This window comes from Kitasatospora sp. NPDC001664 (genome assembly GCF_053596675.1).
The window spans coordinates 112,471-160,980 of record NZ_JBSFGS010000023.1 but is presented as its reverse complement, the minus strand read 5'-3'; the positions used below and the strand labels follow the sequence as shown (position 1 = coordinate 160,980).

Below are 48,510 nucleotides of genomic sequence, written 5' to 3'. Positions count from 1 at the left end.
CCGACCCCCGGCCCTACGTCTGGACCAAACCCGCTGACCAGATCCTCGAATCCCTCGCCGGATACATCCGACGGATCAAGGACTCAGGACACTAGCCGTCCGCACACCGGAGGCCCCGCCGTCACGGCGGGGCCTCCGTGCGTTCACCGGGCGGGTGAGGCGCCGTCAGAAGAGCAGACGGGCCTCGCGGTGGGTGTGGGACTCGATGCCGGAGGCGGCCTTGAGGATGAGCTCGTGGGCCAGGTTGGAGCAGGCGCGGGCCGCGGCCAGCTCCTCTCCGACGGTGGAGTCGGGGGCGTCGTCCGGGTTGCGACGGGCGATGCCGAGGCCGCGGACGCCGGGGGCGCTGAAGCCCTCCAGTGAGGCGGTGCAGGTGGTGCGGTTCTCGTCCTCCTCGAAGACGAGGGCGACGTTCCACTGGTTTCGCATGGTCGATCACCTCATTCCGGGTGGATCGTTCAAGGCCCAGCCTCCGCCTGTGCACGGCCGATTTCAAGGCGGGCGGGAGGCGGGTCGGACCGGATCCGCGACCCGTGCGCCGAAGCCTTGTTACCGCCGGGTCACTTGTCTATCATCGCGACTGTGACAGCCCCACTGTCAAAGACGAGAGGACGGCTGTGGACGGTTCGACCAACCGGGGACCACTCGCCGGGGTGCGGGTGGTGGAGTTGGCCGGCATCGGGCCCGGCCCGTTCGCCGCGATGCTGCTCGCCGACCTCGGGGCGGACGTGGTCCGGGTGGACCGCCCGGGTCCGTCCCCGCTCGGCCCCGCCCCCGAGCACGACCTGACCAACCGGAACAAGCGCTCGGTCCTCGTGGACCTCAAGGCCCCCGAGGGCCCGGGTCAGGTGCTCGACCTGGTCGAGCGCGCCCACCTGCTGATCGAGGGCTACCGCCCGGGCGTCGCCGAGCGCCTCGGTGTCGGCCCGGAGGCCTGCCTGGCCCGCAACCCCGCACTGGTCTACGGCCGGATGACCGGCTGGGGCCAGGGCGGTCCGCTCGCCCAGCGGGCCGGGCACGACCTCGGCTACACCGCCACCGCCGGGGTGCTCGGCCTGGCCGGCCCGGCGGACGGCCCGCCCGCCTGGGCGGCCAACCTGCTCGGCGACTACGCGGGCGGCTCGCTCTACCTGGTGGTCGGCCTGCTGGCCGGCCTGCGGCACGCCGAACTCACCGGCGCCGGCCAGGTGGTGGACGCCGCCATCGTGGACGGCGCCGCACACCTGACCACCATGCTCTGGGGCCTGCTGGGCGCCGGGCTCTGGCAGGACGGACGCGGCGTCAACCTGCTGGACGGCGGCGCCCCGTGCTACGCCACCTACCGCACCTCGGACGGCCGGTACATGGCGGTCGGCGCACTGGAGCCCCAGTTCTGGGCCGAGTTCACCCGGCTGCTGGAGCTCCCCGCCGACGCCCCCGGTCAGTACGACCTGCCGCGCTGGCCCGAGCTGCGGGCGGCCGTCGCGGCCCGGTTCGCCACCCGCACCCAGGCCGAGTGGACCGAGCTCTTCGAGGGCACGGACGCCTGCACCTCCCCGGTGCTGACGCTCGGTCAGTCCGCCGTCCACCCGCACCTGGTGGCCCGGGGCACCTACCTCACCGGGGGCGGCGTCATCCAGCCCGCCCCGGCGCCCCGGTTCTCCGCCACCCCCGGCTCGGTGCACCGACCGCCGGCCCTCCCCGGCGCGCACACCGAGCAGGTGGCGCGCGACTGGGACGTCAAGAGCCTTCACACCCCCTCCAGTTGAGAGCAGGAGCCGTGCAGCGCGAGATCTACACCGAGGAGCACGAGGCGTTCCGCGAGACCGTCCGGGCCTTCCTGGCCAAGGAGGTGCTGCCGCACCACGACCGCTGGGAGAAGGACGGCATCGTCGACCGCTCGGCCTGGCTGGCCGCCGGGCGGCAGGGCCTGCTCGGCCTGGCCGTCGAGGAGGAGTACGGCGGGGGCGGCGAGGGCGACTTCCGCTACCCGGCCGTGCTGGCCGAGGAGTTCGTCCGGGCCGGGGCCAGCGGCCTGGCGATCGGTCTGCACAACGACATCATCGGCCCCTACCTCAGCCAGCTGGCCACCGAGGAGCAGAAGCGCCGCTGGCTGCCCGGCTTCTGCTCCGGCGAGCTGATCACCGCCATCGCGATGACCGAGCCCGGCACCGGCTCCGACCTCCAGGGCATCACCACCCGGGCCGAGGACAAGGGCGACCACTACCTGCTGAACGGCGCCAAGACCTTCATCTCCAACGGCATCCTGGCCGACCTCGTGGTGGTGGTCGCCAAGACCACCGAGGAGGGCGGAGCGCACGGCCTCAGCCTGCTGGTGGTCGAGCGCGGGATGCCCGGCTTCGAGCGCGGCCGCAACCTCGACAAGATCGGCCAGAAGGCCCAGGACACCGCCGAGCTGTTCTTCCAGGACGTCCGCGTCCCCAAGGAGAACCTGCTCGGCGAGGTCGACCAGGGCTTCTACTACCTGATGCGCAACCTCGCCCAGGAACGCCTGGCCATCGCGGTGGCCGCGATCGCCGGGGCCGAGCACCTGGTCGAGCTCACCACCGAGTACGTCAAGCAGCGCACCGCCTTCGGGCGCCCGCTGGCCAAGCTCCAGCACGTCCGCTTCGAGATCGCCGAGCTGGCCACCGAGTGCGCCGTCACCCGGACCTTCGTGGACCGCTGCATCACCGAGCACAACCGCTGGGCGCTCACCCCGGTGGACGCCTCGATGGCCAAGTGGTGGGCCACCGAACTGCAGAAGCGCACCGCCGACCGCTGCCTCCAACTGCACGGCGGGTACGGCTACATGACGGAGTACCCGGTCGCCAAGGCGTTCACCGACGGCCGGATCCAGACCATCTACGGCGGCACGACCGAGATCATGAAAGAGATCATCGGCCGCTCCATCCTCGGCTGAAAGGCACCCACACCGTGACCACCGAAGCGTACGTCTACGAGGCGATCCGCACTCCGCGCGGCCGGGGCAAGGCCAACGGTTCGCTGCACGCCACCAAGCCGATCGACCTGGTGGTCGGCCTGATCCACGAGATCCAGCGCCGCCTGCCCGGCCTGGACCCGGCCGCGATCGACGACATCGTGCTCGGCGTGGTCAGCCCGATCGGCGACCAGGGCTCCGACATCGCCCGGGTGGCCGCCATCGCGGCCGGCCTGCCGGACACCGTGGCCGGCGTGCAGGAGAACCGCTTCTGCGCCTCCGGCCTGGAGGCCGTCAACCAGGCCGCGGCCAAGGTCCGTTCGGGCTGGGAGGACCTCATCCTGGCCGGCGGCGTGGAGTCGATGAGCCGGGTCAAGATGGGCTCCGACGGCGGTGCCTGGTTCGCCGACCCGATGACCGCCTACGAGACCTCCTTCATCCCGCAGGGCATCGGCGCCGACCTGATCGCCACCATCGAGGGCTTCTCCCGCGCCGACGTGGACGCCTTCGCCGCCGAGTCCCAGGCCCGCGCCGCCAAGGCCCAGGCCGACGGCCTGTTCGACCGCTCGGTGGTGCCGGTGCGCGACCGCAACGGCCTGGTCGTGCTGGAGCGCGACGAGTTCATCCGCCCGGGGACGACGGTGGAGACCCTGGCCGGCCTCAAGCCCTCCTTCGCCGCCATCGGCGAGATGGGCGGCTTCGACGCCGTCGCGCTGCAGAAGTACCACTGGGTCGAGGCCATCGACCACGTCCACCACGCGGGCAACTCCTCCGGCATCGTGGACGGCGCGGCGCTGGTCGCGATCGGGTCGCGCGAGGTCGGCGAGCGGTACGGGCTGCGCCCGCGCGGGCGGATCGTCTCCGCCGCCGTCTCCGGCTCCGAGCCCACCATCATGCTCACCGGCCCCGCCCCGGCCACCCGCAAGGCACTGGCGAAGGCCGGACTGACCGCCGCCGACATCGACCTGGTGGAGATCAACGAGGCCTTCGCCGCCGTCGCCCTGCGCTTCGTGCGCGAGCTCGGCTTCCGGCCGGACCAGGTGAACGTCAACGGCGGCTCCATCGCCCTCGGCCACCCGCTGGGCGCCACCGGCGCGATGCTGATCGGCACGGTGCTGGACGAGCTGGAGCGCCGCGAGCAGCGCTACGGCCTGGTGACCCTGTGCGTCGGCGGCGGGATGGGCATCGCCACCGTCATCGAGCGCATCTGACCACCCGACACTTCTGGAGACCTCAGTCATGACTTCCGTCACCCCCATCCGCTGGGAGCAGGACCAGGCCGGTGTGGTCACCCTGGTGCTCGACGACCCGGACCAGTCCGCCAACACCATGAACGCCGCCTTCACCGCCGCGTTCGAGGAGACCGTCCAGCGCCTCAAGGACTTCGACGGCCTCCGTGGTGTCATCATCACCTCGGCCAAGAAGACCTTCTTCGCCGGCGGCGACCTGCGCCTCATCTCCGCGGCCCAACCCGCCGACGCCCAGCGGGTGTTCGACAACTCGATGCGGATCAAGCGCTCGCTGCGCACCCTGGAGACGCTCGGCCGGCCGGTGGTCGCGGCCATCAACGGCGCGGCCCTCGGCGGCGGCCTGGAGCTGGCCCTGGCCTGCCACCACCGGATCGCGCTGGACGCGCCCGGCAGCAAGATCGGCCTGCCCGAGGTGACGCTGGGCCTGCTGCCCGGCGGCGGCGGGGTGGTCCGCACGGTCCGGATGTTCGGCATCACCGACGCGCTGCTGAAGGTGCTGCTGCAGGGCCGCCAGTACCGCCCGGCGCAGGCGCTGGAGATCGGCCTGGTCGACGAACTCGTTTCCGACGCGGACGAGTTGCTCGTCAGGGCGCGCGCCTGGGTGGAGGCCAACGAGACCGCGGTTCAGCCCTGGGACGTCAAGGGCTACAAGATCCCCGGCGGCACCCCCGCCACCCCCGCCTTCGCCGCCAACCTGCCCGCCTTCCCGGCCAACCTGCGCAAGCAGATCAACGGCGCCCCCTACCCGGCCCCGCGCAACGTGCTCGCGGCCGCCGTGGAGAGCGCCCAGGTGGACGTGGACAACGCCTTCGTGATCGAGGCCCGGTACTTCACCGAGCTGGCCTGCGGGCAGACCTCGAAGAACATGATCAAGGCGCTGTTCTTCGACATGCAGGCCGTCAACTCCGGTGCCAGCCGCCCGGCTTCGCCGGCCAAGCGGAAGGCCGAGCGGGTCGCGGTGCTCGGCGCCGGGATGATGGGCGCGGGGATCGCCTACTCCTGCGCCAAGGCCGGCCTCACGGTCTTCCTCAAGGACGTCACGCTGGAGGCCGCCGAGCGCGGGAAGGACTACTCCGCCGGGCTGCTGGAGAAGCAGGTGGCCCGCGGCCGGATGACCGCAGAGGAGCGGGACGCCTTCCTGGACCGGATCACCCCCACCGCCGAGGCGGCCGATCTGGCCGGCTGCGACACCGTGATCGAGGCGGTCTTCGAGAACACCGAGCTCAAGCACAAGGTGTTCCAGGAGGTCCAGGGCGTGGTCGCGCCCGACGCGCTGCTCTGCTCCAACACCTCCACCCTGCCGATCGGCCTGCTGGCGGAGGGCGTGGAGCGCCCGGCCGACTTCATCGGCCTGCACTTCTTCTCGCCGGTCGACAAGATGCCGCTGGTCGAGATCATCCGAGGCCCGCAGACCGGCGACGAGGCACTGGCGGCCGCGTTCGACCTGGTGCAGCAGATCAAGAAGACCCCGATCGTGGTGAACGACTCCCGCGGCTTCTTCACCTCCCGGGTGATCGGACAGTTCATCAGCGAGGGCGTGGCGATGGTCGGCGAGGGCCTGGAGCCCGCCTCCATCGAGCAGGCCGCCGCCCAGGCCGGCTACCCCGCGAAGGTCCTCTCGCTGCTCGACGAGCTGACCCTCACCCTGCCGCGCAAGATCCGCGACGAGGCCCGCCGCGCCGTCGAGGAGGCCGGCGGAGTCTGGCCCGGCCACCCCTCCGACGAGGTCTTCGACCGGATGGTCACCGAGTTCGACCGCCCCGGCCGCAGCGGCGGAGCCGGCTTCTACGAGTACGAGGACGGCAAGCGCACCCGCCTCTGGCCGGGCCTGCGCGAGCACTTCACCCGCCCCGGCGCGGAGATCCCGTTCCGCGACATGCAGGAGCGGATGCTCTTCTCCGAGGCGATCGACTCGGTCCGCTGCCTGGAGGAGGACGTCCTCACCACGGTGCCGGACGCCAACGTCGGCTCCATCCTCGGCATCGGCTTCCCGGCCTGGACGGGCGGCGTGCTCCAGTACATCAACGGCTACGAGGGCGGCGTCGGCGGGTTCGCCGCCCGCGCCCGGGAGTTGGCGGCCGCGTACGGGCCGCGGTTCGAGCCGCCGGCGCTGCTGGACGAGATGGCGGCCGAGGGCCGCACCTTCTGACGCCTCGCCGGGAGTGCCCTCGGGGCCCGGCCGGTGACCACCTCGGTCACCGGCCGGGCCCCGTCAAGGCGACAGCCCCTCGGCCTCGCGCAGGGCGCTGGGGCTGCTGCCGGACCACCTCCTGACCGCGCGGCGCAGGGCGCGGGCGTCGGCGTAGCCGGTGCGGGCGGCGATCGCCTCGGTGCTCAACTCCGTGCCCCGCAGCAGCTCCAGGGCCCGGGTGCGGCGGACGGCCTGCAGCTCCTCCCGCCAGGTGGTGCCGTGCTCGTCCAGGCGGCGCTGGAGGGTGCGCGGGCCGATCGCCAGCCGCTGCGCCACCGCGGTGAGGGTCGGTCCGCCCTCCCGCTCCGCCGCCGCGAGGGCGATCCGGAACAGGTCCAGCCAGCTGTGCAGCGGGACGGCGGTGGCGACGCTCTGCTCCGCGTGCGCCCGCAGGACGGCCGAAAGCCCCGGCTGGGCAAGGGGGTTGGCGGCCCTGATGTCGGCGGCGGCGAAGGTGACGGAGGAGATCGGGGCGTCGAACTCGACCGGCGCCCCGCCGTAGAGCTCGCGCAGCGCGCGGTGCCGCCGGGGAGCACGGGCCGCCAACGCCACCCGGACGGGGACCAGGTCCTGCCGGGTGGCCTCGGAGAGCCGCCGGCGGAACAGCCCCATCGCGAACGAGCGGATCGCGGCGGCGGTCTCGTCGGTCAGGTCCGCCTCGTTGGCGTGGCTGACGACGACCTCCCCGTCCTCCTCGGCGATCCGGACCTCCTCCGTTCCGGCGTCGGCGATGGCGGCCAGGTGCGCGGAGGCGTCCCGCAGGCCGTCGAGCGGGGTGGCCGCGGAGGTCAGCAGGTAGTCCCAGACGCCGAAGGCCCCGAGCGAGGACTGCCGCGTCATCGCCAGGGCCACCTCGGTCCAGTGGACCTGAGTGACCATCAGCTGCCAGATCCGGATGTTGGTGGCGGCCGGCGTCCGGTAGCGGTCGTCGGTGAGGTGCTCAGGCGCCATGCCGAGCAGGCGGCCGTACTGCTCCCGCTCCACGCCCAGCAGTTCGGCGCAGCCGGCGTTCACCCGGGTGAACGCCGAGGGGGTGGTCCCTTCGTGCGGCTGTGACGGCGGCTGTGACGGCATGGGAGCCGAGCATAGCCAGCCGGTGCCTGTCGCACAGGGTCCGGTGCCTGACGCCTTCGGTCCTCGGTTCCACCGCCGCGATCATCTAGCGTCGGGACGGGAGGCCCCCCAGCCGCCCGCCATGAGAGGCCCTCCTCCCGGCCCCGACCCCCACCGGGCCCGGAGGGAGGGCCCTTCTCGTCCTGCCTCGGCTACCCCCGGTCGTGTTCGGCGCGGGCCCGGAGGACCTCGGGCATGTGCTGGTCGGCCCAGGCCTTGAGGGTGTGGAGGACGGGGAGCAGGGTCTCGCCGAGCGGGGTGAGCGCGTAGTCGACCCGGGCCGGGACGGTGGGGGTGACGGCGCGGGTCACCAGGCCGTCGCGTTCGAGGTGGCGGAGGGTCTGGGTGAGCATCTTCTCGCTGATCCCGGCCAGTCGGGCCCGGAGTTCGGAGTAGCGCAGCGGGCCGTCCGCGAGGGCGTTGACGGTCAGGCTGACCCACTTGTCGCCGATCCGCTCCAGCAGGTGGCGGGCCGGGCAGTCGGCCAAGTAGGCGTCGTAGCGGGCCCGTTCGGCGGCGCGGCGCTGGGCGGCGGTCATGGTGGGCACTGGCTCTCCTCCCGGTGCGGTACGCACCTCGGGGTGCGTCCTTACCGGGGGAGCGTAACGGCCCGTAGCGTCGGCGGCAGTTGGCGATCAGTCCGTGGAGGGGAGCAGTGATGCGTGCCGTCGTCGTCCGTACTTTCGGAGGTCCCGAGCAGGTGGGCGTGGAGGAGGTGGAGCCGCCCGAGCCCGGGGCGGGGCAGGTGCGGATCCGGGTGGAGGCCGCCGCCGTGAACCCGGTGGACGCGGTGACCAGGGCCGGAGTCCTGACGGGGGCCGGGCTGGTGGCGGAGCGGGAGGTGACCGGCATCGGCTGGGACGTCGCGGGTGTGGTGGAGCAACTGGGCGAGGGCGTGGCGGGGTTCGGGCTCGGCGACCGGGTGATCGGGTTGCGGGACCGGCTGGACGTCCCGCTCGGCACCCACGCCGATCAGGTGGTGCTGGACGCGACGGCCGTGGCCGCGGCACCGGACGGGGTGCCGGTGGTCGAGGCGGCGGCTCTGCCGCTCAACGGCCTGACGGCCGATCAGGCCCTCGACCTGCTCGGCCTGCCGGCCGGGGCGACGCTGCTGGTCACCGGTGCGGCGGGCGGGGTGGGCGGGCTCGCCGTCCAACTGGCCGCGCTGCGCGGGCTGCGGGTGGTGGCTCAGGGCGCGGAGGCGGACCGGGAGGCGCTGCTCGGGCTGGGCGCGGAGTGGTTCGTGCCCCGGGGCGGTGGCGAACTCGCCGAGCAGGTACGGGCCTTGGTGCCCGGCGGGGTGGACGGGGCGTTGGACGCCGCACTGCTCGGGGTGGAGGCCCTCGGGGCGGTCCGCAACCGGGGTGCCTTCGTCGCCCTCTCGGCCGGCCGCGCCCCGGTCGCCCTGCGCGGCATCAGGGTCGCCCAGGTCTGGGTGGCCGCCGACGGCGAGGCCTTGGCCCGGCTGAGCACCCTGGCCGCCGACGGCCGCCTCGTCCTGCGGGTCGGTGCCGTCCTCCCGCTCGGCGAGGCCGCCCGGGCCCATGAGCTGTTGGCCCGCCCGGGCCGGAGGGGTGCCGTGGTGTTGGTGCGATGACTCCTCGCCGGGCGCGGACGGGGCTCGGGGGAGTCGGCATGCCGTCCGGGCAGCGCTGCAAGCGCATTCGACGTGCCCGTGCGGTCACGTACGCGCGGCTCAGGGCTCGCGGCGGGTGAGCTCCTCGGCCAGGGAGCGCTGGAAGGCCGTCACCAGGGCCTGGACGACCATGGGTTGGATCCGTTCGGTCAGGCCCTTCATCCGCTCCAGGTCCTCCTCGCTGGGCTCGCTCTCCCGGTACGGGCGCCAGACCGTGTCGCGGAACAGGCGGTGCAGGTCGTGCGCGGTGGCCTGGCTGTGCAGGCGGACCACGGCGCGTGCCGCCAGCAGGGTCTCCAGCGGGATGGGGACGTCCAGGACGCGGACGCCGAGCGGGAGCATGCCGGGCTCGATCTTGAAGAGCTCCGGGTCCTCGGTGCGGTGCACCGCGCCCATCGCGGCGAGCCGGTCGACGTCCTCCTCGGAGAGCTCCCGGCCGACCCGGCGTCCCAGCTGCTCCCTGGTCGCCTCCTCGGCCACCTCGGGGGTCCAGGAGGCGACCAGACCGCGGTGGAAGGCCAGGTCCAAGGAGCTGATGTCCTCGGGGAGTTGGGACAGGTAGCGCTCGATCGCGGCCAGTGTCAGGCCCTGCCGCTGGAGCTCCTCGATCAGCTCCAGCCGGCCCAGGTGCTCGGCCCCGTACCACCCGACCCGGCGCGGTCCCAGCTCCGGCGGGGGCAGCAGCCCCTTGGTGCTGTAGAAGCGCAGTGTCCGCACCGTCACCCCGGCCCGCGCCGCCAACTCGTCGACGGTCATCTGCGACGGCGCCGGCGCTGCCATGGTGGGCCTCCTGCTCGGATCGGGACGCGGCACTACCGCTGTGACAGCAGTAGTGTCCCATCCGGGGCGGGCCGGTGCCGAGAAGCGGGGTTCAGCTTTCGGCGTGCGGGGTGATCAGGCCGGTCTCGTAGGCGAGGACGACGGCCTGGACGCGGTCGCGCAGGCCGAGCTTGGTGAGGATGCGGCCGACGTGGGTCTTCACGGTGGTGGGGCTGAGGACCAGGCGGTCGGCGAGCTCGGCGTTGCTGAGGCCGGTGGCGAGCAGGCGCAGGACCTCGAGCTCACGGGGCGTCAGGTCGGCGAGGGCGCGGTGCGGTGGGGGCGGGGGAGAGGGGGAGGAGGGCGGCTCCGGGCGGGCGAAGCGTTCGACCAGGCGGCGGGTGATGGCGGGGGCCAGCAGGGCGTCGCCGGTGCGCACCAGGCGGACGGCGGCGACCAGGTGCTCGGGGGTGACGTCCTTGAGCAGGAAGCCGCTGGCGCCGAGGGTGAGCGCCGCGTAGACGTAGTGGTCGAGGTCGTAGGTGGTGAGGATGAGCACCTTGGGGCCGCCGGCCTGTCCGGCGATCCGGCGGGTGGCCTCGATGCCGTCCATCACGGGCATCCGGACGTCCATCAGGACCACGTCCGGCCGGGTGCGCAGGACGGCCGACACCGCCTCGGCCCCGTTGGCGGCCTCGGCCACCACCTCGATGCCGTCGGCGGCCAGGATCATGCCGAAGCCGGTCCGCACCAGCGCCTGGTCGTCCGCCAGGACGACCCGCAGCGGGGCCGCGCTCATCCGGTCCGCCAGGGCAGCCGCGCGGTGATCCGGTAGCCGCCGGCCAGGGTCGGCCCGGCGGTCAGTTCGCCGCCGCAGACGGCGAGCCGCTCCCGCAGGCCGATCAGACCGCGCCCGCCGCCGGTGCTGACGGGCATGCGGGCCCCGGCGGGGCCGGTGTCGGTGGCCTCGATCGCCAGCCACTCCCCGGAGGTCTCCAGGGTGATCCTGGCCCGGGCCCCCGGGGCGTGCTTCAGGGTGTTGGTCAGGGCCTCCTGCACCACCCGGTACACCGTCAGCTCCACGATCGGCGCCAGCGGTTCGGCGGGCAGCGCCACGCTGGTCTCCACCGGGAGCCCGGCCGCCACCACCCGCTCCACCAGCGCGTCGAGCTGCCCCAGCCCGGGCTGGGGCTCCAGGCCTTCGGCCCGTTCGTGCTCGGGGGCGGCCAACAGGCCCATCACCTGCCGGAGTTCGGCCAGCGCCGCCCGTCCGCCGGACTCCACCGCGAGCAGCGCCTCGCGGGCCTGCTCGGGCGCGGTGCCCAGCACGGTGCGGGCCGCGCCCGCCTGGATCACCATCACGCTGACATTGTGGGTCACCACGTCGTGCAGCTCGGCCGCGATCCGGGCGCGCTCCTCGGCGACCGCCCGCCGGGTCTCCTCCCGCTGGGCCAGCCGCAGCTCCTCCATCCGTTCCCGCCCGGCCGCCAGCCGCCGCTGCCAGAACCGCACCAGGGAGGCCGAGACCCCCGCCGCCAGCAGCACCACCGCCGGGCTCGACCACCCCGGCAGCACCGGTCGCGCGTCCCGCAGCACCACCCCCGCCACCACCGCCCCGGCCAGCAGCGCCGCGACGGCCGGAACCCGGTGGCGGCTGTGCCGGACGGCGCCGTAGGCGGCCAGCACGCAGCAGAGCACGTTGATCCAGGAGGCCCGGTCGCCGAGGGCCAGCAGGGCGGCCAGCACCAGGGCGAAGACCGCCAACGGCCACCGCCGACGGAGCGCCAGCGGCAGCGCGGAGAGCGGCACCAGCAGCCAGAGCGCGGCGGCTGACGGCCCGTCGGGCCCCGCCGTCTCCGGCACGGCGCCCAGCGGGAGGTCCGGCGGGGCCGGGACGGTGAAGACCTGCTGCGGGCCGATCCGGATCGGCCCGTCGCCCGGGTACCGCACCGCGACCACCAGGGCCGTGACGGTCAGCACCACCGCGAGCAGCACGTCGGCCCACCGGGCCAGGCGCGACGGCGGGGCCGGCGGACGGCCTTCCGCCCGCAGCGCCTCCCGCACCTGGTGACGCCATCCGCGTCGTTCCCGCTCCCGCACCGGGTCATTGTGCGGGCCGGGTGGCCCCGGGCGCGTCCACCCTGACGACGACCCCGCCCTCCGCGAGGCGTACGCCGCGGGAAGGACCCGCGGCCGGGATCGTCCGCCGGGAGGGCCGGAGGTCGGCGTGACGGCCGACGCGCCGCCCGCACCCCCGGGCCTAGGTTCACCCCGTTCCCCGAACCGAGACCCCTCACCGGAGGACCACCGTGTCCCATGTGATCGAACTGGCCGGCGTCGTCCGGCGCCACGGCACCACCACCGCGCTCGGCCCGCTCGACCTCACCGTCGCCGAGGGCGAGGCGCTGGCCGTGACCGGGCCCTCCGGCAGCGGCAAGTCCACCCTGCTCAACCTGGTGGCCGGGCTGGACCGCCCGACCGACGGCAGCGTCACCGTCGCCGGGACCAGGCTGGACGGGCTCGGCGAGCACGCCCTGGCCCGCTTCCGCCGGGAACGGATCGGCATGGTCTTCCAGTTCTTCAACCTGCTGGACGACCTCACCGTGGCCGACAACATCCTGCTCCCGGCCCAGCTGCGCGGCGCCGGACGGCGCACCGCCGCCGCCCGTGCCGAGGAGCTGATGGAGCAGCTCGGCATCGCCCGGCACGCCCGGGCCCACCCCGGACAGCTCTCCGGCGGCGAACGCCAACGCGTCGCGGTGGCCCGGGCCTTGGTGAACCGCCCGGCCCTGCTGCTGGCGGACGAGCCGACCGGAGCCCTGGACAGCGCCGCCGGGGAGCAGGTGCGCGAGCTGCTCACCGAGCTGCACCGCGGCGGCCAGACGGTGGTGCTGGTCACCCACGACCTGGAGCTCGCCCGGGCCTGCGCCACCCGCACGGTGGTGCTGATCGACGGTCAACTCGCCCAGGACGGTCAACTCGCGCGGCACTCCCGGACGGAGGCCGGCCGATGAGGATCCGCTTCGCCGGGGCCCTCGGCTCCGTGGTGCGCGCCGGGGTGGCCCGACGGAGGGTGCAGAGCCTGGTGGTGGCGCTGGCCGCGCTGTTCGCGGTCGCCTCCTCCGTGGTGGCCGGGGCGCTGCTGGTCGCCGTCGACGCCCCGTTCGACCGCGCCTTCGCCCGCGGGCACGGGGCCCACCTGACCGTCCAGCTGGACCCGGCCAAGGCGGACCGGGCCCAACTCGAAGCCGCCGCACGGGCCGTGGGCGTCACCGAGACCGCCGGCCCGTACCGGGCGCTGGGCCTCCAGCTGACCGACCCCGAGGGCCGCCGCCTGCCGGCCCTCAGCACCGTGGGCCGCGCGGGCCCCGGCGGCGCCGTCGACAGGCTCGAACTCGGCAGCGGCCGCTGGGCAACCGCGCCCGGAGAACTGGTGCTCTCCCGCGCCTTCGCCGGGCCCGGCTTCCCGCTCGGGACGGTGCTGCGCGCCGCGCAGCTCCCGGGATCTCGGGAGTTCACCGTGGTCGGCCTGGCCACCTCGGCCGGCCGCAGCGCCGACGCCTGGGTGACGCCCGGTCAGCTCGACGCCCTGGCCACTCCGGAGCAGCCCGCCACCACCCAGCTGCTCCACCGGCTCGCCGACCCCGACGGCGCGGCCCGCCTCGACGCGGCCCGGCGGACGTACGCCGGGGCGCTGCCCGCCGGCGCGGTGCTGGGATCCGTCTCCTGGCTGGACACCAAGCGGGCCGCGGACCAGGGCGCCGCGCCCACCGTCCCGTTCCTGCTCACCTTCGGCGCGCTCGGCCTGGCCATGGCGGTGATCACCGTGGCCGGAGCGGTGAGCGGCGCGGTCGGCACCGGGCTGCGCCGGATCGGCATCCTCAAGGCGGTCGGCTTCACCCCCGCCGAGGTGGTCCGCGCCTACCTGGCCCAGGCCCTGGTCCCGGCCGGCGCGGGCGTCCTGCTCGGCGTGCCGCTCGGCAACCTGCTGGCCCTGCCGCTGCTCGCCGACACCGAGGAGGCGTACGGTGCGGTCCCGCTCGGCGTGGCCTGGTGGGTGGACGTGCTCGTCCCGGCCACCGCCCTGGCGGTGGTCGCCCTGGCCGCCCTGCTGCCCGCCCTGCGGGCCGGACGGCTGCGCACCGTCGAGGCCATCGCGGTGGGCCGCACCCCGCGGGGCGGCCGCGGCCGCCGGGCCCACCGGCTGGCCGTCCGGCTCCCGCTGCCCCGGGCCGTGACGTACGGACTGGCGCTGCCCTTCGCCCACCCGGTCCGGGCCCTGGCCATGCTGCTCGCGGTCGCCTTCGGCACCCTGACGGCGGTCTTCGCGGTCGGCCTGACGGGCTCCCTCGGCGCGGTCGGCGCCGCCCAGGACCCGGGCGGCCGGGCCCAGGTGACCGTCTTCACCGGCGGCTCCGGCGGGCCCGGCGTCCCGGCCCCCGGCCAGGCCGAACGGCCCGCCGCCGACCCGGCCCGGCTGCGCGCCGCGATCGAGGCCGAGCCCGGCACCGCGGGGTACTACGGCCGGACCTGGGCCGAGATCAGCGTGCCCGGGGTGTCCGGCGCCTCCCGGGCGGTGCTGTACGAAGGGGACTCCCGGCGCGGCGCGCTGGAGCTGATCGACGGTCACTGGCTGGACGGCCCCGGCCAGGTGGTCGCCCCCAGCGGCTTCCTGGCCCGCACCGGCCACCGGATCGGCGACACCGTCCGGGTGGTCCACCGTGGCACCACCAGGGAGCTGCGGATCGTCGGCGAGGGCTTCGAGACGGCGGACGAGGGCATGCACCTGCACGCCCTGCTGGCCGACTTCCCCGCCGCCGGCCCCGGCTCCTACCTGGTCGCCCTGACCGACGGGACGGACCCGGCCGCGTACGCCGCCCGGCTCGGCGCCGTGGTCGGCCCGCTGGGCGGCGAGGCGGTCGCGACGGCGCCGGACGGGCGGGAGGGGCTGGCCCTGGTGCTGACCGCGATGGCGGCGCTGCTCACCCTGCTGCTGGTCGGGGTGGCCGGGCTCGGGGTGCTCAACTCGGTGCTGCTGGACACCCGGGAGCGGGTCCGCGACCTGGGCATCGCCAAGGCCGTCGGCATGACCCCGCGTCAGACCGTGGCCCTGGTGCTCTCCTCGGTCACCCTGATCGGGCTGCTCGGCACCGCGCTCGGGCTCCCGGCCGGAGTCCTGCTGCACGAGGTGGTCGTCCCCGCCATGGGCCACGCCGCGGGCGTCGACCTCCCGAGGTCCGTGCTGGCCGGCCCGGGCCCGGGGCAGCTCGCCCTGCTGGCCCCGGCCGGGCTGCTGATCGCCCTGCTGGGCGCCCTCCTCCCGGCCACCTGGGCGGCCCGCACCACCACCGCGACGGCCCTGCGGACCGAGTGACCCCGGGCCCGGGCCCGGGGCCGTCCGCCCGCTCCGGTACGCTCGCGCAGCCGTTCGACCGCTGGTGGTGGCGGCGGGACCAGGGGGAGCGAAGCAGTGGACACGCCGTCATGTGACCGGCCGGGCAGCCCGCGTGACGGTGCGGTGGAGGAGCCGAACCCCTACGCCGCGCCGTCCTACCCGCCGCCGCCCGGGCTGCCCGGGCAGTTCGAGCGGCCCCGGCGGCGGTTCGGCCCGGGAGCCTGGGCCGCCCTGGTGGTGGCGGTCGCCCTGGTGGCCGTCACCACGGTGGTGGTGGCGACCAAGGGCTCGGAGGCCGTCCGGGAGGTCGGACAGCGCGTCCGCGACGCCGAGAAGCCGTGGGAGCCCGGGGAGTGCTTCCGGGGCGGGAACGACGAGCTGTCGCGCGCCGAGGAGGTGCCCTGCACCGAGCCGCACCGGATGGAGGTGTTCACCGCCTACGACCTGGCCGACCAGGCGTACCCGGGGAGCGAGGAGCTGCGCACCATGGTCCTGGGGCGGTGCCGGCGCGGCCAGTACGGGTACGTGCTCGACCGCATGGCGATCCCGCGCGGGACCAGGATCGGCGCGCTGATGCCGAGCGAGACCCAGTGGAAGCTCGGCGGACGGGGAATGGTCTGCCACTTCACCCACCCGCAGCCGCGGCGGGGCTCGATCACCAAGGGCACGGCCGGCTACTCGCCCGAGCAGTACGACTACCTGGCGGCCGAGCATCCCGTCGACGAGGCGCTGTCCCAGTGGCCGGAGCAGGATCCGTCCCAAGCCCCGCTCCAGTACCGGGAGTTCGCCGCCGACCTGGCCAAGGCGCTGCGGGTGGAGTCGGGCCTGCTGGACGGCGTCCGCTGGAGCGAGGGGCCGAAGCAGCGGCTGGACGCGCTCAAGGCGGAGCTGGAGGCCCAGGCCCGGCAGGCCGACCTGGTGGCGCGGACGGAATCCGTCCAACTGCTCGCCGAGGTCGACAAGTTGCGCGTCCACGGCCAGGCCGACCTGCGCTTCCGCTCGGCCTTGGACCTGCCGGTCGTCCCGCAGGACGCTCCCGACGAGGCCTGACCGGGCCCTCGCCGCGGCCCGGTCGACCCCGCGGGCCCGATCAGGCGGAGAGCAGCTCCGGGTGGTGGCGCTCCGTCACCTCGGGGTGGGCCCGGGCGTAGCCCTTCAACTCGTTCCGCCCGAACTCGGCGAAGAGCGGGTTGGCCGGGTCGTCGGTGGCGCCCGGGGCGTGGTGCGCGCTCGGGAAGTCGAGCGGCTCGACGTGGGCGTCGAGGCGGGGGTTGTAGAAGAACGGGACGGAGAAGCGCTCGCGGGCCCCGGGCGGGCTGACCACGCGGTGGCGGGTGGCCTTGAGGTAGCCGTCGGTGGCGACTTCGAGGAGCTCGCCGAGGTTCACCACGAAGGCGCCGGGCACCGGCGGGACGGCTAGGAAGGTGTCGTCGGGGAGCAGCACCTCCAGCCCGCCGACGGTGTCCTGGAGGAGCAGGGTGATGAACCCGTAGTCCTTGTGCGCCCCGACGCCCTGGCCCGCCCCGTCGGGAGCGGTGCCGGGGTAGCGGACCAGCTTGAGCCGCAGGTGGGGGTGGCCGGCGAAGGCGTAGTCGTAGAAGTCGGGGCGGGCGCCGATCGAGGCGAGCAGCTCGTGCAGCAGCTTGGCGGCGACCGCGCCCAGGCGGTCGATCCAGTTGAGCGCGGCGGGCCGCAGCGCGGGCAGCGCGGGCGGCCACTGGTTCGGGCCCTCCAGCCACCAGTAGGGCTGGTCCTCGGGGCCGGGCACGTGCGGGGGCAGCTCGGCGCCGATGTCGAGCTGGTCGCGCCAGTCCTGGCTGCCGCCGGTGCGCTCGGTGCCGGTGCGGGTGTAGCCGCGGTAGTGCGGGGAGTTGAGGTTGCTGACGGCCAGTCGGTCCGCCTCGGGCAGGGCGAAGAAGGCGTGCATGGCGTCGGTCAGCTCGGTGGTCTCCTCCGGTGTCACGCCGTGGCCGATGAGCTGGAAGAAGCCGACCTCGGTGGCGGCCGCGCGCAGCGCGTCGTGCAGCAGGGCGCGGTCGTCGGCGGAGCCGTCGGCGAGGGAGAGGTCGATGACCGGGAGACCGGTGAGGTGCGCTGTCATGTGCCGCCGTCCGTGGTGAGTGCCGCTGCTACCGGACCACAGCACCAGATTAGTGCGCGTTTGTTCCGCTCAGGGGGTTGACCTGTCCGGAATGCGGAGGAGACTTGTGGGTACACCCCGGGAACACCGGACGGGTCGCCCCGCCGGCCGAGACGTCGGCCCCCCGCGCGATCAGGTCCAAGCCCCCCGGTCAGGCCCCCGGCAACTCCCTCCGGGCGCGGCTCCGCGAGCGACGGCCACGGATCCGGCAGACGGACGGAAGTACCGGGGACTGCGCTGTCCGGAGCCGTTCCGTCAGGAGTGGGGGAACGGGCACTTCGCGGGGGCGTCGGTCCCGAAGGTGCCCAGCTCGCTCAGCCGGTAGCCGTTCGGGTAGCCCCGCACCTGCCGCCCGTCCCGGGCGAAGTGCGGCGTGCGGCGGGCGGGCAGCAGTTGGACGAAGCGGCCGCGCAGCCGCATCCCGGCGCGGACGGCGGCGCGCAGGGCGGCCGGCGGGGCGGGGTAGCCGAAGGCCTCCCGCAGCGGGTCGTCGAGCAGGCAGAGCGCGGAGAGCCGCATCTGGCCGCCGAGCGGGCGCGGGTACCAGCTCTCGGTGAGGTCCAGGGTGGCGTCCGAGACGGCCCGGCCGCCGGGGTCGAAGGCGAAGTGCGCGCGCTCGTACCCGTCGAGCAGGGTCTCGAACTCCCGGTAGGTCTCCGGGACGTCGCGCAGCCCCATGTGGCGGCCGAGCTCGCGGTAGTAGTTGACCGAGGCGCGCACCTCGTGCGAGGAGAAGCGGCGCCAGCCGTAGTCGTCCATCCAGCGCTTGGGCACCACCACGAAGGTGGCGAGCACGTAGACGAAGTCCTCGTCGGAGATCGCGTAGCGGCGGTGCATCTGGTTCATCCGCCGGATCGCCTCGCGGCCCTGAGGGGAGTCGAAGCCGTGCTCGACCACCGCCTCCAGGATCAGCACGGTGTCGTCGTAGCGCTTCTGCGCCCGCCCGGTGAACTCCCCGGTCTCGGCGAGCAGGCGGCCGATGCTGGGGACCGCGTACGTGCGGTAGAGGGCGAAGCCGAGCGCCTGGTTGGTGTCCCAGGGGAACTCGTACTGGCTCATGATCCGGTAGATCTCGGTGTACTGGGTCTCCGGGTCGAGCCGGCGGATCCGCCGCAGCCACTCGTAGCGGTTCATCGGGGGATCCTTCCGGTGCGGACGGCTGGCTGCCGAGACCCTAGGGCGGCGGCAACCGGCCGGTCAACACCATGATCTGACGCGTGGTCAGCGCGGCTCGCCCGGGTAGGTGCCGAAGGACCAGAGGTTGCCCTCCGGATCGCGGACGGTGAAGTCGCGGGAGCCGTCCTTGCCGTAGTCGACGTCGCGCGGGGCGGTGACCACCTCGGCGCCCGCCCGGACGGCGCGGTCGAAGAGGGCGTCCGGGTCGCCGGTGACCACCACGTAGGCGCCGAAGGAGCCCGGGCGCAGCGGCCACGGGTCGTCCTCGCCGCCCCGGACGGAGCCGAGCATGACGCCGCCGCCGGCCGGCCAGGACAGCTGGGCGTGGTGGACGGTGTCGCCGTCGGCGTAGACGGCGGTCTCCTCGAAGCCGAAGGCCTCCACCAGGAAGCGGATCAGGGCCGGGGCGTCGGCCGCGCGCAGGCTGGGCCAGACCTGGGGCGGGGGCGGTTGGGTCATCGGGCGTCTCCTCCGGTCGGGATACCTGGAGGAGAGCGTAGGGCGGGGTGCCGCGCCGGGGCCGGATGTTCGATTGCCGAGTCCGGCCCCGCGTGACGGTCCGTCAGGAGTGCTTCGGCTCCGTGCCGGGCGCGAAGCTGGCGTAGTACGCGGCGGCCATGTCCTCGTCGCCGTGGCCCTGGGCGGCGGCCCGCTCGAAGCGTTCGGCCGAGGCGGCGGCCACGTCGAGCCGGACGCCGTGCCGGGCGCCGGTCTCGGCGATCAGGCGGGCGTCCTTGGCGGCGGTGGTGACGGCGAAGGAGGCCGGGCTGAGGCCTTCGCCGAGGATCAGGGCGGACTTGGCGTGCAGGTACCCCATGTCCAGCGGGCCGCCGGCGATCAGGTCGAGGAACTGCTGCGGGTCGACGCCGAGGGCGTGCGAGAGGGCCAGGGCCTCGCCGGCCGCGTTGGTGGCGGCCAGGACCCAGCTGTTGGCGACCAGCTTGAGGCGGGTGGCGGCGCCGCTCGCGCCGTCGTCGCCGGTCCGGACGGTGAGGGCGCCGACCGCGTCCCAGACCGGCACCAGCTCGGCCCAGTGCTCGGCGGGCCCGGCGGCCAGCACGGTGAGCTTCCCGGCCTCGGCGGGCGCGCGGGTGCCGAGCACGGGGCAGTCGAAGAACACCAGGCCGTGCGCGGCGGCCAGTTCGGACAGCGCGGTGACGTCCTCCAGGCCGACGGTGGTGGACTGCATCCAGAGCGCCCCGGGGCGCAGGCCGGAGGCGGCCCGGCCCATCGCGTCCAGGACGGCCGCGCCGTCGTGGAGCATGGTCAGCACCACGTCGGCGCCCTCGACGGCCTCGGCCGCCGCGCCGACGATCCGGACCCCGTCGGCGGCCAGCGGTTCGGCCTTGGCGCGGGTGCGGTTCCAGGCGGTGACGGAGTGCCCGGCACGGGCCAGGTTGCGGGCCATCGCCGCCCCCATGATCCCCGTGCCGAGCACACCGATGGCGAGCCGGTCCGACATGACGTTCCCCTCTCGGTCGTGGTTCCCCGTTGGTGAGCATACGACTGACGGCTCGTCATGACCGGGCGGGGGCGGCGGAGGCCTCAGGGGCCGGTGGCGATCTGGCCGAGGTCGGTCCAGCCGCCCTGTCCGGGGCCGCCGGCGTACAGCGCGGCCCGGGTCGCGCCGTCGGTGACCAGGCGGTCGGCATGGGTGTCGCCGTCGAAGTCGGCGAACTCCACCTGCTGCTGAGGGACCGTCACCCCGGTGGCGATCCGGCCGAGGTCGTGCCAGCCGCCGTGGCCGTCGCCGCCTCGGTTGAGGTGGGCGGTGACGGCGCCGTCGTTGGTGAGGGTGAGGTAGTCGGTGCGGCCGTCGCCGTCGAGGTCGGCGAGGCGGACGCGGGTGCGGTCGGTGGTGGTGCCGGTGGCGATCTGGCCGAGGTTCTGCCAGCCGCCGTGGCCGTCGCCGCCTCGGTTGAGGTGGGCGGTGACGGCGCCGTCGTTGGTGAGGGTGAGGTAGTCGGTGCGGCCGTCGCCGTCGAGGTCGGCGAGGCGGACGCGGGTGCGGTCGGTGGTGGTGCCGGTGGCGATCTGGCCGAGGTTCTGCCAGCCGCCGTGGCCGTCGCCGCCTCGGTTGAGGTGGGCGGTGACGGCGCCGTTGTCGGTGAGGGTGAGGTAGTCGGTGCGGCCGTCGCCGTCGAGGTCGGCGAGGCGGACGCGGGTGCGGTCGGTGGTGGTGCCGGTGGCGATCTGGCCGAGGTCGTGCCAGCCGCCGTGGCCGTCGCCGCCCCGGTTGAGGAGTGCCCGGACCGCGCCGCCGTCGGCGATCACCAGGCGGTCGGCCCGGCCGTCGCCGTCGAAGTCGGCCCAGCGGTCCCGGCCCGCGCCGCCCGATTCGGTGCCCGCGCGGTGCGGTGCGGGGCGGACCGCCAGCCCGTCGGCGACCGCTTGGTCGAGCGCCCGGGCGTAGGCCTCGGCGAGCCTGGCGTAGCCGCGGTCGTTCGGGTGCAGGCCGTCGGGCAGTTCGGTGGCGGGGACGAGGGACGGCGGGGTGACGTAGCGGACCTTGGCGCCGCTCCGCTGCCTGGCTGAAATGGCCTCCTGCATGGAGGAGTTGAAGCTCTGTGCGGCGCTCTCGACCCCGTGGGTGGTGGGGATCAGGCCCAGGGCCAGGACGGTGGCGCCCGGCCGGGCGGCGGTGATCCGGTCGATCAGCGCGGAGAGGCGGTCCGGGGCGTGGGCGCGTTCGCCGCGGAGGAGGTCGTTGACGCCGAGGTGCAGCAGCACCACGTCGGGCTGGGCGGCGGCCAGCCAGCCGTCGACCCCCGGGGCGATCTGGTCGATCAGGGAACCGCTGTGCCCCTCGTGGTCCGGGTCGGGCACCGCGCCGTACGCGCCGGAGCCGACGAAGTCGGTGCTGTAGCGCGGCCGTTCGGCCGGTGCCCGGTCGCCCGGTGCCTGACCGCCCGGTGCCCGACCGGACAGCGTCCGGTACAGCGGGAGCCGGTAGCCCGCTCCCGTGGAGCTGCCGTCGCCGGCGGTGATCGAATCGCCCAGCGGCATCACCCGTAGGACCATCGGGGCGGGGGCGAGCCCCCGGGTGGGGGCGGCGTGGACGGGGCGGGCGGTGAGCCAGGCCCCGGCCGTGCAGAGCGCGGTGGTCAGGGTCAGGGTGACGGCGAGGTCGAGGGCGGGGGTGAGCTTCACGGCGGGTCCTTCCGCCGGGCGGTCGGGGGTCGGCCCGGGGAACGGATGATGGCAAGGGCCCGGCGGGTGCGGCGGGGCGGCTCGGGGTGGGGTGCCCGGCCGCCACCCGGTCGGGTGACGGACCGTCAGCCGCCCTCGGCCGTCCGGCCGAGCCCCTGCGGTGGGTCAGACCCGGGCCGGGGCGGGGTCGGGCGCGGCGGCGGCCCGGACGGGGCGGGCGGCCGGAATGGCGGTGGCCACCGCGGCGGCTGCCAGGGCGACACCCGAACCGATCAGCAGGGCGATCCGGAAGCCGTGCTCGGACGGCAGGGCACGGCCGTGGAAGTCGGTGGTCAGCTGGGCCAGCACCACGCCCGTGACGGCGGCGGAGACGGAGCTGCCGATGGAGCGCATCAGGGTGTTGAAGCTGTTCGCCGAGGCGGTCTCCTGGGGCGGGACGGCGCCCATGATGAGCGCGGGCATCGCGCCGTACGCGAGGCCGACGCCGGTGTTGCAGACCAGGGAGGCCAGCAGCAGGCCCCAGGTGGAGCCGAGCAGCAGCTGCGCCGAGCCGTAGCCGAGGGCGATCACCAGGCTGCCGACGGCCAGCGTGACCTTGGGGCCCTTGGCCGCGGAGAGCTTGGCGCCGAGCGGGGCCAGCACCATCATGGCCAGCCCGGCCGGGGCCATCCACAGGCCCATCGCCATCATCGACTGGCCCAGCCCGTAGCCGGTGGCCTCGGGCAGCTGGAGCAGTTGGGGCACCACCAGGGACTGGGCGTACATGGCGAAGCCGACCAGGACGGACGCCGCGTTGGTGATCAGCACCTGGGGGCGGGCGGTCACCCGCAGGTCGACCAGCGGGTCGGCGGTGCGCAGCTCCCAGACGCCCCAGAGCAGCAGCAGGGCGAGCGCGGCGCCGAACAGGCCGAGGGTGGTGGCGCTGCCCCAGCCCCAGTCCGAGCCCTTGGAGACGGCGAGCAGCAGCGAGACCAGGCCGGCGCCGAGGCCGAGCGCGCCGGGGAGGTCGAAGCGTCCGGCGGGGGAGCTGACGGAGCGTCCGGCCGGGACGGTGCGGGCCACCAGCACGGCCACCAGCACGCTGAGTCCGGCGGCCACCCAGAACAGCACCCGCCAGCTGGCGTGCTCGGCGACGGCGGCCGAGAACGGCAGGCCGAGCGCGCCGCCGACGCCCATCGAGGCGCTCATCACGGCGATCGCCGAGCCGAGCCGCTCGGGCGGCAGCAGGTCCCGCAGCAGGCTGATGCCGAGCGGGACGATGCCCATGCCGACGCCCTGGAGGCCGCGCCCGACGATCATCGGGAGCACCGAGGAGGAGAGCGCGCAGACCACCGAACCGGCGATCAGCGGCACGGTGGAGACCAGCAGCATCCGGCGCTTGCCGTACATGTCGCCGAGCCGCCCGGCGACGGGGGTGGCCACGGCGGCCGAGAGCAGGGTGGCGGTGATCACCCAGGAGGCGTTCGAGGCGCTGGTGGAGAGCAGCGCGGGCAGGTCGCCGATCAGCGGGACCACCAGGGTCTGCATGACGGCGGCGACGATGCCGGCGAGGGCGAGCACGCCGGTGACGGCTCGGGGGTGGGTGTTCGCGGGCGGGCTGTCCGGCACGGGGTCTCCTCGGGGCGGTGGCAGGTGCCTGTGCACCGTACATCTGATGTGCATGATGCACAACGCATGTACGGTGCACAGTGCCGTGGTATACCTGCTGGTGGGAGAGGTGCCGCAGGGAAGGAAGCGCGCGATGGAGAGGCCCACCCAGCAGGTCGAGTTCGAGACCATGCTGCTCGGCCGGCACAGCCACCTGAGCCCGCGCGGCAAGCGCGAGGGCGGGCTGGACCGCAGCGCCTACATCCTGCTCAGCCGCCTGGGGGTGGAAGGCCCGATGACGATCGGTCAGCTCAGCGAGGCCTTCGGGCTCGACGTCTCGACCCTCAACCGGCAGACGGCGGCGATGACCCGGGCCGGGCTGGTCGAGCGGATCCCCGACGAGGGCGGCGGCATCGCCCGCAAGTTCCGCGTCACGGCCGAGGGCGGGCGGGCGCTGGAGCGGGAGCGGGCGGAGATCGTCGCCGGGCTGGAGACGGTGCTCGACGACTGGAGCGAGGAGGACGTGGCCGCCTTCGCGGGCTACCTCCAGCGGTTCAACGGCTCGATCGAGCGGATCTCGGGGCGGCCCTGGCCCCGGCCGTGAAACGCCGAGGGGGCCGGACACCGTGGTGGTGTCCGGCCCCCCGCTGGTGGTTCGTCAGAACTGCAGGGACCAGGCGTTGACGTAGCCGGTGTCGTTCGCCGCGTTGTCGGTGACCCGGAGCTTCCAGGTGCCGTTGGCCACCTCGGAGGAGGCGTTGACGGTGTAGGTGGCCTGGACGTTGTCCGCGCTGTCGTTGGCGTTGTAGTCCTTCAGCAGGTAGGCGCTGCCGTCCGGGGCGATCAGCTGGACGCGCAGGTCACCGCGGAAGGTGTGCCGGATGTCCACCGCGACCGAGAGCGCGGACGGGGCGTTGCCGGTGACGCCGGTGACGGAGACCGGGGACTCCACGGTGGTGTTGTCGCCGATCGCGTAGTCGGCGGTGTTCTCGAACTTCTTGCCGGTGGGCGGGGTGGTGGTGCCGCCGCCGACCTTGAGCAGGCGGTTCGGCGAGCCGCTGCCCGCGTTGGTCACCTTGCCGGTGGTGGCGTCGGCGACCAGCTGGTCACGGACCTGCTGCGGCGTCCAGGACGGGTTGGCCGAGAGCAGCAGGGCCGCGGCGCCCGCGGTGTGGGGGGAGGCCATCGAGGTGCCGTTCATGCTGGTGCTCGCGGTGTCGCCGCTGTTGGAGGCGGAGACGATGGCCGAGCCCGGCGCGAAGAGGTCCAGGCAGGTGCCGTAGTTGGAGTACGAGGCCCGGGCGTCCGAGGAGTCGGTGGCGCCGACGGTGATCGCCGCGCCGAGGGAGGCGGGCGAGGAGGTGCAGGCGTCCTTGGAGCTGTTCCCGGCGGCGACGGCGTAGGTGACGCCCGAGGCGATCGACTTGGCCACCGCGTCGTTCAGGGTCTGGTCGGTGTCGCCGCCGATGCTCATGTTCGCGACGGCGGGCTTGGCGGCGTTGGCGGTCACCCAGTCCACGCCCTTGATGACGGTCGACCAGGGCGCCGAGCCGTTGCAGTCCAGCACCCGGACGGAGACCAGCTTCACGCCCTTGGCCACGCCGTAGGCCGAGCCGCCGACGGTGCCCGCGACGTGGGTGCCGTGGCCCTGGCAGTCCGAGGCGTTGGAGTCGTTGTCCACGAAGTCGTAGCCGCTGACGGCCCGTCCGCCGAAGTCCTGGTGGGTCAGCCGGACACCGGTGTCGATCACGTACGCGGTCACGTTGGAGGCGGTGTTGGGGTAGGTGTAGGACTTGTCGAGCGGGAGGGCCGTCTGGTCGATCCGGTCCAGGCCCCAGGACGGCGGGTTGGACTGGGTGCCGGTGACGTGCGCCAGCCCGTCGGCCTCGACGCGGCGCACGCCCGGCTCGGCGGCCAGCCGGCGGGCCGCCTCGGGCGAGAGGCGCACCGCGAAGCCGTTCAGCGCGGCGGTGTAGACCTGGCTGAGGCTGCCGCCGTGACGTCCCGCCAACTGCTGGGCCTTGGAGGCGACTTCGGTGCTGCGGACGCCGTCGGCGAAGGTGACGATGTACGAGCCCTCGATCACGCCGGCGCGGTCGGTGCCGACCACGGTGCCCTCGGCGGGGCCGGCGGCGACGGCCGGAGCGGCGGCCAGGGCGGGGAGGCCGAGGGTGGCGAGCAGCAGGGCAGCGGCCGTGGCCGTGCTTCGGAGCTTCATGTGGGGGTCTCCTGGAGCGGGGTGTGAGGGGGACGGTGGGCGGCGGCGCCCGCACCGGGTACGTCGGGCGCCGCCCCCACCGGGCCGTGGCCGCACCGGATGTGTGGGGAGGGTGCGGGCCGCTCGGCCGTTGGGCAAGAGCATCGGTCCGCGCCGGGCACGGCAGCCAGGGGCGGGCGCACCCAGAGAAGGGCTCCCCGGCACCCAGAAAACCGGGGGCGGTGCGAGTGGCGGGTGAGGCTGTGTGGGTGGCCGGCCTTACTGTCGAAGTCCGTTGTGGAGGAGGGCTTCTGATGCGCAAGGTGACCTACTCGATGGGCGTCTCGCTGGACGGTTACGTCATCGGGCCGGACGGCACGTTCGACTGGGGGGACCCGGACGAGGAGGTGTTCCGCTTCTGCATCGAGGAGGTGCGGGGCGTGGACGTGCACCTGATGGGGCGTCGGCTCTACGAGACGATGCTCTACTGGGAGGACCCGGCGAACGTGACCGACCCGGCGGAGCGGGACTGGGTGGACGTGTGGTGCCCGCTGCGCAAGGTGGTCTTCTCCCGCACCCTGACCGAGGTCCGCGGCACCGCCACCCGGCTCGCGGGCGGCGGCCTCGCCGAGGAGATCGCCCGCCTGCGCGCCGAGCCCGGCGACGGGGACATCGCCATCGGCGGAGCGACGCTCGCGGCCGAGGCCGCCGCCCTGGACCTGATCGACGAGTACCGCGCCCGGGTCATCCCGGTCCTGGTCGGCGGCGGCGTCCCGTTCTTCCCGCAGGCGGAGCGGCACGTCGACCTGGACCTGGTGGAGACCCGGACCTTCGCGTCGAAGGTGGTCTACATGGCCTACCGCGTCGTGCGCTGACGTCGGTGGTGGCGCTTAGGGTTCCCCGGGAGAAGGAGAGGTAGGAGGGCGCGTGGGAGCCAAGACCGGTCTGCTGGTGTACGCGGACGGAGAGGTGCCGGGCCTGCTGAAGGGCGTGGGCGAGGCCGATCCTGAGCGGACGGCTGCCCTGGTGCGGCGGCTGTACCCGGGCTGGGAGATCGAGGAGGCCGGGGGGGCGACGCTGTGGGAGGGGGTCTACCCGCCCAACGGCTCCGCGTACGCGGCCAGCTGGCCCGGAGTGGAGCTGGTCGGCGACCAGCGGGTGATGCTGGACCGGCCCTCGCAGCTGCCGGCCGAGCTGGTGGCGGCCTCCGCCGGGCGGCGGCTGGTGCTGCACGCGATGCACAGCGTGGTGGACTGGCTGGCCTTCGCGGTGTGGGAGGACGGCCGGCTGGTCCGTTCGCTGAGCCTCTCCCCGGACGGCGGGATCATCGAGGACATCGGCGAGCGGCTCTCGTTCGAACACCCCTTCTGGGCGGGGGAGCACCCGGTCGAGCGCCTGAGGATCGCGGATGCGCCGGAGCGGGCCTACCCCCTGACGTTCCATCCGCTGGAGCTCGGGGAGGAGGCGCTCCGGGCGCTCTGCGGCTTCGTCATGGAGGGCCGCCCCGAGCCAGGCGACCTCGACCCCGACGACATCCACCTGCACGGCTTCCGCCGACAGGACCCGCAGGCACCGGACCGCGCCGCCCTGGAGGCCGCGATCCGGGCCCGGGTGGCGGCGATGCCCCCGCCGAAGACCTACGTCATGGGCCCGGACGGGACCTTGGTGGAGCGGCCGCTGCCGTGACCAAGGCGGCGTCCCGGCCCCTGGTCCACAGCACGGCGGCGGCTGAGGCGCCCGCCTCGGTCAGCCGCGCGGCCAGCGAGTGGGCGTCCTCCTCGGGGAGGCACTCGAGGAGCAGGACCGGTGGCGGAGCCGTCACGGCCTGCTTCGCGCGCCACAGGCCGAGGCCCGTCGTCAGCTGGTACGCCTTCGCGACCGCCAGCGGGGCGGGGCCGACGTCCAGCAGGACGAGGTCGTGCGGGACGTCGTCGCAGACGAGCGTGGCGTAGACGGTCTCGTCGGTCATGCCCGCCACGGTAGGCGCGACCGCTGCGGGCAGCCCAACGGTTTTCCGCAGCGGGCGCCCGGTCGTGACGACTGCGCGGGCCGGCCGCCCGACCCCCGGCGGCCCTCCCGGGTGGGAGGGCCGGGGCAGGGTCAGGGGGTGACGGGTCGGTCCCAGTCGATGGTGTGACGGAGGGTCGGGCCGAAGGTGCGTTCGGGGTGCATGGCGACTCTCATGAGGAGGCGCATCAGGATCGGCATGGCGGCGGCTGTCAGGCGGCCGGGGGCCTTGACGTGGTTGACCCGCATGGCTTGGGCGGCGATCTTCTCGACCCGGGGGCGGCGGGTGGCGGTGTAGGCGGGCAGGGCCCGGTCGAGGGGGAGGTCGCGGAGGGCCCGGGCCAGTTCGACCGCGCTCTCGATCGCCAGCGAGGCGCCCTGGCCGGAGCTGTTGGACGGGGCGTGGACGGCGTCACCGACCAGGACCATCCGGCCGCGGTGCCAGTGCGGGACGGGCGGCATGATCCAGACCGATCCGTTGGCGTGCAGCCGGCCCGGTTCGAGTGCGTCGAGGAAGGCGCCGCCGGGGACGTCCTGTCCGTAGGTGTCGCGCAGGATCCGCAGCCACTGCTCGGCCGGGACCTCGCGGGCCTCGCTCAGGCGCATCGGGGCGGCGTGCGGCAGGTTGAAGCCGACGCGGGTGCGGCCGTCGGCCTCGCGCCAGTAGAGGTAGTAGGCGTGCCGTCCGAAGGTGAAGTGGGTGAGGCCGGCCGGCCCGGGTGCGGGGTGCTCGACCGAGGCCTCGAAGCCGAGCACGCCGGTGAAGCGGGGGCCGGGTGCGGCCGGGTCGATCAGCGTGCGCACCGTGGAGTGGACGCCGTCGGCGCCGATCAACAGGTCCGCCCGGGCGCTGCTGCCGTCCGCGAAGTGCGCGGTGACTCCGGCACCGTCCTGCTCGGCGGCGGCCAGGCGCTTGCCGTGCTCGACGCGGATGCCCTGTGCGGCGGCGGCCGTGGACAGGATGCGGTGCAGGTCGTTCCGGTGGACCTGGAGCGGCGGGGCGACGCCGTCCAGCTGCGGGATGTCGATCTTCTTGTGCCCGAAGGCCATCGCGGTGCCGACGATCGGCAGGCCGACCGCCCTCACCTCCTCGGCGAGGCCGAGGAGTTCGAGTGCGGCCTGGCCGTTGGGGGCCAGGGCCAGGGTGCCGCCGACGCCCTCGGTGGGGGTCGGGTAGGCCTCGTACACGGTCGCGTCGATGCCGGCCTTGCGCAGCGCCATCGCCGTCACCGGGCCGGCGATGCCGCCGCCGATGACCAGCGCGCTCCGTACCTTGCTCATGTCTGCCTTCTCTCCAAGCGGACGGCGCCCTCGGCGGTCGTGCGCGCCGGGGCGTGGTGTACCGCCCTGGTGGAGAGTCCGGCTAGTGTTGCCGTTGCCGTCTCGCGGCCGGTCTCTCCCACCCAGGTGGGCGGTCTCGGGATACGACGGGCCCGGCGCGGTGCTGCAACACCGCGCCGGGCCCACTTGCTCATCCGGTCTCCCAGCCCCTCCAGTCGGCCAGGCCGGGGAACGAACCGGACGTCAACTCCTGGAGCAGTGCGCGGACCCACGCCTGCTCGGCCTCGCGCATGGCGATCTCGTACTCGTCCTCGACCAGGAACAGCCGCGGCACGAAGGCGGAGTGCTCGGCCAGGGCCGCGCGCAGCGCCTCGGTGCCCCGCTCCAGCGCCGTCAGGCGCTCCTGCAGCAGGTCCACCGCCTGGTCGGGACCCAGCACCGCGAAGACCGACAGGCCGGCCTTGAAGCGCCGGGGCTCCGGCTCCGGGGTGGAGATCAACTCCCGTACCCAGTCGACGAGTTCATCGCGGCCGGCGCCGGTGATCCGGTAGACCGTCCGCTCGGGCAGGGCGCCCTCCCGGCCGGACTCCGCGGCCTCGATGAAGCCGTGCCGGGCGAGGTTGTTCACCACGGTGTAGAGGGAGCCGATCTTGATGTCCATGTCGGCCTCCTTCTCCCGAGAGCGCAGCACCGTGGCCACCTCGTAGGGGTGCATCGGCCGCTCCAGCAGCGTCGAGAGCACCGCCAGCCCCAGGAGGTTGGAAACCTTGCGCCGCTTCACCACAGCTCCATAGTCGTCTACGAGTACTCGTCTACGACTATAGGGCGCGGAAGGGCCCGCGTCACCCCTCGGCGGTGAGCGCCGGGGCCAGCGCGGCGCGGGAGGGGACCGAGAGCTTGCGCATGGCGTTGGCGACGTGGTGCTCGACGGTGCGGTGGGAGAGGACGAGGCGTTCGGCGATCTCGGCGTTGCGCAGGCCGGTGGCGGCGAGTTCGGCGATCTCGCGCTCACGGGGGGAGAGGGTGTCGCCGTAGGGTCGGCGGCCGCCCCGGGTCGGCGGGGTGATGCCGTGGTCGCGCAGCAGGGTGCGGATGAGGGTGGTGTCCCAGGTGGCGCCGAGGGCGGTGAAGCGGTCGAGGGCGGCGAGCAGGTCGGGGGCGGCGTCCTGACCGGTGGTCAGCGAGCGGCGGCCGCGGGCGAGGCGGGCGCGGGCCTGCTCGTAGGGGCGGTCGGCGGCGGCCCAGGCGTGCTCGGCCTCGGTCCAGAGGTCGGTGCCGGGGTCGGGCTCGGTGCCGTGCTCGGGGGAGGTGAGGAGCAGCGCGCGGCAGGTGGCGAGGGCGGCCCGGGCGCCGGGGGCGTCGCGGTCGGCGAGTCCGGCGGTGAACTCGGCGGTCAGGGCGCGGGCGGCCGGGAGGTCGCCGAGCGCGGCGAGGGACTGGACGGCGGCGGGGACGAGCTCCGAGGCCCAGACCCAGGCCTCGATCCGGCGCAGCGCGTCGAGGGCGGGGCGGGTGTGCGCCCAGGCGCGGGAGGGTCGGCCGGCGGCCAGTTCGAGGCGGGCCAGGGCTCCGGCGGCGGCGGCGGTGACCATGCCGGTGTCCTGACGGACGGTGTGCTGGGCCTGGGTCAGGTACTGCCGGGCGGTGCCGGTGCGGCCGGCGGCCAAGGCGTGCAGGCCGCGCAGCAGGGTGGCCTCGGCGGCCAGGTCGGGGAGGTCGGCGTAGTCCGCGGCCGCGGCGGCGGCCCGGGCGTCGAGGTCTTCCCAGCGGCCGCCGGTCCAGTCGAGGAGGAGCCGGGCGGTGTGGGCGAGACCGCGGTAGTAGGGGCTGTCGGCGCCCTCGGCGAGCAGCTCGTCGACCCGGGCCAGGAAGCGGGCGGCGGCGTGCGGATGGCCGAGCACCACGCAGGCGTGCGCCAGGTTGGCGTTGGCCCGGGTGAGGTGGAGGCGGGCGGCGGGGGAGGCCGCTTCGGCGGGCAGCTCCTGGACGGCGGTCCAGGCCGCCGGATCGGCGATGAACATCAGGGTGCTGACCCGGTTGGCCTGGACCGCGATCCGGGTGTCGGCGTCGCCGATGGCGGTGGCCAACTCCTGGGAGCGGTCGAGCCATTGGAGGTGGCGGCGGAACGGCCAGCCGCTCACCGAGGGGATCGCCAGCGCCGACATCGCCCGGGCGGCCAGCTCGGGCCGCCCGGTCAGGTCGGGGATCGCCTCGGCGATCTCCTCCCGCCCGGCGACCCCGGCCCCGGCCTGGTTGCGCAGCAGCATGCCGGTGTTGAGCCGCAGTTCGCCCCGGAGGGCGGTGGGCGCGGGCTGCTCGGCCAGCACCTCGTGCAGGAACGGGACCGTCCCCGGGCCCGGGCGCCCGGTGAGGGCGGCCCGGCTGAGCTTGAGGGCCAGCCGGGCCCGCCGCCCGCCGGTGGCGGCGCGGGCCGCCGCGTCGAGCAGTTCGACGGCCTCCGCTCCGCGCCCGGCCCTGGCGGCCTCGTCGGCCGCGGCTTCGGCGTACTGGGGCCACTGCGGGGAGGCGGCCAGCCGGTGGTGGCGGGCGAGTTCGGCGAGCGGGGCGCGGTCGGGGCCGGTGCGGAGCCGGCGGGCGGCGCGCAGGTGGAGCCGGCGGCGGTGCTCCGGGGCGGTGAGTTCGGCGGCGGCGGTCCGGGCCAGTGGGTGGGCGGGGGCGACGGTGCCGTCGGGGTGGTCGGCCAGCAGTCCGGCCTCGGTGGCGAGCGGCAGGGCGGCAGCGGACTCGGCGGGGGTGAGCCCGGCGACGGCGGCCAGCGTGGGGGCGGTGACGGGGGAGTCGAGGACGGCCGCCGCCCGTACCAACTGCTGGGCGGTAGGCGTCAGTTCGGAGAAGCGGCCGAGCAGTTCGCGGCGGGCGGCCGGGGGGAGCGAGTCGGGCAGTGCGGCCGGTGGGCCGGCCAGCAGGGCGGTGGCCAGGCCGGGAAGTCCGGCGGTCCGGCGCAGCACCTCGGCGAGCGGGGCGCCGGAGTGGCCGGGCAGCAGGGCGAGTTGGGCGGGGGTGAGCGGTTCGACGGGCAGTTCGGTGACCGGGCAGCGGGCCTCGGCGAGGATGCCGGCCAGGGTCAGTTCGGCGGCGGGGGAGCGGCGGCTGGTCAGTACCAGACGGGTGGTGGCGGGCGGGCGGGCCGCCAGGTGGCGCAGGAGACGGACCGTCAGGGGGTCGGCGGCGTGCAGGTCCTCGATCACCAGGACGGGTCGGAGCTCGGCCAGCAGGGCGGTCAACCCCCGGAACACCAAGTGGAGTTCGGCGGAGGGCGGGGGAGGGGGCAGCTGTCCGGAGAGCTCCGGCAGCAGGCCGTGCAGCGCCCCGGTCACCGGCGGCAGGGCGGCTCCGAGCAGCAGCTCGGCGGCGGGGGCGAGCGCGTCCACCACCGCCCCGAGCGGGAAGCCCCGACCGCCCCCGCCGCACCGGCCGGTCAGCACCGGCCGCCCGCCGGGCAGCGGCCGCCGGGCCAGCTCGCCCACCACCGCGCTCCGCCCGGCCCCGGCCGGTCCGGTCAGCACCACGATCCCGGGTGGCTCGGCCAGCGCGGCGGTCAGCTCGGCGAACAGCTCCTCCCGTCCGACGAGTGGCGTGGGGGTCTCGACGGACTTGCCTGGGCGCACGGCATCCTCCCTGGTCCGGACCGCACCGGCACGGGCGCCCACCCTAGTGCGGCGCCGTCTCCCCCAGGCTGCTCGGAGGAAAGTTCCGTGGCCCGCCGGAGTTTTCTGGGTGGCCGCGGCGCGGGGGCGGTGGGGCGGGGCGGCTCAGTCCTCGGGGATGTGGGCGAGCATGCGCTCCATGCCGTTGACCCAGTTGGCGCGCAGGGCGGTGGTGGCGGCGGGGAGGTCGCCGTCGAGGAGGCGGCGGGCGATCTCGCAGTGCTCCTCGGACTGGCGGGCGACCGGTTGGTCCTCGGGGATGACGAGGTTCTCGTAGCGGCGCATGCCGGCCTTGACGCGGGAGAGCAGGTCGAGCAGGCGGCCGTTGGGGCAGCCGCCGAGGAGCAGGCCGTGCCACTCGTCGTCGAGGCGGTCGACCACGGCGTGCTCGGCCATCGCGTCGGGGAAGCCCTGGGCGAGCTCCAGCAGGCGCGGGGCGGTCGCGGCGAGGTAGTCGGGGGCGGAGGACTCCAGTGCCAGGGACTCCAACGCGGCGACGATGGCGACCAGTTCGCGGAACTCGCGGCGGCTGACCGGGGCGAAGCGGAAGCCGCGGCCCTGGTTGCTCTCCAGTACGCCCTCACCGGCGAGGGTGATCAGGGCCTCCCGCAGCGGGGTCCGGCTCACCCCCAACTCGGCTGCCAGGACGGCCTCGTTGACGTCGGTGCCGGCGGCGAACTCACCACGGGTCAGCCGCTCCATCAGTTCGTCGCGGATCTGCTCGCGCAGCGGACGGCGTTCGATCGCCATCGTGCCTCCTGTCGGTCGGATCTCAGCATAGCCCTTGACCGAATGCAGAGTACTGAACTAAGTATTCTGAATACAAAATTCGGATGGCCGGAGGGGGAGTCGGATCCATGGGCCTGACGCGTGTCCCGGGGCTGCTCTACGGGGGCGACTACAACCCCGAGCAGTGGCCCGAGGAGGTCTGGGAGGAGGACGTCCGGCTGATGGCCGAGGCGGGGGTGAACGTGGCCACCGTCGCTGTCTTCTCCTGGTCGCGCCTCGAACCGGCGCCCGGCGTCTACGAGTTCGGCTGGCTGGACCGGGTGCTCGACCTGCTGCACGAGCACGGCGTCGCGGCCGACCTGGCCACCGCGACCGCCACCCCGCCGCCCTGGCTGGTCCGGCTCCATCCCGAGGTGCGGCCGCAGGACGCGGCCGGCACCCGCTTGGAGTTCGGGTCCCGGCAGGGGTACTGCCCCTCCTCGCCGGACTTCCGGGCGGCCGCCGTCCGGCTGGCCAGGGCCGTGGCGGAGCGGTACGCGGACCACCCCGCGCTGGTGATGTGGCACGTCGGGAACGAGTACGCCGACCACACCACCGAGTGCTTCTGCGAGGAGTCCGCCCGTGACTTCCGGAGCTGGCTGCGCGCCCGGTACACCACCCTGGACGGGCTCAACGCAGCCTGGGGGACGTCCTGTTGGGGACAGCACTACACCGACTGGGGTCAGCTGGAGCCGCCTCGCAAGGCACCGGGCCCGGTCAACCCGGCCCAGCTGCTGGACTGGCGGCGGTTCTCCAGCGACGCGCTGCTGGCCTGCTTCGAGGCCGAGCGCGCGGTGCTCAAGGAGGTCACCCCGGACGTCCCGGTGACCACCAACTTCATGAGCGTGCTGCGCGACCTGGACTACTGGAAGTGGGCGGCGGCCGAGGACCTGGTCACCGACGACGCCTACCCGGACCCGGCCGACCCGAGGGCGCACGTCAAGGTCGCGCTCAGCTACGACCTGATGCGCTCGCTCAAGCGGCAGCCCTGGCTGCTGCTGGAGTCGGCGCCCGGCGCGGTGAGTTGGCGCGAGGTCAACGTGCCGAAGGCGCCGGGCGTGATGCGACTGCACAGCCTGCAGGCGCTGGCGCACGGCTCGGACGGGGTGATGTTCTTCCAGTGGCGCCAGGCCAGGTACGGCCCGGAGAAGTTCCACTCGGCGATGCTGCCGCACGGCGGCACCGGTACCCGGCAGTGGCGGGAGACGGTGGCGCTCGGCGCGGACGTGCGGAGGCTCGCCGGGGTGGCCGGCACGGAGACCCGGGCCGAGGTCGCGCTGGTGCTGGACTGGGACAGCTGGTGGGGGCTGGAGGCCCCGGAGTCGCTACCGTCGAACCGGCTGAAGCTGCATCAGCTGCTGCTGGCCTGGTACGCGCCGCTGCACGCCCGGGGCATCGCGGTGGACCTCACCCCGCCGGGGCGGGACCTGAACGGCTACCGGGTGGTCATCGCGCCCAACCTCTACCTCTGCACGGAGGAGCAGGCCGCCAACCTGGCGTCGTTCCGGGGCCAGTTGGTGGTCGGCCCGTTCAGCGGCGTGGTCGACGCGGACGACCAGGTGCACCCGGGCGGGGCACCCGGGCCGCTGCGGGAGCTGCTCGGAGTGCGGGTGGAGGAGTTCTGGCCGCTGCCGGACGGTGAGGTCCAGCGGGTCGAGACCGCCGACGGCCGAGGGCTCACCGCCTCGACCTGGACCGAGTGGCTGGAGACCGAGGGCGCCGAGGTGCTCGCCCGCTACCGGGGCGGCCCGCTGGACGGCCGCCCGGCTGTCACCCGGAACGGCACCGCCACCTACCTGAGCTGCCTGCCGGAGGACCCGGCGCCCTTCCTCGACGCGGTGCTGGCCGCCGCCGGGGTCACCGGCACCGAGCTGCCCGAGGGCGTCGAACTCTGCCGCCGCGACGGCCACCTGTTCCTGCTCAACCACGGGGCCGAGCCGGCCACCGTGAGCCTGCCCACCGACGGCGTCGACCTGCTGACCGGGCGTCAGCTGAGCGGCACCGTCGTCATCGCGGCGCACGACGCCGTGGTGCTCAAGCACTCTTGAGGAGCGAGATGAGCCACCCCATGAGCCACCCCTACATACCCAACGCCGGGCCCGAGGCCCGGGCGGCGATGCTCGCCGAGATCGGCGCCGCGGACGTGGCCGAGTTCTACGGCGACATCCCCGCCGAGCTGCGGCTGGCCCGCCCGCTGGATCTGCCCGAGCCCTTCGCCGACGAGCAGGGCCTGGTGCGGCACGTCCGCGGCCTGCTGGCCCGCAACGCCGACACCACCGAGCTGCTGAGCTTCCTCGGCCACGGCTGCTACCCGCACCACGTCCCCGCGGTCTGCGACGAGGTGAACGGCCGCGGCGAGTTCCTCACCGCCTACGCGGGCGAGCCCTACGAGGACCACGGCCGCTTCCAGGCCCTCTTCGAGTACGTCTCGCTGATGGCCGAGCTGCTGGAGATGGACGTGGTCAACGTCCCCACCTACGACGGCTACCAGGCCGCCGGGACGGCGCTGCGGATGGCCGCGCGCTACACCGGGCGGAGCCGGGTGCTGGTCAGCGGTGCGGTGGCCGCCGACAAGCTGGCCAAGATCCGCGACTACCTGGCGCCCGACCTTGACGTGGTGCTCGCCCCGGTCGCCGACTCCGGCGAGCTCGGGGAGCTCACCCTCGACGAGAGCTTCGCGGCGCTCTACCTGGAGACCCCGAACGTCTACGGCGTGGTGGAGACCAAGGGCCGCCAACTCGCCGAGCAGGCCCACGCGGTGGGTGCGCTGCTGGTGGTCGGCACGGACCCGGTCTCGCTCGGTGTGCTGGCCCCGCCCGCGAGCTACGGGGCCGACCTGGTCTGCGGGGACATCCAGTCGCTGGGCATGCACCAGCAGTACGGCGGCGGCCAGGCCGGCTTCATCGCCAGCCGGGACGAGCAGCGACTGGTGGCCGAGTACCCGTCCCGCCTGTTCGGCATCGCGCCGACGGCGGTGGAGGGCGAGTACGGCTTCGGCGACGTCTTCTACGACCGCACCTCCTTCGCGCTGCGCGAGGAGGGCAAGGAGTGGGTCGGCACGGCCGCCGCGCTGTGGGGCATCACCGCCGGGGTCTACCTGGCGCTGATGGGCCCGCAGGGGATGCGCGAGCTGGGCGAGACGGTGCTGGCCCGCACCCGGTACGCGATGACCGCGCTGGCCGGTGCCGGGGCGGTGGTGCGCCACCAGGAGGCCATCCACTTCCGGGAGTTCGCGATCGAGGTGCCGGACGCCGACGCGCTGCTGGCCGCCCTGCTGGAGCGGGGCGTCCTCGGCGGTGTCCGGCTCGGGCCGCGCGAGCTGCTGGTCTGCGTCACCGAGCGGCACGCCATCGCCGACATCGACATCCTCGCGGCGGCCGTCAAGGACGCCCTGGCCACCTCCGGAGGTACCCGGTGAGCTCGCACGGAGAGTCCTTCGCCTCCCTCCCGGTGGCGCCCAAGCCCGCACTGCGCCGCTTCCACCAGGCGCGCTGGGACGAGGAGATCGTCTTCGAGCTGTCCCGGCCCGGTCGGCGCGGCATCGGCGTCCCGGCCCCCGGTGCGCCGCTGGTCGAACTCCCGGACGGCGTAAGGCGCGAGACCCCGCCCGCACTGCCGGAGCTCTCGCAGAACCAGGTGGTCCGGCACTGGTTCCGGCTCTCCCAGGAGACCCTGGGCGCCGACTTCAACATCGACGTGGGCCAGGGCACCTGCACCATGAAGTACAGCCCGAAGGTGAACGACACCTTCGTGCGGGACCCGAAGGTGGCCGAACTCCACCCGCTCCAGCCGGAGTCCACGGTGCAGGGCGTGCTGGAGGTGTACTGGCGGCTGGAGCAGATCCTCAAGGAGGTCTCGGGCATGGCCCGGGTCTCGCTGCAGCCCGGGGCCGGATCGGCGGCGATCTACGCCAACATCGCGATGATCCGCGCCTACCACGCCTCCCGGGGCGAGGCGGGGCAGCGGGACCAGGTGATCACCACCATGTTCTCGCACCCCTCGAACGCGGCCTGCGCCAAGGTGGCCGGGTACGAGGTGATCACCCTGATGCCGGACGCCGACGGCTACCCGGACGTCGAGTCGCTTCGCGCCGCCGTCGGCCCGCGCACCGCCGCGCTGCTGATCACCAACCCCGAGGACACCGGGATCTTCAACCCGAAGATCCGCGAGTTCGTCGAACTCGTCCACGCGGCAGGGGGGTTGGCCTGCTACGACCAGGCCAACGCCAACGGCATCCTGGGCATCACCCGGGCCCGGGAGGCCGGCTTCGACCTCTGCCACTTCAACCTGCACAAGACCTTCTCCACCCCGCACGCCTGCGGCGGCCCGGCGGCCGGTGCCTGCGGGGCGTCCGAGGCGCTGGTGCCCTTCCTGCCGGGCCCGGTCGTCGACCAGGTCGGCGAGGAGTACCGGCTCACCACCCCGGAGAGCAGCGTCGGCAAGATCCGGCCCTTCCTCGGCGTGACGCCCAACGTGGTGCGGGCCTACGCCTGGGTGATGGCGCTGGGTGCCGAGGGCCTGCGCGAGGTGGCCGAGACCGCGGTGCTCAACAACAACTACCTGCTGCACAAGGTGAAGCAGATCCCCGGCGCCTCCGTCCCGTGGCCCGAGCGGCGCCGGGTCGAGCAGGTCCGCTACTCCTGGCAGGAGCTGGCGGAGGAGACCGGCGTGCACTCCGAGGAGATCGGCATCCGGGCCGCCGACTTCGGGCTGCACTACTGGACCAGCCACCACCCCTACGTGGTGCCCGAGCCGTTCACCCTGGAGCCCACCGAGTCGTACTCCCGGGAGGACCTGGACGAGTACGTCGCCGTGCTCGCCCACGTGGCCGAAGAGGCGCGCACCGAACCGGAGTTCGTCAAGGGAGCGCCCTACCGGCAGACCGTGCACCGGATCGACGGCAGCTGCCTGGACGACCCGGAGCAGTGGGCCCCGACCTGGCGTGCCTACCTGCGGAAGCACCGGCGGTGATCGTCGGCCTGGTGGTCAACCCGGTGGCCGGGCTCGGCGGCGCGGTCGCGCTCAAGGGCAGCGACGGCGCCGGGGTGCAGGCCAGGGCGCTGGCGCTGGGGGCGGTGCCCCGGGCCGGGGAGAGGGCGGCGGCCGCGCTGCGGGCGCTGCACGCGAGGCGGCCGGGCGTGCTGGTCCGCACGGCGGCCGGCGCGATGGGGGAGGAGAGTGCCCGGGCTGCCGGGATTCCGCACGAAGTGGCTTTCGAGGTGGGCGAGTTGACCGGCGCGGCGGACACCCGGGCGGCGGTGGCCGCCCTGGCCGGGGTGGACCTGCTGCTCTTCGCGGGCGGGGACGGCACCGCCCGGGACGTGCTGGACGCCGGGCCCGTCGGGGCGGTGCTCGGCGTCCCGGCCGGAGTGAAGGTGTACTCCGGCTGCTTCGCCGTCAGCCCGTTCGCCGCCGGGGTGACGGCGGCCGGGTACGACGGGCGGACGCTGGAGGCCGAGGTGGTCGACCTGGACGAGGAGGCCCACCGGGCCGGCCGGCTCGGGGCCCGGCTGTACGGGACGCTCCGGGTGCCCGCCGCCCGGGCCAAGCTAAGCGGGCGCAAGACCGGCTCCTCCGCCGCGCCGCCCGGCTCGGTGGAGTCGGTGGCCCGCGCGGTGGTGGCGGGAATGGCTCCGGGGGTCTCGTACGCCCTCGGGCCGGGCGCCACCACACTGGAGGTGGGGCGTCAACTGGGTCTGGAGCTCACGCCCCTGGGCGTGGACCTGGTCCGGGACGGGGAGCTGCTCGCCCGTGACGTCACCGAGCAGACCTTGCTCACCCATGCCATGTCACAGGTCACGTACGCGGTGCTCTCCGTCATCGGGGGGCAGGGCTTCGTGATCGGGCGGGGCAACCAGCAGTTCAGCCCGCGGGTGCTGGAGCGGCTGGCCGGGATCACCGTGCTCGCCACCCAGCAGAAGCTCGCCGCGCTCGGCGGCCGCCCGCTGCTCGTCGACAGCGGGGACCCGCTGGCCGACGCCGCGCTCAGCGGCCCGGCCCGGGTGGTCACCGGACACCGCGAATCCGTGGTGTACCGCATCCAGTCAGCAAGTGAGGATCTATGAACACCCTGCAGAACAAGGTCGCGATCGTCACCGGCGGGGCCTCCGGGATCGGGCGGGCCACCGCCAAGCTGTTCGCCGCTGAGGGCGCGGCCGTGGTGATCGCCGACCTGGCGGACGCCACCGCGGTGGTCCGCGAGATCGAGGCGGCCGGCGGCCGGGCCACCGCGGTGCGGGTCGACGTCTCCTCGGAGACCGACTGCCGACGGGTCGTCACCATCGCGGTGGAGACCTACGGCGGGCTGCACGTGCTCTTCAACAACGCCGGGATCACCCGCCGCCAGACCGCGCTGGAGATCGGCGTGGACGACTGGGACCTGGTGATGGCGGTCAACGTCCGCTCGGTCTACCTGATGTGCCGCTTCGCCATCCCGGCCATGACCGAGGGCGGCTCCATCGTCAACACCGGCTCCGGCTGGGGCATGAAGGGCGGCGCCCAGGCGCTGGTCTACTGCGCCTCCAAGGCCGCCGTGGTCAACATGACGCGCGCTCTGGCGATTGACCACGCGGCGGCCGGCATCCGGGTCAACTCGGTCAACCCCGGCGACACCGAGACCCCGATGCTGCGCGAGGAGGCCCGCCAACTCCAGGAGGAGTGGGCGGTGTTCGAGAAGGACGCGCACGACCGGCCGATGGGACGGGCCGGGACGCCCGAGGAGATCGCCAATGCGGTGCTCTTCCTGGCCAGTGACGCCAGCAGCTACATGACCGGCTCCGCCCTCCTGGTGGACGGCGGCGGCCTCGCCTGAACCTCGCTCCACCCACCCTCAACACCCCCCCACGATCGGGAGCACCGATGTCCGTGTTCAGCAGAAGAACCGCACTGCTCGCCATCGCCGTCACCACCGCGCTCACCGTGTCCGCGTGCAGCGGCTCCGGCGGCTCGGGCGCCCTGGGATCCTCCGACTCCAAGGACGGCAAGGTCACCATCCGCTGGTCCACCTGGGGTTCGGCCGAGGACCTGGACGTCTTCAAGGCCTTCACCGACGACTTCACCAAGAAGCACCCGAACATCACCCTCAAGTTCGAGCCGGTCGCCTCCTACGAGGACTACAACCCCAAGCTGCTCACCCAGCTCACCTCGAAGACCGCACCCGACGTCTTCTACGTCGGCGACGACTTCATCGGCAAGCTGGTCGCGGACGGCGTACTCGCCCCGCTGGACCAGCAGTTGGCCGGACCGGACAGCAGGAGCAAGCCCGCCGACTTCTTCGAGGGCATCTACGGCGGGGCGAAGAAGGGCGGCGTCACCTACGGCGTGCCCAACGACACCAACCCCGAGGTGCTCTGGTACGACAAGAAGGCGCTGGCCGAGGCCGGCATCACCGAGGACCCGGCGGCGCTCAGCCAGGCCGGGAAGTGGACCATGGCCACCTACCTCGACATGAACGCCAAGCTCAAGGCGGCCGACAAGTACGGCTCGATCTTCTGGAACTGGTACGGCTCCACCTACAGCCTGGTGAACGGGTTCGGCGGCAAGGTCTGGGACGGCGGGAAGTTCGTCGCGCCGAGCGACCCGAAGGCCCGTCAGGCCTTCAAGGTGCTGGCCGACGGGTACAAGGACAAGACCTTCGCCTCGGCCGACCTGCTGCCGGAGGGCAACGGACCGGGCACCCAGTTCGTCAAGCACAAGGCCGGCTTCTACGCGGGCGGGCGCTGGGTGGCCGAGAGCGTCAAGAAGGGCGGCGACCTGGCCAACTACGACATCGTGCCGTTCCCCTCGGTGGACGGGCAGCCGATCCCGAGCGCGGTGGCCGCCTCCTACCTGGCGATCAACAAGGACAGCGCGCACCCGAAGGAGGCGTTCACCTTCCTCACCGAGTTCGTCTCCAAGGAGGGCCAGGCACTGCGGCTCAAGGGCGGCACCGCCGTCCCCTCGGTCAAGGGCGCGGACGAGCTGGTGACGGAGGGGAACTACCCCGCCCACGTGAAGACCTTCCTGGACGCCCGGGACAACGGCTTCGCCAACTACCCGGAGGAGGTGGCCGTTCCGGGTCTGACCAAGGCCATCAACGACCAGCTGATGAAGATCTGGGAGGGCAAGGTGGGCCTGGACCAGGGGCTCACCGAGCTGCAGACCCTGGTGGACGGCATGAAGGGCAAGCAAGGGTGAGTGCCGTCGCCGAGGCACCCGCACGGGACCGGTCCCGCCGCGCCGACGCCGGGAGCGGCCGCGAGCCGCTCTGGCGGCGGCGGGACCGCCGGTGGGCTCTGCTCTTCCTGGGGCCCCAACTCCTGGGCCTGCTGGTCTTCCTGGTCGGTCCGCTGGGCTTCGCCGTGGTGCTCTCCTTCCTGGACTGGAACGGGCTGGGCGACGCGAGCTGGGTCGGCTTCGACAACTACGGTGCCCTGCTCACCGATCCGTACTTCGGCAAGGCGGTCTGGAACACCGTCAAGATCGGCCTGATCACCGTGCCGGGCGGGCTGGTGCTGGCGCTGCTGCTGGCGCTCGCCCTGCACGGGGTGCGCGGCCGGACGGTCTACCGGGTGGTCTACTTCCTTCCGGTGGTGACCAGTTCGGTCGCCGTCTCGGTGCTGTGGCAGATCATCCTGGGCAGCGGCACCGACGGCATCCTGAACGGCACCGCGCACCAGCTGCTCGGGGTCACCCTGCCGAACTGGCTGGAGGACCCGGTCTGGGTGGTCCCCGCCATCGCGGTGGTGACGGTCTGGTCCTCGCTGGGGCTGAACGTGGTGATCTTCCTGGCCGGGCTCGCCACCATCCCCGCCAACCTGCTGGAGGCGGCCCGGATCGACGGCGCAGGCCCCTGGCAGACCCTGCGCTCCGTCACCCTGCCGCTGCTCTCGCCGACCGTCTTCTTCACGGTCGTGGTCTCGGTGATCAGCTCCTTCCAGGCCTTCGACCTGGTCTACGTGCTGGTGAACCCGGACCACAACGAGGGTGCCCAGACCATCGTCTACAAGGTCTACCAACAGGGCTTCCGGGAGTTCCACTTCGGGCTCTCCAGCGCGGCGGCGCTGCTCCTGCTGGCACTGACGCTGCTGGTGACGGCCCTCCAGTTCAAGGCGCAGAAGCGCTTCGTCCACTACGAGTCGTGAGGCCGCGATGACGACCCTCCGCTTCCGCAAGCAGGTGCTGCTGCACGTGGGCCTCACCCTCGGCGGCCTGCTGATGATCTTCCCGTTCGTCTGGATGCTGCTCACCTCCTTCAAGGGGGTGCAGCAGATGATCAACGAGCCGCTGGCCTGGCTGCCCGACCCGTGGCGGCCGGAGAACTACGCCGACGTGCTGCGGGCCGTCCCGCTCGGGCAGGCCTACTGGAACAGCATGTACATCGCGGCCGTGACCGTGGTGGCCACCCTGCTCACCGGCGCCATGGCGGCCTACGCCTTCGCCCGGATCCCGTTCCGCGGCTCGGGCCCGGTCTTCGGGCTCTTCCTGGCCACCCAGATGGTGCCCTCCCAGGTCATCGTGGTGCCGCTCTACATCATGCTGGCCAAGCTCCAGCTCATCGACTCCCACCTGGCCTTGATCCTGCCGGCGATCGCCAACCCGTTCGCGGTGTTCCTGCTGCGGCAGTTCATCCGGGCCGTCCCGGTCGAGCTGGAGGACGCCGCCCGGATCGACGGGGCGGGCCGGTGGACCATCTTCTGGCGGATCATCCTGCCCAACATCCGGCCGGGGCTCTGGACGCTGGGCATCATCGTCTTCCTGGGCAGCTGGAACAGCTACTTCTTCCCGCTGATCTTCCTCAACAGCCCCGAACTCTTCACCGTGCCGCTGCTGTTGGACTCCTTCAACTCCGCCAAGGGAGGCCTGGACTACGGGCTGACCGCCGCGCTGTCGGCGATGACGGTGCTGCCGATGCTGATCGCCTTCCTGATCGGTCAGCGCAAGATCCTCAACAGCATGGCCGAGTCCGGCCTCGGGGGGCGCTGAGCGTGTACGTGGAACTCGACCTGGTGGAGCGGCCGTTCACCGAACGGGGCTCGCGGCTACTGGTGCTCCTGGAGGAGGACGGGCTGAGGGTGGCCCGGGCCGAGTACGAGGCGCCGCTGGCGGTGGAGCTGTCCCGGCTGGTGGTCCGGGACGCCGGGGGGCGGGCGCTGCCCGTGGTCTCGGCGGACCCGGTGGCGGTGCGGTTCGAGGGCGGGGCCGAGCTGCTGTTCGCCGATCCGTCCACCCTGGTGCTCGCCGGGCAGGGCGGGTCGGCCTCCTGGCGGCTGCCCGGGGGGACGGCACGCTCGGTCGAACTGACCGGGTGCCACGTCCTGGTGGGCCCGGAGGGGGAGTGGGCGGCCGACCGGGTCCGGGCGGCGGCCGAGCGGTGCTGGGCGGAGTGGTTCGCGCTGATGCCCGAGGTGCCGGAGGAGTTGGCGGAGCGGACCCGGATGGCCTGGTGGACGCTGGCCGTCAACCTGCTCCCGATCGGCGGCAGGGAGGGGCTGGTCCCCTCCAAGTACGGTTACCTGGGCGTGTGGAACTGGGACGCGCTCTTCCACGCCGTCGCCCTCCGACACGCCTCGCCGGCGCTGGCCCGGGACCAGATCCTGCTGCTCCTCGACCATCAGTTGCCGGATGGTCAACTGCCTGACGTGGTGCACGATTTCGGCGTCCTGGCGGAGACCACGGACCTGCCCCGGTCCGACCTGGCCCGGTTGGGCGAGCACGTCGGCCGGGCCAACGGAACGGGGATGCCGGCCGGCCCGGTGCCGGTGACCAAGCCCCCGCTCACCGCCTGGGCGGTCTGGAAGGTCCACCGGGCCGACCCGGACCGGGAGTTCCTCGCCGAGGTCTACCCCAAGCTGGTCCGCGCCCACGAGTGGTGGTTCACCGCCTCGGACCCGGACGGCGACGGCCTGCCCGAGTACCTCCACCCGTACTCCTCCGGCCTCGACGACAGCCCCGTCTGGGACTACGGCCCGCGCGCCGAACCCCCGGACCTCAACTCCTACCTGATCCACCAGGCCGACCGGCTGGCCGACATCGCCGAGGCGATCGGCCTGGCCGGGGAGGCCGCCCGCTGGCGCGAACGGGCCTCCGCGCACCTGGAGTCGATGCTCGCCAGGCGCTGGGACGGCAGCGGCTTCCGCACCCTGTCCGACGGGGCGCCGGTACGGGTGCGCACCGCGCTCGACCTGATGCCGCTCTTCACCGGGCGGCTCCCGGGGGCGGTGGCGGCGCAGCTGGAACGGACCCTGCGCTCGCCCTCCTACTGGGGCCGGTACCCCGTGCCCACCGTGGCCTTCGACGACCCGGCCTTCGACCCCGACGCGATGTGGCGCGGACCGGTCTGGCTGAACGTCAACTACCTGCTGGCGGAGGGGCTGGAGCGCTCCGGCTTCGCCGGGACGGCGGCGGAGCTGCGCCGCCGCACCCTGGCCATGGTCCGGGACGCGGGCGGCCTCTACGAGTACTGGAACCCGCTGACCGGCGCCCGCGCCCCGCGCGCCACCAGCGGCTTCGGCTGGTCGGCGGCACTGTTCGTGGACCTCGCGGCGGGCGGGTCGGTCAGACCGTGACCGCCACGAGGGGGAGGGTGAGCACCACCGTGCGGCCGGCACCGGTGTTCTCGACGGCGAAGCGCAGGCCGGGGGTCTCGCGCAGGGCCGCCCAGCCGGCGTCCCGGAGGTGGCCCTGGGCGAAGGCCCAGTACATCGCCTCGTCCGGGACGGCCGGGCCGCCGTCGGCGATCCGGACCTCGGTCTCGCCCGCTCCGGTCCGGTAGGCGGTGACGGAGGCCTTCGCCCACGGCGGGTTGCGGCGCAGCGCCTGCTCGACGAGGACGGTGAGGAGACGGTCCAGCTCCGGCTGGGCCACGGCGACCTCCGGCAGACCGGCGGGCAGCCGGACCGTCGCGGCACCGGCCGGGGTTCCGGCCAGGGCCACGCGCACGGCCTCGGGCAGGCTCGCGGCGACCGGGGGCAGGTCCGGTTCGGTCATGATGTCTCCTGGCGTTCTCTTCGGTGCATTTCGTCATACTTTCGCACCCGGCCCGGTGGGCCACGTCACCCCCTGGTCCTGGTCCGGCCCGCCGTCCGACGGGGGCCGGGTCGGACGGCGGGGCGGACCGGTGCTGGGCGGACCGGTGCTGGGCGGTTCTGGCCGGGGTGGGTCGGGCTGGTGCTGGCTGGGCGGGCCGGTTCGGTCTAGAGGGTGCCGAGCTGCTGCGCGAGGTCGTCCAGGCCGAGCGAGCCCTGGGAGAGCACCGCGGTGTGCCAGGCCTTGAGGTCGAAGGCCGCGCCCTGCCGGCGGCGGGCCTCCTCCCGGCCCCGGAGCCAGACCCGCTCGCCGAGCTTGTAGCCGATGGCCTGGCCGGGCCAGCCGAGGTAGCGGACGATCTCGCTGTCCCGCTTCCCGGCCGGGGTGCCGCTGTGCGCGGCCATGAACGCGGTCGCCAGCTCCGGCGTCCACCGCTCGCCGGGGTGGAAGCCCGAGTCGGCGGGGATCGTGAGGCCCAGGTGCATGCCGATGTCGATGATCACCCGGATGGTGCGCAGCATCTGCTCGTCCAGGAATCCGAGCCGGTGCGCCGGGTCCTCGAAGAAGCCGAGCTCGTCCATCAGCCGCTCCGCGTACAGCGCCCAGCCCTCGATGTTGGCGCTCACCCGCCCGTAGGTGGTCTGGTAGCGGCTCAGCTCGCCGGCCAGCTCGGTCCACCGGGCGAGTTGGAGGTGGTGGCCCGGGACGCCCTCGTGGTACCAGGTGGTGACGAGGTGCCAGGTCGGGAAGACCGTCCGGCCCAGGGTGGGCAGGTAGGTCCGGCCCGGGCGGCTGAAGTCCAGGCTGGGTGCGGAGTAGAACGGGGCGGCGGCGCTGCCGGCCGGGGCCAGGTGGGACTCCACCCGGCGCAGCGGTCCGGTGATGTCGAAGTGGGTCCCGTCCAGCGCGGTGACCGCCTCCTCCATCACCTGCTGGAGCCACTCCCGGACCGCCTCCTCGCCCTCGACCGCGTGGCCGTGCCGGTGCAGGTGGTCCACCGCCTCCAGGACCCCGGCGCCTGGCAGCACCCGCGCGGCCTCGGCCCGCATCTCGGCGGCCGTCCGGTGGAACTCCGCCCAGGCCCAGGCGTACGCCTCGTCCAGGTCGAGGTCCGCGCCCGCGTGGTGACGGACCGCCAGGCGGTAGCGCTCCCGGCCGACGGCGTCCGGCGTGCCCTCGGTGGCCGGCGCGTAGGTGTCGCGCAGCCAGTCGCGGAACCCGGCGACGGCTGCGGTGGCCGCACGGGCCGCCTCCGTCAGCTCCTCGCCCAGCCGCTCCGGGGCCGGTGCGACGAAGTCGGCGAACCAGCCGTCGGAGCCGGTGGCCTCCCCGGTCCAGGCGGTGAGCTGTTCGACCACCGAGCCGGCCTGCCGGGGTGCGGCGAGCAGGCCCCGGGAGATCCCCTCGCCGAGGGTGGCGCGGTAGCCGTCGAGTGCGCCGGGCAGCGTGCGCAGCCGGCCGGCCACCACGGCCCAGTCCTCCTCCGTGGCGGTGGGCATGAAGGTGAAGACGTCGCGCACCTGGTGGACGTGGGCGCCGATGTTGCGGAGCTGACGGTAGTTCTCCCCGGCTTCGTGCAGGGCCAGTTCGGCGGAGAGGCGGTCCCGGAGGAGGCCCGCGCAGTTGCGGTCCGCAGGAGTGGAGGGGGCGGGGGCCGCGGCCAGGGCGGCCAGGGTGTGCCGGGCGCTGTCGGCCCGGTCCTCGAAGCCCTCCGGGGAGAGGTCCGGCTGCCGGTCGTCCCCGGGGTGGAGCCCCAACCAGGCGGCCACCAGCGGATCCTGGGTGGCCACCCGGTCGAGGTGGCGGTCGGCGATGGCGCGGGCGGTGGTGATCGTTTCGTCTGCCATGCCGCCATCCTCGCCCAACTCTCCCCGGCCGTCCGGCCGTTCCGCTACTCCCCGGTGCGGCCGTCGGTCAGCTCGCGGACGACGTCCAGGTGGCCGGCGTGGCGGGCGTACTCCTGGAGGACGTGGAAGAGGATCCAGCCCAGGGTGGGCAGCGGCGTCCCGTCGTCCGGGAAGCGGCCGCCCGGGGTGGCATGGGTGGCCAGCGGGGTGCCCGTGACCACCTTGCGGGTGTGCTCCCCGCCTGCGTGCAGGGCGGCGAGCAGCTCCTGGACGGTCTCCTCCGGGCCGACCCGCCAGCGGTCGTCCGGGCCGCGGTCGCCCCAGGGGGCGGCGAGCCGCTCGCCCTGGAAGGCCCAGCGGATCCAGCGCTGCTCCATGTGCGCCAGGTGCTTGAGCAGTTCCAGCGCGCTCCAGCCGGAGGGGAGCAGGGAGGCGCGCAGCTCCGCCTCCGGCAGGCCGGCGAACTTGGCGTCGACGGCGGACCGGTAGTAGTCCAGATAGCCGAGCAACAGCTCGGTGGGGTCGGAGAGTTGGGTGTCCGGCTCGGGCAGGTGATCGCTCATGGGCCGAGTCTGCCACCCCGGCCGGCCGGAAGGGGTGGCGGTCGGCCAGAGGAGGTGCGGTTCGGGCCAGGCCTTCGGGTTCGCCAGGTCGGTGTGGGCCGCGAACTCCTACTGTCAGTAGGGCCGTTGGCATCCGCACCGTGTGCACATCCGAGGTAGGGAGTCCCCGCCGTGCCGTCTCTCCTGCACTACGAGATCCTCACCGACCCGACGTCCCTCCAGGCGTCCTCCGACGGAAGGCCGTCCGTGGGGACGGTGTACGTGGTCGTCTCCAACACCCACCAGGAGGAAGTGGAGTGGCGGTACGTCGACCTGGCGATCCCGGTGGGCTCCGGCCCCGAGGACCTGACGGACGACCGCGCGGCGATCCGGCCGAGCGCCACCCCGAGCTGGAGCACGCCCTGGGACACGGAGGACCCGGCCTTCGCCTGGGACGAGGACGCCCGGGCCTTCCGCGCCCAGCACCCCACCAGGCCCGGCAGCAAGCAGGTCTTCCCCGGGCAGCAGTCGCTCGTCCTGAAGCTGGAGAACGTCCCCGTCACGGCGGGCGGCGGGCTGGTCCGGCTGACGCTCAGCGAGCGGACCGGCGGCGGGGACGGGTCGGCGGCCATGCCGACGGACGTCTTCGTCACCACGCTGGCGCTGGTCAAGCAGGCGCCGCGCACCCCGCGCAACTTCCGTCCCCGGCTGGCCCTCCTGCCGGAGGGCGCCCAGGTCGAGCTGGAGTGGGACGGGCCGAGCAACCTCGACTACTGGATCCGCTTCCCGGACGGGAAGACGGTGCCGGTCGCCCTCGGGGCGGCGGCCGGCCAGCCGGTCGTCGACCAGCCCTACCTCTGGCCCACCCCGGGAGCCG

General features: G+C 74.0%; 42 protein-coding genes (1 of these 42 only partly in view). 21 read left to right on the top strand and 21 right to left on the bottom strand.

Translation table 11 applies throughout. The features are described 5' to 3' along the window. Positions 1–165: 165 nt before the first annotated feature. Positions 166–429 (bottom strand): DUF1876 domain-containing protein, encoded by a 264-nt coding sequence (locus tag ACWCYY_RS29010; RefSeq protein ID WP_345286607.1) that lies wholly within the window; start codon positions 427–429, stop codon positions 166–168. A gap of 188 nt (positions 430–617) precedes the next feature. On the opposite strand from ACWCYY_RS29010, the gene ACWCYY_RS29005 reads away from it, so the two are divergent. The 4 genes from ACWCYY_RS29005 to ACWCYY_RS28990 are packed head-to-tail and all read left to right on the top strand — an operon-like array spanning position 618 to position 6,319. Beyond that, positions 618–1,748 (top strand): CaiB/BaiF CoA transferase family protein, encoded by a 1,131-nt coding sequence (locus ACWCYY_RS29005; RefSeq protein WP_449797719.1) that lies wholly within the window; start codon positions 618–620, stop codon positions 1,746–1,748. 11 nt (positions 1,749–1,759) lie between these two features. Further along, entirely contained in the window at positions 1,760–2,902 is a 1,143-nt protein-coding gene (locus ACWCYY_RS29000; protein WP_345286611.1) for an acyl-CoA dehydrogenase family protein, read from the top strand. 14 nt (positions 2,903–2,916) lie between these two features. Continuing rightward, a complete protein-coding gene (locus tag ACWCYY_RS28995) occupies positions 2,917–4,131 on the top strand; it encodes an acetyl-CoA C-acetyltransferase (protein WP_345286613.1) in 1,215 nt (404 codons plus the stop codon). Positions 4,132–4,159: 28 nt separating this feature from the next. After that, the gene (locus tag ACWCYY_RS28990) at positions 4,160–6,319 is read left to right on the top strand and encodes a 3-hydroxyacyl-CoA dehydrogenase NAD-binding domain-containing protein (RefSeq protein WP_449797718.1); all 2,160 of its coding nucleotides are present in this window, start codon (positions 4,160–4,162) and stop codon (positions 6,317–6,319) included. A 63-nt stretch (positions 6,320–6,382) separates the two neighbouring features. Here ACWCYY_RS28990 and ACWCYY_RS28985 read toward each other — a convergent pair whose 3' ends face one another. Next, positions 6,383–7,435 carry an AraC family transcriptional regulator ligand-binding domain-containing protein gene (locus tag ACWCYY_RS28985; RefSeq protein ID WP_449797717.1) on the bottom strand — a complete coding sequence of 351 codons (1,053 nt, stop codon included), beginning with the start codon at positions 7,433–7,435 and terminating at the stop codon, positions 6,383–6,385. A gap of 191 nt (positions 7,436–7,626) precedes the next feature. Further along, positions 7,627–8,022 carry a winged helix-turn-helix transcriptional regulator gene (locus ACWCYY_RS28980; RefSeq protein ID WP_449797716.1) on the bottom strand — a complete coding sequence of 132 codons (396 nt, stop codon included), beginning with the start codon at positions 8,020–8,022 and terminating at the stop codon, positions 7,627–7,629. A 110-nt stretch (positions 8,023–8,132) separates the two neighbouring features. Between ACWCYY_RS28980 and ACWCYY_RS28975 the strand changes: the two genes are divergently transcribed. After that, the gene (locus ACWCYY_RS28975; RefSeq protein WP_449797715.1) at positions 8,133–9,071 is read left to right on the top strand and encodes an NADP-dependent oxidoreductase; all 939 of its coding nucleotides are present in this window, start codon (positions 8,133–8,135) and stop codon (positions 9,069–9,071) included. Between the two features lie 99 nt (positions 9,072–9,170). On the opposite strand, the gene ACWCYY_RS28970 is transcribed toward ACWCYY_RS28975, so the two are convergent. The 3 genes from ACWCYY_RS28970 to ACWCYY_RS28960 all read right to left on the bottom strand — a co-directional run bounded on the left by ACWCYY_RS28970 (position 9,171) and on the right by ACWCYY_RS28960 (position 11,969). Continuing rightward, on the bottom strand, positions 9,171–9,890 hold the full coding sequence (locus ACWCYY_RS28970) for a MerR family transcriptional regulator (protein WP_345286624.1): 720 nt from the start codon (positions 9,888–9,890) through the stop codon (positions 9,171–9,173). 91 nt (positions 9,891–9,981) lie between these two features. Then, a complete protein-coding gene (locus ACWCYY_RS28965) occupies positions 9,982–10,668 on the bottom strand; it encodes a response regulator (RefSeq protein ID WP_449797714.1) in 687 nt (228 codons plus the stop codon). Further along, on the bottom strand, positions 10,665–11,969 hold the full coding sequence (locus ACWCYY_RS28960; RefSeq protein WP_345286628.1) for a sensor histidine kinase: 1,305 nt from the start codon (positions 11,967–11,969) through the stop codon (positions 10,665–10,667). Before ACWCYY_RS28960 ends, ACWCYY_RS28965 begins: the two co-directional genes overlap by 4 nt. Positions 11,970–12,178: 209 nt before the next feature. On the opposite strand from ACWCYY_RS28960, the gene ACWCYY_RS28955 reads away from it, so the two are divergent. The 3 genes from ACWCYY_RS28955 (at position 12,179) to ACWCYY_RS28945 (ending at position 16,314) form a co-directional block, all read left to right on the top strand. Beyond that, a complete protein-coding gene (locus ACWCYY_RS28955) occupies positions 12,179–12,883 on the top strand; it encodes an ABC transporter ATP-binding protein (protein WP_345286630.1) in 705 nt (234 codons plus the stop codon). Continuing rightward, positions 12,880–15,243, top strand: coding sequence for an FtsX-like permease family protein (locus ACWCYY_RS28950; protein WP_449797713.1), 2,364 nt, complete (start codon positions 12,880–12,882; stop codon positions 15,241–15,243). The genes ACWCYY_RS28955 and ACWCYY_RS28950 overlap by 4 nt, the downstream gene beginning before the upstream one ends. A 96-nt stretch (positions 15,244–15,339) precedes the next feature. Beyond that, complete coding sequence (locus ACWCYY_RS28945; protein ID WP_449797712.1) at positions 15,340–16,314, top strand: septum formation family protein; 975 nt, start codon at positions 15,340–15,342, stop codon at positions 16,312–16,314. 40 nt (positions 16,315–16,354) lie between these two features. On the opposite strand, the gene ACWCYY_RS28940 is transcribed toward ACWCYY_RS28945, so the two are convergent. The 6 genes from ACWCYY_RS28940 to ACWCYY_RS28915 form a co-directional block, all read right to left on the bottom strand. Then, on the bottom strand, positions 16,355–17,365 hold the full coding sequence (locus tag ACWCYY_RS28940) for an isopenicillin N synthase family dioxygenase (RefSeq protein WP_345286635.1): 1,011 nt from the start codon (positions 17,363–17,365) through the stop codon (positions 16,355–16,357). Between the two features lie 294 nt (positions 17,366–17,659). Next, on the bottom strand, positions 17,660–18,538 hold the full coding sequence (locus ACWCYY_RS28935; RefSeq protein ID WP_449797711.1) for an oxygenase MpaB family protein: 879 nt from the start codon (positions 18,536–18,538) through the stop codon (positions 17,660–17,662). Positions 18,539–18,625: 87 nt separating this feature from the next. Then, entirely contained in the window at positions 18,626–19,039 is a 414-nt protein-coding gene (locus tag ACWCYY_RS28930; protein WP_449797710.1) for a VOC family protein, read from the bottom strand. 103 nt (positions 19,040–19,142) lie between these two features. Then, positions 19,143–20,042, bottom strand: coding sequence for an NAD(P)-dependent oxidoreductase (locus ACWCYY_RS28925; protein ID WP_449797709.1), 900 nt, complete (start codon positions 20,040–20,042; stop codon positions 19,143–19,145). An 83-nt stretch (positions 20,043–20,125) separates the two neighbouring features. Continuing rightward, positions 20,126–21,730, bottom strand: coding sequence for an FG-GAP-like repeat-containing protein (locus ACWCYY_RS28920; RefSeq protein ID WP_449797708.1), 1,605 nt, complete (start codon positions 21,728–21,730; stop codon positions 20,126–20,128). Positions 21,731–21,895: 165 nt separating this feature from the next. Further along, positions 21,896–23,338 carry an MFS transporter gene (locus ACWCYY_RS28915; protein WP_449797707.1) on the bottom strand — a complete coding sequence of 481 codons (1,443 nt, stop codon included), beginning with the start codon at positions 23,336–23,338 and terminating at the stop codon, positions 21,896–21,898. 133 nt (positions 23,339–23,471) lie between these two features. Between ACWCYY_RS28915 and ACWCYY_RS28910 the strand changes: the two genes are divergently transcribed. Continuing rightward, positions 23,472–23,921 carry a MarR family winged helix-turn-helix transcriptional regulator gene (locus ACWCYY_RS28910; protein WP_345286647.1) on the top strand — a complete coding sequence of 150 codons (450 nt, stop codon included), beginning with the start codon at positions 23,472–23,474 and terminating at the stop codon, positions 23,919–23,921. Positions 23,922–23,975: 54 nt separating this feature from the next. Here the strand turns inward: ACWCYY_RS28910 and ACWCYY_RS28905 are convergent, their stop codons facing one another. After that, entirely contained in the window at positions 23,976–25,535 is a 1,560-nt protein-coding gene (locus ACWCYY_RS28905) for a S8 family peptidase (RefSeq protein WP_449797706.1), read from the bottom strand. A gap of 293 nt (positions 25,536–25,828) precedes the next feature. Between ACWCYY_RS28905 and ACWCYY_RS28900 the strand changes: the two genes are divergently transcribed. Then, positions 25,829–26,389 (top strand): dihydrofolate reductase family protein, encoded by a 561-nt coding sequence (locus ACWCYY_RS28900; RefSeq protein ID WP_449797705.1) that lies wholly within the window; start codon positions 25,829–25,831, stop codon positions 26,387–26,389. Positions 26,390–26,441: 52 nt separating this feature from the next. Further along, the gene (locus tag ACWCYY_RS28895; protein ID WP_449797704.1) at positions 26,442–27,200 is read left to right on the top strand and encodes a DUF6928 family protein; all 759 of its coding nucleotides are present in this window, start codon (positions 26,442–26,444) and stop codon (positions 27,198–27,200) included. On the opposite strand, the gene ACWCYY_RS28890 is transcribed toward ACWCYY_RS28895, so the two are convergent. The 5 genes from ACWCYY_RS28890 to ACWCYY_RS28870 form a co-directional block, all read right to left on the bottom strand. Further along, a complete protein-coding gene (locus ACWCYY_RS28890; RefSeq protein ID WP_449797703.1) occupies positions 27,157–27,483 on the bottom strand; it encodes a ribosomal protein L7/L12 in 327 nt (108 codons plus the stop codon). The two genes, ACWCYY_RS28895 and ACWCYY_RS28890, sit on opposite strands and share 44 nt — an antisense overlap. A 131-nt stretch (positions 27,484–27,614) precedes the next feature. Beyond that, positions 27,615–28,802, bottom strand: coding sequence for an FAD-dependent monooxygenase (locus ACWCYY_RS28885; protein ID WP_449797702.1), 1,188 nt, complete (start codon positions 28,800–28,802; stop codon positions 27,615–27,617). 190 nt (positions 28,803–28,992) lie between these two features. After that, on the bottom strand, positions 28,993–29,583 hold the full coding sequence (locus tag ACWCYY_RS28880; protein WP_449797701.1) for a PadR family transcriptional regulator: 591 nt from the start codon (positions 29,581–29,583) through the stop codon (positions 28,993–28,995). A gap of 61 nt (positions 29,584–29,644) precedes the next feature. Further along, positions 29,645–32,431, bottom strand: coding sequence for an AAA family ATPase (locus tag ACWCYY_RS28875; protein ID WP_449797700.1), 2,787 nt, complete (start codon positions 32,429–32,431; stop codon positions 29,645–29,647). Between the two features lie 144 nt (positions 32,432–32,575). Beyond that, complete coding sequence (locus tag ACWCYY_RS28870) at positions 32,576–33,220, bottom strand: GntR family transcriptional regulator (RefSeq protein WP_345286661.1); 645 nt, start codon at positions 33,218–33,220, stop codon at positions 32,576–32,578. Between the two features lie 107 nt (positions 33,221–33,327). Here ACWCYY_RS28870 and ACWCYY_RS28865 point away from each other — a divergent pair, with 107 nt between their 5' ends. From ACWCYY_RS28865 to ACWCYY_RS28825, 9 genes are read left to right on the top strand one after another with little or no spacing between them, the layout of a single operon-like run. Further along, positions 33,328–35,286, top strand: a complete 1,959-nt coding sequence (locus tag ACWCYY_RS28865) for a beta-galactosidase (protein ID WP_449797699.1) — start codon at positions 33,328–33,330, stop codon at positions 35,284–35,286. 8 nt (positions 35,287–35,294) lie between these two features. Beyond that, a complete protein-coding gene (gene gcvPA, locus ACWCYY_RS28860; protein ID WP_345286665.1) occupies positions 35,295–36,656 on the top strand; it encodes an aminomethyl-transferring glycine dehydrogenase subunit GcvPA in 1,362 nt (453 codons plus the stop codon). Next, positions 36,653–38,209, top strand: a complete 1,557-nt coding sequence (gene gcvPB, locus ACWCYY_RS28855) for an aminomethyl-transferring glycine dehydrogenase subunit GcvPB (protein WP_449797698.1) — start codon at positions 36,653–36,655, stop codon at positions 38,207–38,209. Before gcvPA ends, gcvPB begins: the two co-directional genes overlap by 4 nt. Beyond that, positions 38,206–39,303 (top strand): ATP-NAD kinase family protein, encoded by a 1,098-nt coding sequence (locus ACWCYY_RS28850; protein WP_345286669.1) that lies wholly within the window; start codon positions 38,206–38,208, stop codon positions 39,301–39,303. The genes gcvPB and ACWCYY_RS28850 overlap by 4 nt, the downstream gene beginning before the upstream one ends. Beyond that, a complete protein-coding gene (locus ACWCYY_RS28845) occupies positions 39,300–40,049 on the top strand; it encodes an SDR family NAD(P)-dependent oxidoreductase (protein WP_449797697.1) in 750 nt (249 codons plus the stop codon). The genes ACWCYY_RS28850 and ACWCYY_RS28845 overlap by 4 nt, the downstream gene beginning before the upstream one ends. 53 nt (positions 40,050–40,102) lie before the next feature. Further along, positions 40,103–41,413, top strand: coding sequence for an ABC transporter substrate-binding protein (locus ACWCYY_RS28840; RefSeq protein WP_449797696.1), 1,311 nt, complete (start codon positions 40,103–40,105; stop codon positions 41,411–41,413). Further along, positions 41,410–42,360, top strand: coding sequence for a carbohydrate ABC transporter permease (locus ACWCYY_RS28835; RefSeq protein WP_449797695.1), 951 nt, complete (start codon positions 41,410–41,412; stop codon positions 42,358–42,360). Before ACWCYY_RS28840 ends, ACWCYY_RS28835 begins: the two co-directional genes overlap by 4 nt. A gap of 7 nt (positions 42,361–42,367) precedes the next feature. Beyond that, positions 42,368–43,201: a carbohydrate ABC transporter permease gene (locus ACWCYY_RS28830; protein ID WP_345286679.1), complete on the top strand. Its 834-nt coding sequence runs from the start codon at positions 42,368–42,370 to the stop codon at positions 43,199–43,201. Positions 43,202–43,203: 2 nt separating this feature from the next. After that, positions 43,204–44,784 carry an amylo-alpha-1,6-glucosidase gene (locus tag ACWCYY_RS28825; protein ID WP_449797694.1) on the top strand — a complete coding sequence of 527 codons (1,581 nt, stop codon included), beginning with the start codon at positions 43,204–43,206 and terminating at the stop codon, positions 44,782–44,784. On the opposite strand, the gene ACWCYY_RS28820 is transcribed toward ACWCYY_RS28825, so the two are convergent. The 3 genes from ACWCYY_RS28820 to ACWCYY_RS28810 all read right to left on the bottom strand — a co-directional run bounded on the left by ACWCYY_RS28820 (position 44,774) and on the right by ACWCYY_RS28810 (position 47,654). Further along, positions 44,774–45,205 (bottom strand): hypothetical protein, encoded by a 432-nt coding sequence (locus ACWCYY_RS28820; RefSeq protein ID WP_345286683.1) that lies wholly within the window; start codon positions 45,203–45,205, stop codon positions 44,774–44,776. The genes ACWCYY_RS28825 and ACWCYY_RS28820 overlap by 11 nt on opposite strands. A gap of 206 nt (positions 45,206–45,411) precedes the next feature. Next, positions 45,412–47,091 carry a DUF885 domain-containing protein gene (locus tag ACWCYY_RS28815; protein ID WP_345286685.1) on the bottom strand — a complete coding sequence of 560 codons (1,680 nt, stop codon included), beginning with the start codon at positions 47,089–47,091 and terminating at the stop codon, positions 45,412–45,414. A 44-nt stretch (positions 47,092–47,135) separates the two neighbouring features. Then, on the bottom strand, positions 47,136–47,654 hold the full coding sequence (locus ACWCYY_RS28810; protein WP_345286687.1) for a DinB family protein: 519 nt from the start codon (positions 47,652–47,654) through the stop codon (positions 47,136–47,138). Between the two features lie 171 nt (positions 47,655–47,825). Here ACWCYY_RS28810 and ACWCYY_RS28805 point away from each other — a divergent pair, with 171 nt between their 5' ends. Next, positions 47,826–48,510 carry the 5' portion of a hypothetical protein gene (locus ACWCYY_RS28805; protein ID WP_449797693.1) on the top strand. The gene runs 1,094 nt beyond the window's last position, so 685 of the gene's 1,779 nt are visible here — the first part of the coding sequence; its start codon is at positions 47,826–47,828; the stop codon falls past the right edge of the window.

Coding starts and splice junctions, on each gene's coding strand:
- ACWCYY_RS28975 (WP_449797715.1), top strand. CDS start 8,133: ATGCGTGCCGTCGTCGTCCGTACTTTCGGAGGTCCCGAGCAGGTGGGC.
- ACWCYY_RS28905 (WP_449797706.1), bottom strand. CDS start 25,535: ATGAAGCTCCGAAGCACGGCCACGGCCGCTGCCCTGCTGCTCGCCACC.
- ACWCYY_RS28865 (WP_449797699.1), top strand. CDS start 33,328: ATGGGCCTGACGCGTGTCCCGGGGCTGCTCTACGGGGGCGACTACAAC.
- ACWCYY_RS28970 (WP_345286624.1), bottom strand. CDS start 9,890: ATGGCAGCGCCGGCGCCGTCGCAGATGACCGTCGACGAGTTGGCGGCG.
- ACWCYY_RS28900 (WP_449797705.1), top strand. CDS start 25,829: ATGCGCAAGGTGACCTACTCGATGGGCGTCTCGCTGGACGGTTACGTC.
- ACWCYY_RS28940 (WP_345286635.1), bottom strand. CDS start 17,365: ATGACAGCGCACCTCACCGGTCTCCCGGTCATCGACCTCTCCCTCGCC.
- ACWCYY_RS28935 (WP_449797711.1), bottom strand. CDS start 18,538: ATGAACCGCTACGAGTGGCTGCGGCGGATCCGCCGGCTCGACCCGGAG.
- ACWCYY_RS28830 (WP_345286679.1), top strand. CDS start 42,368: ATGACGACCCTCCGCTTCCGCAAGCAGGTGCTGCTGCACGTGGGCCTC.
- ACWCYY_RS28870 (WP_345286661.1), bottom strand. CDS start 33,220: ATGGCGATCGAACGCCGTCCGCTGCGCGAGCAGATCCGCGACGAACTG.
- ACWCYY_RS28985 (WP_449797717.1), bottom strand. CDS start 7,435: ATGCCGTCACAGCCGCCGTCACAGCCGCACGAAGGGACCACCCCCTCG.
- ACWCYY_RS28910 (WP_345286647.1), top strand. CDS start 23,472: ATGGAGAGGCCCACCCAGCAGGTCGAGTTCGAGACCATGCTGCTCGGC.
- ACWCYY_RS28810 (WP_345286687.1), bottom strand. CDS start 47,654: ATGAGCGATCACCTGCCCGAGCCGGACACCCAACTCTCCGACCCCACC.
- ACWCYY_RS29010 (WP_345286607.1), bottom strand. CDS start 429: ATGCGAAACCAGTGGAACGTCGCCCTCGTCTTCGAGGAGGACGAGAAC.
- ACWCYY_RS28820 (WP_345286683.1), bottom strand. CDS start 45,205: ATGACCGAACCGGACCTGCCCCCGGTCGCCGCGAGCCTGCCCGAGGCC.
- ACWCYY_RS28965 (WP_449797714.1), bottom strand. CDS start 10,668: ATGAGCGCGGCCCCGCTGCGGGTCGTCCTGGCGGACGACCAGGCGCTG.
- ACWCYY_RS28930 (WP_449797710.1), bottom strand. CDS start 19,039: ATGACCCAACCGCCCCCGCCCCAGGTCTGGCCCAGCCTGCGCGCGGCC.
- gcvPA (WP_345286665.1), top strand. CDS start 35,295: ATGAGCCACCCCATGAGCCACCCCTACATACCCAACGCCGGGCCCGAG.
- ACWCYY_RS28885 (WP_449797702.1), bottom strand. CDS start 28,802: ATGAGCAAGGTACGGAGCGCGCTGGTCATCGGCGGCGGCATCGCCGGC.
- ACWCYY_RS28845 (WP_449797697.1), top strand. CDS start 39,300: ATGAACACCCTGCAGAACAAGGTCGCGATCGTCACCGGCGGGGCCTCC.
- ACWCYY_RS28890 (WP_449797703.1), bottom strand. CDS start 27,483: ATGACCGACGAGACCGTCTACGCCACGCTCGTCTGCGACGACGTCCCG.
- ACWCYY_RS28950 (WP_449797713.1), top strand. CDS start 12,880: ATGAGGATCCGCTTCGCCGGGGCCCTCGGCTCCGTGGTGCGCGCCGGG.
- ACWCYY_RS28815 (WP_345286685.1), bottom strand. CDS start 47,091: ATGGCAGACGAAACGATCACCACCGCCCGCGCCATCGCCGACCGCCAC.
- ACWCYY_RS28990 (WP_449797718.1), top strand. CDS start 4,160: ATGACTTCCGTCACCCCCATCCGCTGGGAGCAGGACCAGGCCGGTGTG.
- ACWCYY_RS28925 (WP_449797709.1), bottom strand. CDS start 20,042: ATGTCGGACCGGCTCGCCATCGGTGTGCTCGGCACGGGGATCATGGGG.